Origin of the sequence: Pantoea sp. MBLJ3 (assembly GCF_000816655.1) — a bacterium.
In the GTDB taxonomy this organism is placed as follows: domain Bacteria; phylum Pseudomonadota; class Gammaproteobacteria; order Enterobacterales; family Enterobacteriaceae; genus Pantoea; species Pantoea eucalypti.
Window position 1 is genome coordinate 1146790 of record NZ_JSUT01000005.1, and the last position, 56191, is coordinate 1202980.

Annotated in this window: 54 protein-coding genes (1 of these 54 cut by a window edge); 30 read left to right on the top strand and 24 right to left on the bottom strand. The window is 55.6% G+C overall.

Annotated elements, in window-relative coordinates; translation table 11 throughout:
- The 3 genes in view from NP77_RS11685 to NP77_RS11695 are tightly spaced (at most 23 nt apart) and all read left to right on the top strand, a layout consistent with a single transcriptional unit that may run on beyond the window.
- Positions 1-1210, top strand: the 3' portion of a protein-coding gene (locus NP77_RS11685) for an iron ABC transporter permease (RefSeq protein WP_039660224.1). 1016 nt of this gene lie to the left of the window's left edge; the window shows 1210 of its 2226 coding nt (coding positions 1017-2226); its start codon lies off the left edge, out of view; its stop codon occupies positions 1208-1210.
- Positions 1207-2268: an ABC transporter ATP-binding protein gene (locus tag NP77_RS11690; protein WP_003853623.1), complete on the top strand. Its 1062-nt coding sequence runs from the start codon at positions 1207-1209 to the stop codon at positions 2266-2268. The genes NP77_RS11685 and NP77_RS11690 overlap by 4 nt, the downstream gene beginning before the upstream one ends.
- A 23-nt stretch (positions 2269-2291) precedes the next feature.
- Positions 2292-3086 (top strand): inositol monophosphatase family protein, encoded by a 795-nt coding sequence (locus tag NP77_RS11695; protein ID WP_039660226.1) that lies wholly within the window; start codon positions 2292-2294, stop codon positions 3084-3086.
- A 29-nt stretch (positions 3087-3115) separates the two neighbouring features.
- Here NP77_RS11695 and NP77_RS11700 read toward each other — a convergent pair whose 3' ends face one another.
- Complete coding sequence (locus tag NP77_RS11700) at positions 3116-3553, bottom strand: GNAT family N-acetyltransferase (RefSeq protein WP_039660227.1); 438 nt, start codon at positions 3551-3553, stop codon at positions 3116-3118.
- Positions 3554-3729: 176 nt separating this feature from the next.
- On the opposite strand from NP77_RS11700, the gene hipB reads away from it, so the two are divergent.
- The 5 genes from hipB (at position 3730) to NP77_RS11725 (ending at position 9441) form a co-directional block, all read left to right on the top strand.
- On the top strand, positions 3730-3978 hold the full coding sequence (gene hipB, locus NP77_RS11705; protein WP_008925200.1) for a type II toxin-antitoxin system antitoxin HipB: 249 nt from the start codon (positions 3730-3732) through the stop codon (positions 3976-3978).
- The gene (locus NP77_RS11710) at positions 3978-5288 is read left to right on the top strand and encodes a type II toxin-antitoxin system HipA family toxin (protein WP_039660229.1); all 1311 of its coding nucleotides are present in this window, start codon (positions 3978-3980) and stop codon (positions 5286-5288) included. The genes hipB and NP77_RS11710 overlap by 1 nt, the downstream gene beginning before the upstream one ends.
- A gap of 101 nt (positions 5289-5389) precedes the next feature.
- Complete coding sequence (locus NP77_RS11715; protein ID WP_003853616.1) at positions 5390-5596, top strand: type II toxin-antitoxin system MqsA family antitoxin; 207 nt, start codon at positions 5390-5392, stop codon at positions 5594-5596.
- 302 nt (positions 5597-5898) lie between these two features.
- On the top strand, positions 5899-7281 hold the full coding sequence (locus tag NP77_RS11720) for a Xaa-Pro peptidase family protein (protein ID WP_039660230.1): 1383 nt from the start codon (positions 5899-5901) through the stop codon (positions 7279-7281).
- A gap of 114 nt (positions 7282-7395) precedes the next feature.
- Positions 7396-9441, top strand: a complete 2046-nt coding sequence (locus NP77_RS11725) for an FUSC family protein (protein WP_039660231.1) — start codon at positions 7396-7398, stop codon at positions 9439-9441.
- Between the two features lie 339 nt (positions 9442-9780).
- Here the strand turns inward: NP77_RS11725 and NP77_RS11730 are convergent, their stop codons facing one another.
- Positions 9781-10116 (bottom strand): gamma-glutamylcyclotransferase family protein, encoded by a 336-nt coding sequence (locus NP77_RS11730; RefSeq protein ID WP_008925196.1) that lies wholly within the window; start codon positions 10114-10116, stop codon positions 9781-9783.
- Between the two features lie 308 nt (positions 10117-10424).
- Between NP77_RS11730 and NP77_RS11735 the strand changes: the two genes are divergently transcribed.
- The gene (locus NP77_RS11735; protein ID WP_003853607.1) at positions 10425-10721 is read left to right on the top strand and encodes a helix-turn-helix transcriptional regulator; all 297 of its coding nucleotides are present in this window, start codon (positions 10425-10427) and stop codon (positions 10719-10721) included.
- Between the two features lie 4 nt (positions 10722-10725).
- Positions 10726-12051 carry a type II toxin-antitoxin system HipA family toxin gene (locus NP77_RS11740; protein WP_039660233.1) on the top strand — a complete coding sequence of 442 codons (1326 nt, stop codon included), beginning with the start codon at positions 10726-10728 and terminating at the stop codon, positions 12049-12051.
- Between the two features lie 389 nt (positions 12052-12440).
- Here the strand turns inward: NP77_RS11740 and NP77_RS11745 are convergent, their stop codons facing one another.
- On the bottom strand, positions 12441-13460 hold the full coding sequence (locus NP77_RS11745) for an alpha/beta hydrolase (protein WP_039660235.1): 1020 nt from the start codon (positions 13458-13460) through the stop codon (positions 12441-12443).
- 490 nt (positions 13461-13950) lie between these two features.
- On the opposite strand from NP77_RS11745, the gene uraH reads away from it, so the two are divergent.
- The gene (gene uraH, locus NP77_RS11750; protein ID WP_008925192.1) at positions 13951-14373 is read left to right on the top strand and encodes a hydroxyisourate hydrolase; all 423 of its coding nucleotides are present in this window, start codon (positions 13951-13953) and stop codon (positions 14371-14373) included.
- Positions 14374-14389: 16 nt separating this feature from the next.
- Here the strand turns inward: uraH and NP77_RS11755 are convergent, their stop codons facing one another.
- Positions 14390-15307, bottom strand: coding sequence for a LysR family transcriptional regulator (locus NP77_RS11755; protein ID WP_039660236.1), 918 nt, complete (start codon positions 15305-15307; stop codon positions 14390-14392).
- A 147-nt stretch (positions 15308-15454) separates the two neighbouring features.
- On the opposite strand from NP77_RS11755, the gene NP77_RS11760 reads away from it, so the two are divergent.
- Together NP77_RS11760 and NP77_RS11765 are read left to right on the top strand one after the other, a co-directional pair.
- Positions 15455-16204 (top strand): SDR family NAD(P)-dependent oxidoreductase, encoded by a 750-nt coding sequence (locus NP77_RS11760; protein ID WP_039660238.1) that lies wholly within the window; start codon positions 15455-15457, stop codon positions 16202-16204.
- Positions 16205-16453: 249 nt separating this feature from the next.
- Positions 16454-17554, top strand: coding sequence for an NADH:flavin oxidoreductase/NADH oxidase (locus NP77_RS11765; protein WP_003853594.1), 1101 nt, complete (start codon positions 16454-16456; stop codon positions 17552-17554).
- A 42-nt stretch (positions 17555-17596) separates the two neighbouring features.
- Here NP77_RS11765 and NP77_RS11770 read toward each other — a convergent pair whose 3' ends face one another.
- Positions 17597-18181: an NUDIX domain-containing protein gene (locus tag NP77_RS11770; RefSeq protein WP_003853592.1), complete on the bottom strand. Its 585-nt coding sequence runs from the start codon at positions 18179-18181 to the stop codon at positions 17597-17599.
- 83 nt (positions 18182-18264) lie between these two features.
- Here NP77_RS11770 and NP77_RS11775 point away from each other — a divergent pair, with 83 nt between their 5' ends.
- On the top strand, positions 18265-19014 hold the full coding sequence (locus tag NP77_RS11775; protein ID WP_039660491.1) for a DeoR/GlpR family DNA-binding transcription regulator: 750 nt from the start codon (positions 18265-18267) through the stop codon (positions 19012-19014).
- Here the strand turns inward: NP77_RS11775 and NP77_RS11780 are convergent.
- Together NP77_RS11780 and NP77_RS11785 are read right to left on the bottom strand one after the other, a co-directional pair.
- Positions 19007-19525 carry a hypothetical protein gene (locus NP77_RS11780; RefSeq protein ID WP_052250642.1) on the bottom strand — a complete coding sequence of 173 codons (519 nt, stop codon included), beginning with the start codon at positions 19523-19525 and terminating at the stop codon, positions 19007-19009. The two genes, NP77_RS11775 and NP77_RS11780, sit on opposite strands and share 8 nt — an antisense overlap.
- A 126-nt stretch (positions 19526-19651) precedes the next feature.
- Positions 19652-20050, bottom strand: coding sequence for a VOC family protein (locus tag NP77_RS11785; protein WP_039660240.1), 399 nt, complete (start codon positions 20048-20050; stop codon positions 19652-19654).
- A 319-nt stretch (positions 20051-20369) separates the two neighbouring features.
- On the opposite strand from NP77_RS11785, the gene NP77_RS11790 reads away from it, so the two are divergent.
- Positions 20370-21401, top strand: a complete 1032-nt coding sequence (locus NP77_RS11790) for an NADP-dependent oxidoreductase (protein WP_003853584.1) — start codon at positions 20370-20372, stop codon at positions 21399-21401.
- Positions 21402-21441: 40 nt separating this feature from the next.
- Here NP77_RS11790 and NP77_RS11795 read toward each other — a convergent pair whose 3' ends face one another.
- From NP77_RS11795 to NP77_RS11825, 7 genes are all read right to left on the bottom strand, one after another.
- The gene (locus tag NP77_RS11795) at positions 21442-22302 is read right to left on the bottom strand and encodes a PfkB family carbohydrate kinase (RefSeq protein WP_039660242.1); all 861 of its coding nucleotides are present in this window, start codon (positions 22300-22302) and stop codon (positions 21442-21444) included.
- Positions 22303-22304: 2 nt separating this feature from the next.
- On the bottom strand, positions 22305-23162 hold the full coding sequence (locus NP77_RS11800; RefSeq protein WP_039660244.1) for a MurR/RpiR family transcriptional regulator: 858 nt from the start codon (positions 23160-23162) through the stop codon (positions 22305-22307).
- Complete coding sequence (locus NP77_RS11805; protein ID WP_003853579.1) at positions 23162-24133, bottom strand: ABC transporter permease; 972 nt, start codon at positions 24131-24133, stop codon at positions 23162-23164. The genes NP77_RS11800 and NP77_RS11805 overlap by 1 nt, the downstream gene beginning before the upstream one ends.
- Positions 24134-24165: 32 nt before the next feature.
- Positions 24166-25668, bottom strand: coding sequence for a sugar ABC transporter ATP-binding protein (locus NP77_RS11810; protein WP_008925180.1), 1503 nt, complete (start codon positions 25666-25668; stop codon positions 24166-24168).
- 15 nt (positions 25669-25683) lie between these two features.
- Complete coding sequence (locus tag NP77_RS11815) at positions 25684-26724, bottom strand: substrate-binding domain-containing protein (protein ID WP_039660246.1); 1041 nt, start codon at positions 26722-26724, stop codon at positions 25684-25686.
- 55 nt (positions 26725-26779) lie between these two features.
- Positions 26780-27760: a TIM barrel protein gene (locus NP77_RS11820; protein WP_003853574.1), complete on the bottom strand. Its 981-nt coding sequence runs from the start codon at positions 27758-27760 to the stop codon at positions 26780-26782.
- A gap of 301 nt (positions 27761-28061) precedes the next feature.
- A complete protein-coding gene (locus NP77_RS11825) occupies positions 28062-30419 on the bottom strand; it encodes a membrane-bound PQQ-dependent dehydrogenase, glucose/quinate/shikimate family (RefSeq protein WP_039660247.1) in 2358 nt (785 codons plus the stop codon).
- 669 nt (positions 30420-31088) lie between these two features.
- Between NP77_RS11825 and NP77_RS11830 the strand changes: the two genes are divergently transcribed.
- On the top strand, positions 31089-32099 hold the full coding sequence (locus tag NP77_RS11830; protein ID WP_039660249.1) for a GT-D fold domain-containing glycosyltransferase: 1011 nt from the start codon (positions 31089-31091) through the stop codon (positions 32097-32099).
- Positions 32100-32289: 190 nt separating this feature from the next.
- Positions 32290-33612 carry an MFS transporter gene (locus NP77_RS11835; RefSeq protein WP_003853566.1) on the top strand — a complete coding sequence of 441 codons (1323 nt, stop codon included), beginning with the start codon at positions 32290-32292 and terminating at the stop codon, positions 33610-33612.
- Positions 33613-33700: 88 nt separating this feature from the next.
- Here NP77_RS11835 and NP77_RS11840 read toward each other — a convergent pair whose 3' ends face one another.
- On the bottom strand, positions 33701-35131 hold the full coding sequence (locus tag NP77_RS11840) for a cytosine permease (protein WP_003853564.1): 1431 nt from the start codon (positions 35129-35131) through the stop codon (positions 33701-33703).
- Between the two features lie 236 nt (positions 35132-35367).
- The gene (locus NP77_RS11845; RefSeq protein WP_008925175.1) at positions 35368-35823 is read right to left on the bottom strand and encodes a helix-turn-helix domain-containing protein; all 456 of its coding nucleotides are present in this window, start codon (positions 35821-35823) and stop codon (positions 35368-35370) included.
- Positions 35824-35951: 128 nt separating this feature from the next.
- Here NP77_RS11845 and NP77_RS11850 point away from each other — a divergent pair, with 128 nt between their 5' ends.
- Positions 35952-37154: an MFS transporter gene (locus tag NP77_RS11850; RefSeq protein ID WP_008925174.1), complete on the top strand. Its 1203-nt coding sequence runs from the start codon at positions 35952-35954 to the stop codon at positions 37152-37154.
- 233 nt (positions 37155-37387) lie between these two features.
- On the top strand, positions 37388-37654 hold the full coding sequence (locus NP77_RS11855; protein ID WP_039660253.1) for a hypothetical protein: 267 nt from the start codon (positions 37388-37390) through the stop codon (positions 37652-37654).
- Between the two features lie 36 nt (positions 37655-37690).
- Here NP77_RS11855 and NP77_RS11860 read toward each other — a convergent pair whose 3' ends face one another.
- From NP77_RS11860 to NP77_RS11880, 4 genes are all read right to left on the bottom strand, one after another.
- Positions 37691-38323: a DapH/DapD/GlmU-related protein gene (locus tag NP77_RS11860; protein WP_039660257.1), complete on the bottom strand. Its 633-nt coding sequence runs from the start codon at positions 38321-38323 to the stop codon at positions 37691-37693.
- A gap of 630 nt (positions 38324-38953) precedes the next feature.
- Complete coding sequence (locus NP77_RS11870; RefSeq protein WP_003853556.1) at positions 38954-40255, bottom strand: sorbosone dehydrogenase family protein; 1302 nt, start codon at positions 40253-40255, stop codon at positions 38954-38956.
- Between the two features lie 12 nt (positions 40256-40267).
- A complete protein-coding gene (locus NP77_RS11875) occupies positions 40268-40675 on the bottom strand; it encodes a DUF2231 domain-containing protein (protein ID WP_003853554.1) in 408 nt (135 codons plus the stop codon).
- Positions 40676-40840: 165 nt separating this feature from the next.
- Complete coding sequence (locus NP77_RS11880) at positions 40841-41956, bottom strand: ABC transporter substrate-binding protein (RefSeq protein WP_003853552.1); 1116 nt, start codon at positions 41954-41956, stop codon at positions 40841-40843.
- A 352-nt stretch (positions 41957-42308) separates the two neighbouring features.
- Here NP77_RS11880 and NP77_RS11885 point away from each other — a divergent pair, with 352 nt between their 5' ends.
- From NP77_RS11885 to NP77_RS11910, 6 genes are all read left to right on the top strand, one after another.
- Positions 42309-43463: a mandelate racemase family protein gene (locus tag NP77_RS11885; RefSeq protein WP_039660260.1), complete on the top strand. Its 1155-nt coding sequence runs from the start codon at positions 42309-42311 to the stop codon at positions 43461-43463.
- A gap of 103 nt (positions 43464-43566) precedes the next feature.
- Positions 43567-45198, top strand: coding sequence for an ABC transporter substrate-binding protein (locus NP77_RS11890; protein ID WP_003853545.1), 1632 nt, complete (start codon positions 43567-43569; stop codon positions 45196-45198).
- On the top strand, positions 45195-46226 hold the full coding sequence (locus tag NP77_RS11895; RefSeq protein WP_039660261.1) for an ABC transporter permease: 1032 nt from the start codon (positions 45195-45197) through the stop codon (positions 46224-46226). The genes NP77_RS11890 and NP77_RS11895 overlap by 4 nt, the downstream gene beginning before the upstream one ends.
- Positions 46223-47128 carry an ABC transporter permease gene (locus tag NP77_RS11900; RefSeq protein WP_003853540.1) on the top strand — a complete coding sequence of 302 codons (906 nt, stop codon included), beginning with the start codon at positions 46223-46225 and terminating at the stop codon, positions 47126-47128. The genes NP77_RS11895 and NP77_RS11900 overlap by 4 nt, the downstream gene beginning before the upstream one ends.
- Positions 47100-47966, top strand: a complete 867-nt coding sequence (locus NP77_RS11905; protein ID WP_008925168.1) for an ABC transporter ATP-binding protein — start codon at positions 47100-47102, stop codon at positions 47964-47966. The genes NP77_RS11900 and NP77_RS11905 overlap by 29 nt, the downstream gene beginning before the upstream one ends.
- A gap of 9 nt (positions 47967-47975) precedes the next feature.
- A complete protein-coding gene (locus tag NP77_RS11910) occupies positions 47976-48740 on the top strand; it encodes an ABC transporter ATP-binding protein (protein WP_039660263.1) in 765 nt (254 codons plus the stop codon).
- 66 nt (positions 48741-48806) lie between these two features.
- Here the strand turns inward: NP77_RS11910 and NP77_RS11915 are convergent, their stop codons facing one another.
- Complete coding sequence (locus tag NP77_RS11915; protein WP_003853539.1) at positions 48807-49445, bottom strand: RpiB/LacA/LacB family sugar-phosphate isomerase; 639 nt, start codon at positions 49443-49445, stop codon at positions 48807-48809.
- Between the two features lie 139 nt (positions 49446-49584).
- On the opposite strand from NP77_RS11915, the gene NP77_RS11920 reads away from it, so the two are divergent.
- The 3 genes from NP77_RS11920 to NP77_RS11930 all read left to right on the top strand — a co-directional run bounded on the left by NP77_RS11920 (position 49585) and on the right by NP77_RS11930 (position 51184).
- Positions 49585-49914: a cupin domain-containing protein gene (locus NP77_RS11920; RefSeq protein ID WP_008925165.1), complete on the top strand. Its 330-nt coding sequence runs from the start codon at positions 49585-49587 to the stop codon at positions 49912-49914.
- 265 nt (positions 49915-50179) lie between these two features.
- On the top strand, positions 50180-50419 hold the full coding sequence (locus NP77_RS11925) for a hypothetical protein (protein ID WP_008925164.1): 240 nt from the start codon (positions 50180-50182) through the stop codon (positions 50417-50419).
- Positions 50420-50689: 270 nt separating this feature from the next.
- A complete protein-coding gene (locus NP77_RS11930) occupies positions 50690-51184 on the top strand; it encodes an ATP-binding protein (RefSeq protein WP_003853536.1) in 495 nt (164 codons plus the stop codon).
- A 14-nt stretch (positions 51185-51198) separates the two neighbouring features.
- Here the strand turns inward: NP77_RS11930 and NP77_RS11935 are convergent, their stop codons facing one another.
- The gene (locus NP77_RS11935; RefSeq protein ID WP_039660265.1) at positions 51199-52092 is read right to left on the bottom strand and encodes a dihydrodipicolinate synthase family protein; all 894 of its coding nucleotides are present in this window, start codon (positions 52090-52092) and stop codon (positions 51199-51201) included.
- A 554-nt stretch (positions 52093-52646) separates the two neighbouring features.
- On the opposite strand from NP77_RS11935, the gene NP77_RS11940 reads away from it, so the two are divergent.
- Together NP77_RS11940 and NP77_RS11945 are read left to right on the top strand one after the other, a co-directional pair.
- The gene (locus NP77_RS11940) at positions 52647-53954 is read left to right on the top strand and encodes an MFS transporter (protein ID WP_304413272.1); all 1308 of its coding nucleotides are present in this window, start codon (positions 52647-52649) and stop codon (positions 53952-53954) included.
- A gap of 10 nt (positions 53955-53964) precedes the next feature.
- A complete protein-coding gene (locus tag NP77_RS11945) occupies positions 53965-54774 on the top strand; it encodes a substrate-binding domain-containing protein (protein ID WP_039660267.1) in 810 nt (269 codons plus the stop codon).
- On the opposite strand, the gene NP77_RS11950 is transcribed toward NP77_RS11945, so the two are convergent.
- Both NP77_RS11950 and NP77_RS11955 read right to left on the bottom strand, forming a co-directional pair.
- Positions 54749-55648, bottom strand: coding sequence for a LysR family transcriptional regulator (locus tag NP77_RS11950; RefSeq protein ID WP_039660268.1), 900 nt, complete (start codon positions 55646-55648; stop codon positions 54749-54751). The two genes, NP77_RS11945 and NP77_RS11950, sit on opposite strands and share 26 nt — an antisense overlap.
- A 14-nt stretch (positions 55649-55662) precedes the next feature.
- Positions 55663-56157 carry a MarR family winged helix-turn-helix transcriptional regulator gene (locus tag NP77_RS11955; protein WP_039660270.1) on the bottom strand — a complete coding sequence of 165 codons (495 nt, stop codon included), beginning with the start codon at positions 56155-56157 and terminating at the stop codon, positions 55663-55665.
- Positions 56158-56191 lie beyond the last annotated feature (34 nt).

Genomic DNA, 56191 nt, shown 5'->3' on the forward strand with positions numbered 1-56191 from the left:
GACGCTGCGCGCCAGTCGCTGGCGCACCTTCTCCCGCATCTCGCTGCCGCTGATGGCGCCCGGTCTGGCCAACGCCTTCCTGATCAGCTTTATCGAAAGCATGGCCGATTTCGGTAACCCGATGGTGCTGGGTGGCAGTCATGGCGTGCTCTCCACCGAAATCTTCTTCTCTGTGGTCGGCGCACAGAACGACCCGAGCCGCGCGGCGGTGCTGGCGATGATCCTGCTGGGCTTTACGCTGACCGCTTTTCTGGTGCAGCGCGTCTGGCTCGCCGGAAAAAGCTTTGCCACCGTCACCGGCAAAGGCGACGGTGGCCGTCACGTGATGCTGCCGCGTCCGGTGCGCTACAGCGTCTATGGCATGGTCATCCCGTGGGGACTCTTCACGCTGGTGATCTACGGCATGATCATGATTGGCGGCTTTGTACAGTCGTGGGGGCTGAATAACAACCTGACGCTGGATCACTACATTCGCGCCTTCAGCGTCAGCATCAATCAGGGGCAGCTGGTCTGGCGCGGCGTCGCCTGGAACTCCTTCTGGACCACGCTGGAGATTGCCCTTATCGCTGCGCCGCTCACGGCCATTGTGGGGCTGCTGACGGCCTGGCTGATTGTGCGGCAGAAGTTTGCCGGCCGTCAGACCTTTGAATTCATGCTGATGCTGAGCTTCGCCATTCCCGGCACGGTCATCGGCGTGAGTTATGTGATGGCGTATAACCTGCCGCCGCTGGAGATGACCGGTACCGCGATGATCCTGATCGCCTGCTTTGTCTTCCGCAATATGCCGGTCGGCGTGCGTGGCGGGATTGCGGCGATGAGCCAGCTGGATAAAAGCCTGGATGAAGCCTCATTAACCCTGGGTGCTAACAGTTTTCGGACGCTGCGCAAAGTGGTGCTGCCGCTGCTCAAACCGGCGATCAGCGCCGCGCTGGTCTATGCCTTTGTGCGGGCGATAACCTCGATCAGCGCGGTGATTTTCCTGGTCAGCGCCCAGTACAACATGGCGACCTCTTACATCGTCGGGCTGGTGGAGAACGGTGAGTATGGCGTCGCCATTGCCTACTCGTCGGTATTGATTGTCGTGATGCTGCTAATCATAGGCCTGTTCCAGCTGCTGGTGGGCGAACGTCGCCTGCGCCGTACAACCCAACCGGCGGTGATGGTTGCCGCACCCTCTGCCTCCACACTGACTCAGGAGAGAGCCCTATGACGACCATTAACGCCGGATCGGTGGTGTTTGAACATGTCGCGAAGCGTTTTGCTGGTTTTACCGCCGTGCCGGATCTGTCGCTCACCGTAGAGCCAGGCACGCTGGTGACGCTGCTCGGGCCGTCCGGCTGCGGCAAGACTACCACGCTGCGGCTGCTGGCCGGGCTGGAGCATCCCACCTCGGGAAGGATTCTGATTGGCGGCAAAGAGGTAACGCATCTGCCCGCTAACGAACGGGATGTGGCGATGGTGTTTCAGTCATACGCGCTGTTTCCCCACATGAACGCTATCGACAACATTCTTTACGGGCTGCTCTCCTCGGGCATGAACAAACGCGAAGCGCAGGACAGGGCGCGTGAGGGGCTGAAGCTGGTGGGGTTAGAGAGTCAGGGAGAGCGGTTGCCGTCTGAACTTTCTGGCGGACAGCAGCAGCGTATTGCGGTAGCGCGTGCGCTGGTGCTGGAACCGCAGGTGCTGCTGCTCGATGAGCCGTTGTCGAACCTTGATGAGCGTCTGCGCCGTCGGGTGCGCACCGATATCCGTGATTTGCAGCAGCGGCTCGGATTTACGGCGGTCTATGTCACCCATGATCAGGAAGAGGCGCTGGCAGTCTCCGATAAGATTATTGTCATGAAAGAGGGGGATATTGCCCAGCAGGGCGCGCCGGAGACGCTTTATCATTCGCCCAACTCGGTCTTTATTGCGGACTTTATGGGGGAAGCCAATATTCTGCCCTGTGAAGTGGAGCAGGCGGATGCAGATGACGCACTGGTTCGTCTGGGTAACCAGCGCTTTCGGGTGCGGGGTGCGGGCGCTAAAACCGGCAGTGCCCAGCTGGCGGTGAGACCCCAGTTTATTACGTTGTCTGGCGATGGCCAGGGCGCGTTGCAGGGTGAAGTGATCCACAGCACCTGGCTGGGTGACCATATTGAATATGAAGTCGCGACCGAGCTGGGCGCGTTGTTCATTATCGATCCGCAGATGGAACAGCGTCTGCCTCTCGCCACCCTGGTAGGCGTCAACTTTAAGCCGCAGGGCCTTGCCCTGATTGCCCGTTAATCTGATTAACCCGAGGAGATAGCATGGCATCGCATGATGAAATAATGGCGCGACTGGCTTTAGCGGAGGCTGTGGCCCGCGAAGGTGGCGCGACCGCGCTAGGCTGGTTTAACCGTCGCGACACGCTGGTGGTAGAGACCAAGTACGATTTGCAGGATGTGGTGTCAATTGCCGACCGTGAAGTAGAGCAGTTGATCGCCAGCCGCATAAAGGATGCGTTTCCCGATGATGGCTTTCTGGGTGAGGAGTCGGGGCTGCAGGCGGGACACTCTGACTACACCTGGGTGGTTGATCCGATCGATGGCACCAGCCCGTTTCTCAATGGGATGCCGAGCTGGTGCGTTTCGGTGGCAGTGCTGCGTGGCGATGTGCCGGTTATCGGTGTGATTTTCGCACCCACTTATGAGGAGTGCTATGTGGCGGCACTGGGGCAGGGCGCGACGCTGAACGGTCGTCGTCTGCAGGTTGATCCCACCCGCACACTGCAAAACCATGTTACCGGCTTTGGCGCTAACAGTTATGTCAGTCCGCAGCAGGTTGGCGAGATTGTGGCGGCGCTGCTGTCGGCGGGCGGTAACTTTATCCGCATTGGTTCGGGCGCGCTGATGCTGGCGTGGGTCGCCGCCGGTCGGGTTGTGGGATATTACGAACCCTATATGCACGCCTGGGATTGCCTGGCGGGTTACTGTCTGGTGAAAGAGGCGGGCGGCTGGTACCACCCGTTCAATACCGAAGGCGACCGCATCATCAAAGGGGCGCAGGTTCTGGCCGTTGCTCCCGGCGCCGAAGCAGACCTTAAGCGCATTGCGGGTTTGTGACCCTGTCACGCTGACTGCTTTAATGGTGGTCAGCATGAGTCTATTACCCTGAGCGTTTTCGTCAGATAGTGACGCTGCATGCCGGTTTCTGGAAAGTCGGGCAGGGACATCTGCTGCTGATACCCCTGCTTCTGATAAAACGGCAGAGCCTGAAAGCTGAAGGTATCCACCAGCGCAAAGAGACATCCCCTCTTAGCCGCCTCCTGTTCCGCGGCTTCCATCAGCGCGCGACCCAGACCACTGCCACGCACAGTTTCGTCCACCCAGAGAAAATCAATGCAGAGCCAGTTGCCTTTGCGCGAGGCGATGACTCCACCGCGCAACACGCCTTCTGCATCTTTATGATAAACCGACAGCGGGCCCCAGTTCTCGCGGCTGATAAACTGCCGGTTGTAAGCGCCTAATCCTGCCAGCAACGCGTCCCGATCATTATCGTTTTCCTGATAGGTAAGGGTAAATGTGTGCATTCTGTGTCTCTTCTATCTGTGTGTTTTTATCCCCTTAAAGGGATATTTTAGCGTTTATCCTCTGCAGGGTATAATAAGCAAATTATCCCTTTGCGGGTATAATCTCTTTTTATCCCCTGTAAAGGATAATGCATCTGCGTTATGCTGACAGCCTGTGATCCTTAAGGAGTCACCCCATGATATACAGCCCGATACAGCTGGCAAACCAGCTCAAGTTTATCCGCCAGCGCAATGGCTGGACGCAGAGTGAGCTGGCAAAAAAGGTCGGCCTGAAACAGGCTACCATTTCTCATTTTGAAAATGCGCCTGACAGCACCTCACTGGCCACGCTGTTTAAGCTGTTACAGGCGCTGGAAGTGAGTCTGGCCGTTCAGGAAAAAGAGGGGGTCACGGCGACTCATTTGCATGATGAGGATGAGTGGTAATGCAAAGGCTGATTGCGTGGATGAACGGCGAACGGGTGGGTGTACTGACACGGCAGCGAAACGGCACCCATGCGTTTCAGTATGATACTGGCTGGCTGAGTAATCCGCTCTCCCGGCCGCTGTCACTCTCAATGCCATTGCAGGTTAAGGCGATCACATCACACGCTGTGATTAACTTCTTCGATAACCTGCTGCCGGACAGCCCACTGATTCGTGAGAGAATCGCAGCGCGTTACCAGACTCAATCCTGTGAGCCCTTTGATTTACTGCAGGAGGTGGGACGTGACACCGTCGGAGCAATTATGTTGTTGCCGCCCGACAGGCCATTGCCTGCCGTGCAGGCTCGTTATGAGGTGCTGGATGAAGCCCGGCTCGAAAGCGTACTCTCGGCCAGGTACGATATTCCGCTGGGAATGGTGCATGAGGAGCCCGATTTCCGCCTCTCAGTTGCGGGTGCACAGGAGAAAACCGCGCTGCTGCTGACGCAGGAAGGCTGGAGCATTCCTGCCGGGGGCACGTCTGCCTCACACATCATTAAGCTGCCAGTCGGTGAGATTAAACAGCCGACCGCTACGCTGGATATGCGTGAAAGCGTAGAGAATGAGTATCTTTGTCTGACGCTGGCCCGCGCACTCGGTATCAATGTGCCGCAGGCGACCATTATCCGGGCCGGAAAGATGCGCGCCCTCGCCGTTGAGCGCTTTGATCGCCGCTGGTCACGTGACAAAACCCGGCTGATTCGCCTGCCACAGGAGGATTTCTGTCAGGCGCTGGGACTGACCTCGTCAACCCAATATGAATCGGATGGCGGGCCGGGCATCGCAGAGATCATGCAGATACTGATGGGATCACGTCACGCCATTGAAGATCGCTATCGCTTTATGATGTTCCAGGTATTTCAGTGGCTGATTGGTGCCACCGACGGTCACGCCAGGAATTTCTCACTGTTTATTGAGCGCGGCGGCAGTTACCGTCTGACCCCTTTTTATGATGTGATCTCCGCGTACCCGGTGCAGTCGGGTTCCGGCATGAACACGCAAACGCTGACACTGGCGATGGGGCTGGGTGCCACTCAGGAGAAGAGGACGGAGATCGACAAAATTTACCCGCGCCATTTTATCGCCACGGCGAAGCAGGTGAGTTTTGATCGTGACAGCCTGCAGCAGATCTTTGACTTCTTCATTAAAGCGCTTCCCCAGGCAATCGTTTTGGTGCGTGATGCGTTGCCGCCCGACTTTCCTCAGCATATCGCCGACGCCATTTTCAGCCATGCATTGATTATGCTGGAGCGGTTACGGCATGGAGAGTGAGGGCACGGAGCTGGCACTATGCTGAAAAGCCAGTCTGCCCATGTCTCGTTAAAAGCGGGTCAGCTATGCTTATCTGACAGGCATAACAAAGGAGTATGGGTATGAAGTGTCCGGGATGTGAAGGAGAGGCGTTTGTTTACGCCACGCGTGATGTCAGTCTCAATACCGGTAATCCGGATGATGTTGTGCACGATGTGAAGGGCGATCACTGCATCCGTTGCGGGGCTGTGATCATGAATGCCGGCACGGCAGAGCAGTATCCCGAAAAGGCTGAAGCGCTGGAGAATGCCGGCGTTCCCATCAAATAATATCAGGAGCCCGCGTAAAGCGGGCTCTGCTTATCGCTTTATGTACTCTTCTGATCGGCTCACTCTTATTGGGTCCTGCGTCGCTGACCATTTTTGTCGCCGGTCACAGCGAATAATGTCTCCTGCGACGAATCACCCATAAAAAAGCCTGCACAAGGCAGGCAAATCGTTATAAGGGAATGTCCATCTTTTGATAACACGCAACGAGTAAGTTGTGTGATGGTTGCACCCTACAGGAGAAACATTAGGTTTACCCCGGGAACGGGAACCTGACTCTGTCAATGCGGACACTGGAGTGCGTTATGGATGCCAATCGCTATGCCCTGGAAGTCATTGCTTCACCGCCGGTGTTTCCCGGTGTCGCCAGTCCTGTGTTGTCTGATGAAACGCTGCATCGTCGTCTGGCCGCTATTATTCAGCGCATGCAGGAGCAGAAGATTGCACAGCTGATTATCTATGCCGACAAAGAGCACGGCAGCAATTTTGAGTATCTGGCGGGATTCATTCCTCGCTTCGAGGAGGCGCTGCTGGTGGTGAATCAGCAGGGCGCTCTCACTTATATCATGGGTAATGAGAATCTAAAGCTGGTGCCTTTTGCCCGCAATCCGGGGCGCTGTCTGCATGCGCCGCTCTTTTCGTTGCCTAATCAGCCGATGCGCGGTGAGCAGCCACTGGATCAGCTGTTAAATGAGGCCGGGATTGTCGCGGGAGAACGCACCGGGCTGGTGGGCTGGAAGTTGTTTACCGGCAGGCAACAAGGAATGTGTGATTTGCCGCAGTTCGTTTACGCTGCAGCGGCGCAGGCGACGGGCAGTGATGCGCTGCTGGTTAACGCGACCGGGCTGTTTATTTCGCCGGATAACGGTGCGCGCTGCGTGAATTGCGCCGATGAAGTGGCGTTTTATGAGGCTGGGGCAAATCTTGCGTCAACCGCCATGCTGGCTGCGCTGGATAGCGTAGAGCCAGGCAACACGGAGAAGGCGTTAGGCGCACAGCTTAACGCAGAAGGTCAGCCTAATACGGTGGTGACGATTGCGGCAACCGGCGATCGTTTTGCGCATGCCCGGCTATATCCATCGGATAAACAGTTAGTCACTGGCGATAAGCTTTCTCTTACTACCGGCTATAAAGGCGGGCTGACAAGTCGTTCCGCTTATGTAGTCAGTGAGGCTTCTGAGTTACAGTGTAACGTTTCGGACTGGTTAACCCGTCTGGCGATCCCCTATTATCATGCGGTGGTCAGCTGGCTGGAACATCTGCACATCGGTATGACCGGCGGCGAACTCTATTCACTTATTGAGAGCGTGTTGCCCAAAGCAGAGTATGGCTGGCATCTGAATCCGGGGCATCTGGTGGCTGACGAAGAGTGGTTAAGCTCACCTGTCTATCCCGACTCTGCCGTGACACTGAAGAGCGGTATGCTGCTGCAGATTGATATCATTCCGTCGGTATCGGGTTACGGAGGCTGCAGTATTGAGGATACGGTCGGGCTGGCAGATGCGGCATTGCGTGATGAGCTGGCGCGCGCTTATCCGGATGTCTGGCAGCGTATGACGCAGCGCAAAACCTACCTGGCGGAGGTGCTGAGGATCCGGTTGCCGGAGGAGGTGATTTTGCTCTCAAATACGGTAGGGTATTTACGCCCTTTTTTACTGGATAAGCGCCGCGCGCTGGTGCGTCAGTAGACGATTACCCGGCCTGAGGAGGCCGGTAATAATTTGTAAAATTTAACTGAGAGTAAAACAGAGGCGCATCTGTCAGGATACGCGCCTCAGAAAGTTCCTGGTTGCTCTCATTCGATGAAATGGTTTACCAAAAACGCGGTTTTGTTTGCCTGCAAAACCTCTCTTGCCGCGTTTATCGCACTCTCTGTCGCACTCTTTCTTAACTTCGAAAAACCCGCCTGGGCGCTGACCACCGTTTTTGTCACGTCACAGCTTTATGCGGCATCGACCGTCTCGAAATCACTGTTTCGTCTGATGGGCACGCTGCTGGGCGGCATCTTCATTCTGCTGATCTATCCTGAAACCGTGCAGTCACCCGTATTGTTCAGTCTTTGTGTGTCACTGTGGGTAACGGTTTGCCTTTATCTTTCTCTGCATGACCGCACGCCGAAGAGTTATGTCTTTATGCTGGCGGGTTACAGTGCGGCGATAATGGGCTTTCCTGATGTGGATACGCCGTCTGCGATTATTAATACCGTCATTTCACGTATTGAGGAGATTACGCTGGGTATCCTCTGCAGTACGCTGGTTCACCGGCTGGTATTTCCGGTTTCGATGCACCATCTGCTGGGGCAGAGCGTTAATCACTGGTTTCTCAACGCGCGCAAACTCTGTGATGAACTGATCAGCGGGATGGCGAAGAACAAATCGCTGGAGCGGGAAGATATCCTGATTCAGATGGCGGGCTATCCGCTGAATGTTGAAACATTGCTGACACACTGTGTTTATGAGGACGAAGCGGCGCGTAATGTCATCCGTCTGGTCAGCGTGCAGTATCAGCATCTGAGTTATCTGCTGCCGACGCTGACCGCGATTGAGTCACGGCTGGGCGTACTGGCCGAACTGAACATTCGTTTTCCGCCGTGCGTCACCGACGTGTTTCAGGAATTTCTGTTGTGGCTGCATCATGACCGTATTAACGATATTGCCGGACTGCGTGAGGCGATTGCCTCCAGTCAGGCGACGCTGGAAGAGGAATGGCGGGCAGGGCGTCTGCTAACTGAAGAGAGTCTGCTGCTGATTGGTCTGCTGGAGCGGCTGGCTAACTTTGTACGTATTGCCGATGCCTATGAAAATGTCAGCGCGCGAGCCGGGGATCTCTACAGCCACGGGGATGGGGCGGCGATCCGCAATATCCGGGAACATCGTCATATTGATAAAGGCCTGCTGCGGTTGTCCGCGCTGACCGCTTTTCTGGCCACCTTTCTCTCCAGCCTGTTCTGGATTGGCAGCGGCTGGGCCGATGGGGCGAATGCGCCTTTGATGGCGGCGATTATCAGCTCTTTTTTCGCGGGTGTTGATTCCCCGGTGACGCCGATGAAGCTCTTCGTGAAAGGGGTGGTGATTGCACTGGTGGTCAGCCTGTTTTATATCGCGTTCCTGATTCCACAGGCCAATACCTTACAGGCGTTGATGATCTGTCTGCTGCCTGGCCTGATGCTGCTAAGTCTGGTGATCGCTAATCCGGCAACCAATATGGTGGGGCTGAGTGTCGCTATTCAGATCCCCGGCTTTATCGGCTTAAGCCATCACTATGTGCCAAACCTGATCGTCACGCTGAACGCGGCCATCTCCTCAATGGTGGGGATTATGTTTGCTGTGGTGCTGACGGCGTTGATCCGCAATAAGCGGCCCTCCTGGATTGCCAGAAGAGCGGTGCAACGGGGACTGCGCGACCTGTTAGGATTTATCAAAATGGTGGAACGTAATTCCGCCACGCTGCTGTCACGGCAACAATTTATTGCCCGAATGCTCGACAGGGTGAACATTATTTTGCCGCGTAAGCGTCTCGATCCTGTGCCGGATATCGTGGTGGGTGGGTATCTGATTACCGAAACCTGGCTGGGTGCTAACTGTTATGACTTTTACGCACGATACAGGGAAGTGCTGGAGAGCCATCGGATTGATAGCGGTCAGATGTTTCACGAGCTGGCGCTTTATCTGAAACGCAAAATGAAGTCACTGCAATTATCACCGCATCAGGATCTGCTGGATGAACTGGATCTGTTACTGTTGCGGATAGAGAAAATTGCCCGCGAGGAGAGTGCAGCTGTCGCGCCATTAATCCATCTTTTTAATATTCGGGTATCACTTTTTCCCCATCAGCGCTGGCCGGAGTAACAGGGGCTGGCTGGTGGTGTTTCGAACCGGGATTGAAGTGTAGTAAAGAGAATACCTTTTAGTTACATCATACATTAGATCTTAATTTAAAAAAGATGTCAGACAGGGTGCCTGTTTGTCATGTCTTACAGTAAAACGAGCCGGGATAATGGGAAAACGCTGGGGTGGATTGCTGAGTAAAGCGGACATTATACCCATTTAAAATCAGTGTGTTGCATACTTTTTCATGCCCGCCTGACACTGTTGCCGTCATTTGAGGATTCGTCAAATTCGCATCACGCAGCGGCTGAAACTCGCAATAAGAGCAGGGTGCGCCTGGCGCATTACAGGCTGAGAGAATTAGCTGTTTACCTGTGGCTGTAACTGATAAATCCACGCAGTGTAATACTGGTTATCCCCGGCAGTTACGCGAACTTCGACGCGATCATAGCCATCTTCAAACGCATCCAGCATTGGCCAGTGCGCATCCAGCTGCTCAGAGATAAACAAGTATCCTGGTACAGCGGGGCCATGTTCATCCAGAACAATGCCAGGAAAATCAGCCGCTGCACCCCAGCCACGCTCATAGAAGGTGCCGTTTACCGAGCCGGCCAGCCATTCGCCGCCAATGTTTTCAAGAATATGGGCATTCTCGCGGCCCGGACAGAGCGTGCCATAGACAAATAAGCGTTCCATTTTTCCTCATTTTTCCAGACTCAAAGCCGGTTACTTTAACGCGTTGTGATAAATTCTGCAGCCCTGACGTCACGCCAGTTATTCAGAATTGACGTAGCAGCGCCTGCGGAGCACAAAAATTCTACAGCTGGTGCCCGAATCCCGGTCCTGGAGCACACATTTAAAACAGGAAAGCCGTCGTTAACAGCCTGAAGGCTGTATTAGCAAATTACAGCTTTTAAGCTGTTATATTGCTTTAACAGCTTTTAGAGTGTATTTTGATTAAACAGCGTACAGGCTGTATCACCTGTTAAAGCGGTCAGCGCAAGATGAAAAATGTCTATCCGATAAAAACACTCAGCCAGTTGCGTCCTTTGCTTATTGGTTTTCGCAAAGCAAATGGACTGACGCAAAAAGATCTGTCTGAACGATTAGGCGTCACTCAGCAGACTTATGCGCGTCTGGAAGCCAACCCGGCCAGAGCCAGCATTGAACGCCTCTTCAAAATCTTCACACTGCTGGGCGTGGAGATGACTCTCTCTTCGGGAATAAGCTCATCCGCAGGAAAGCCGACAGAAGAAAAGGGGACGTTAGAAAATTCACCTGCGAGACGGGAGAAATGGTGACGCTATGAGCCGGAGACAGCAGCGTTTAGTGATATGGATGAACGGTATTCAGGTTGGATTCTGGAACAAAAGCAAAGGAGAAGACACGCTGCAATATCTTCCTGAATGGAGTGCCGACGCGCAAGGAAGACCGTTATCGCTCTCTTTGCCTTTTACCCCCGGCGATCAAATCTGGCGCGGAAATGTGGTACGTGACTATTTTGATAATTTATTACCAGACAGTGAAGGGATTCGCAGGCGTCTGGCTATGCGGTATCAGGCAGAAAGTCTCGACCCTTTTGACCTGTTGACCGAGCTGGGAAAAGATTGCGTAGGCGCGATACAGTTACTGAAAGAGGGCGATGAACCCACGGATTTATATTGCGTAAAATATCGGCCGCTCTCTGAATCAGAGATCGCAATGACATTGCGAAATACCACGGCGGCGTCATTACCCGGCAGACAGAGTGATACAGGCGACTTACGGCTGTCCATTGCCGGTGCGCAGGAAAAAACAGCGTTATTATGGCATGACGATCGGTGGTGCAGGCCTGAAGGGAATACGCCAACGACGCATATTTTCAAGTTACCGCTTGGCCTGGTCGGCAATATGAAAGCTGATATGAGTACATCCGTGGAAAACGAATGGCTCTGTTCGCTGCTACTTGAACAATTCGGCATCCCGGTCGCAAGAACAGAAATCGCTCAATTCGAAGATCAGAAAGTCCTGGTGGTTGAACGTTTTGACCGCAAATGGTCAGGTGATCAGCGTTGGATCATTCGTTTACCTCAGGAAGATATGTGTCAGGCTGCGGGGATGTCACCATTACGCAAATATCAAGCCGACGGCGGGCCAGGTATCTCTGAAATTATGGAGATTCTGAGTCATTCAGATCACGCAGAACAGGACAGATTGCATTTCTTTAAAGCACAGATAATTTTCTGGGTACTGGCGGCCACAGATGGCCATGCTAAAAATTTCAGTATTGCGATAGGGCCTCAGGGGCATTATTGCCTTACGCCACTTTATGATGTTTTATCGGCATGGCCGGTCATCGGAAATGGCAATAATCAGATAGCCTGGCAAAAATGCAAACTGGCGATGGCCGCTCGCGGCAGCAGCAACTATTACAAACTCTACAGAATACAAAGACGGCACTGGATTAACCACGGTGAGCAGACCGGCCTGAGTAAAAAGCAGGTTGAGATGATGATGGATGAAATAATTTCTGACGCACCGGACGTCATCGAGCGTGTTCGCGCTCAACTGCCAGATCAGTTCCCGTCAGAACTGGCAGAACGCGTGTTTGATGGCATAACGCAGCAATGCAGGCGTCTGGCCGGAAATTAGCGCCGATTAAAATTTCCCACTGAACACAGTGTCAGAAGAGAACAGGCTGAGAGGTGCAACACGGCAACGCAGATGTTTATCGATTACAGCCTGAATGATGAAAAGACGGAGAGATTCATTGTCAGACAGAATCATCAGGCATCCGCAGAGATTCCCTGGGAAAGGTGGAAAACAGGATAAGACAGACACATGACCAAAGAGCGCATAATGTATATTATGTTAAATAAGAGATTAACAGTGCACTTATCACTGTGATACTGCGTCATTCATTACTGTACTTCCGACCTGCTGTTACGTTACTGCCACTGCCCTGCACCTTCATAGTGATGCCTTCAAACAGATCGCCTGAAAACCCCGAACAACGATGCAGTCCGGGGTTTGTCATCAGATTATTTCAGATGCGAACGCAGTGCTTCACCCGCCTGGTCAATGGCTGTTCTGACTGTCGGTTCCTGGCTCAAGGCGTTCAGCAAACCGAAGTCATGAATCATGCCATTGTACCGTGTAACGGTCACCGGCACGCCTGCTGCATCCAGCTTACGACCGAATGCTTCACCTTCATCCCGTAATACATCCAGCTCTGCAGTCTGAATCAGCGTTGGCGGTAACCCCTTCAGCTGTTCAGTGCTGGCGCGCAACGGCGATGCCAGAATGTTATTACGATCTTTTTCCGACGTCGTGTAATTATCCCAGAACCACTTCATCATGTTCTTCGTCAGGAAATGTCCGTCAGCAAACTGCTCATATGACGGCGTGTCGAAACGCGCATCGGTAACCGGCCATAGCATCACATCATAACGGATAGCTGGCGTTTTAAACTGTTTCGCCTGTAACGCAACTGCCGCCACCATGTTACCGCCAACGCTGTTACCAACCAGCGCCAGACGTTTTCCGTCAACGCCAATTTCAGCACCATGGTCGGCGACCCATTTAGTGGCTTCATAGGCCTGAGTGATTGCCACCGGGAAATGGGCTTCTGGCGAAGGTTGATAGTTAACGAATACCGCTGCAGCACCGGATGCATTCACCATGTCACGAACCAGACGTTCATGGGTTGGAAAATCGCCCAGCACCCATCCGCCGCCGTGGAAGAACATAAACACCGGCAATGTGCTGCTGGCGTGCTCAGGTTTAACGATGGTCAGCGTCAGAGACTTGCCCAGTACAGTAATGATCTTCTGTGAAATCTGTGCCGGCGGCAGTTCTGCGCCCTTCTGTGCTCCGGTCAATACTGCCCGGGCATCGTTGACAGAGAGTTGCTCAATTGGTTTACCCGTTCCGCTGTTGAGCGCTTTCAGAAAGGCGGCGACACCTACGGTCGGTTGCGGACTGTTTTCAGTTGGCGCAGCAAACGCGCTACTTATCTGGCTGCTTAACAGTAATGCACTGGCGATCAGTTTCATTTTCATTACAGGACTCCGATTAACTTGCTATTTAATAGTGTGCTATCTGGTTGGCCGAACAATGACACGGCACCTCTTCATTGTAAACAACTAAATAGCGCGCCATTTAAATGGCAGAACCAGTCTTCCTGGAAATCATCGGGGTTAACGTGGCAAATTGCAGCTATCTGTATCGAATTGCAGTCATTGAGCGCGACATTTCAGAAGCGGAAAAATCCTGAATTGATCCAGCTCTCTGCTCAGCACTGAACACCTGGTGCCCTGCTTTGGCTGCCAATCGCGGTTAATTCAACCTGGCGGCACTTTTCTCTGATCAACTTTTATCGCATAAATGCCGGACTATTAATTAAAAAAACAACTCTTGTATGATGTAACTAAATAGATTAATTCCCTCAGAAATTTCACATTTACCGCGGCTGATTTTCGCTTTGGTCTCAGGCCCTTTACTCTCTCTGCACTGCTACACGACTTCAACCAATCAATAAAGGAAACATTGATGAAAACATCATACGCTTTGATCGCAACATTACTGATGGCCTCTGGCGCGTCCGCTATCGCAGCTCAGCCCGCTGCCGCTAAAAATCCGCTGAGCGTACACGTTCTTAATCTGCAAACCGGTCAGCCTACCGCGGGCATCGAAGTCGAGCTGGATCAAAAGCAGCAGGATAACTGGGTAAAACTGGCCTCCGGCGTTACCGACAACAACGGTCGTATCAGCGCCCTGTTCCCGCAGGACAAGATGGCCAGTGCGGGCAGCTACCGTGTGGTGTTTAAAACCGGTGACTTCTACAAAAAAACCAATCAGAAAACCTTCTTCCCGGAGATTCCGGTTGAATTCAACATGGAAGCCAGTGGCGAGCACTACCATATCCCGTTACTGCTGAGCCCGTTTGGTTACTCAACCTATCGCGGCAACTAATCTGCTAATCCGGCACTCAGGTGCCGGATTCCCCCGCGACGCGCGCCGGAAAACACGCCACCAGCCAGTCGATAAACACCCGCAGCCGTTGCGTTACGTGCCGGTTTTGCGGATAAACCAGATGAAACGGATAACCCGCAGGCCGCCAGTCGCGCAATATCTCCACCATATCGCCCTGCCGCAGAATCGACGACAGTGAATAACTGAACGTCTGAATGATCCCCAGCCCGGCCAGACCCGCCGCCAGGTGTGCATTACTTTCATTAACGCCAATGCGATGCGCGCTGGTGATCTCTATTTTCTCACCCTGACGTTCAAACTTTAGCGGAAACGGTTTGCCGGTTTGCGGCGAAAGATAACTCACCAGCCGGTGCCCGTTGCGCAATTCATCAGGGTAAGCAGGAATCCCAAATGCTTTGAGATAGGCGGGTGTCGCGCAGGTGATCAGCGTGGCGTGCCCTATCAGACGCGCCACCAGTGAGGAATCGGCCAAAGGACCGCCACGAATGACACAGTCAATGCTGTCGCTAATCAGATTAGCCGGGCGGTCCGAGACGCCAAGATCCAGCGTAATGTCCGGATAGCGGGCAAAGAAATCGGGCAGCAGCGGAATAAGAATATCCCGTGCGGTAGACCCGCCGATATCAACGCGTAACTGCCCGCGCGGTTTACTGCGCCGCGCATTAAAACAGGCATCAATATCCTCGAGATTGTGCAGGATACGCAGTGCTTTCTCATAGTATTCCTGCCCTTCTGCGGTGACGGTCACGCGCCGGGTGGTGCGTTGCAGTAGCCGCACGGAGAGATGTGCTTCCAGCTCCTGGACCAGCTTGCTCAGCGTCGCCTTTGGCATATTCAGCGAGTCCGCCGCGCGGGTAAAACTGCCGCTTTCCACTACTCGTGAAAACGCTTTTATCGCCAGTAGCTGATCCATTCAATCCCCCTATTATCCACCCACATGGACAGTCATTTCCATTTTAGCGGATTTATCCGTCAATCCCGCTCCCCTACAGTAGCAATCAGCCCGGCAGCACCACTGACCGAAAAAAAACTGTCAATGACACTAACCGGAGAAGCGCTAATGAATACATCACTCACAGGAAAAGTTGCCCTGGTGACAGGCGGAACAAGCGGAATTGGCCTGGCCACCGCACGGGAACTGGCGGCGCAGGGCGCGCAGGTTTTTATCACCGGCCGACGCCAGCCGGAACTGGATGCCGCAGTTGCTGAAATCGGTGGAACGGCCAGCGGGATCCGTGCCGATGCCTCACAACTGCACGATCTTGACGAGGTTTACGCACGTATCGCAGCCCAGGCCGGACGGCTGGACATTCTGTTTGCAAACGCCGGTGGCGGCGACATGCTGCCATTGGGGGCCATTACTGAAGAGCATTTTGATCGGATTTTTGGCACCAACGTGCGTGGCGTACTGTTTACCGTACAGAAAGCCCTGCCTCTGCTGGTTGATGGCGCGTCGGTGATTCTCACCGGTTCAACCGCCGGTGTACAAGGCACAGAGGCTTTTAGCGTTTACAGTGCCAGTAAAGCCGCGGTACGCAACTTTGCCCGTTCGTGGGCGCTGGATCTGAAAGATCGCGGCATCCGGGTTAATGTCGTGAGTCCTGGCCCGGTTCGCACGCCTGGGTTGGGTGATCTGGTGAGTGAAGAGCAGCGTCAGGGTCTGTTTGATGCGCTGGCGGCACAGATACCGCTTGGCCGTCTGGGTGAACCACAGGAGGTTGCCCGTACCGTTGCGTTTCTGGCGTCTGATGCCGCCAGCTTTATTAACGCGACAGAGCTGTTTGTCGATGGCGGCATGGCACAGGTCTGAGGTTTAAGCCAGCCTGAACGCTGCCACAACAGTGATAACCCGAAATCCCGGTTCAGCCAGACCAGCACAGCCTGGCTGGCTGGCTGACCGCTAGCCAGTCACTCCCTGTTTCATAACCCGAAGGAAAAGCTGCGATCTCTCCGTCGTCCGGCACGCAGTCATAAAATGTCACGTTGCAGTCATCCCGTCCGGTAAATCCCCCGCTATAGTTATTGCCTGTCACGTCCGTCATAACACCATGGAGATAACATGAGCCAACTTTTTTCCACTGTCTCGCTCGGCGAACTTACGCTGGATAACCGCATTGTGATTGCCCCGATGTGTCAGTACTCCGCTGAAGCAGGCAATGCGACCGCCTGGCATCGGATCCATCTTGGCCAGCTCTCCTTTTCCGGCGCCGGTCTGATGATTATTGAAGCCACTGCCGTTGAGGACATTGGCCGTATCTCTCCCGGCGATCTCGGTTTGTGGAATGATGATAATGAAGCCGCACTAAAAACAGTTCTGGATGATGTGCGCCGCTACTCCTCTATCCCGATTGGTATGCAGCTGGGCCATGCGGGACGTAAAGCGTCGTGTGCGGTTCCCTGGGAAGGCGGTAAGCAGATTGCACCCGATGCAGGCGGCTGGCAAACCGTAGCCCCGTCGGCACTGAGCTACAGCGCGGATGAAGTTAAACCGGTTGCCATGAGCATTGACGATCTGCAGCGGGTAAAAAAGGCTTTTGTTGAGAGTGCCCGCCGTGCAGTGCGCCTGGGTATTCAACTGATTGAAGTGCATGCCGCGCACGGCTATCTGCTGCATCAGTTTCTGTCACCGCTCTCGAATCAGCGCAGTGATGAATATGGCGGCTCGCTGGAAAACCGACTGCGTTTCCCGCTTGAGGTGTTCAAAGCCGTCCGTGAAGCCGTTCCCGCTGCCATTCCGGTGGGTGTGCGTATTTCCGCGACGGACTGGGTGGAAGGCGGCTGGGAAATCAAGCAGTCGATCGCCCTCTCACGTGAGCTGGAAGCGCTTAACTGCGCCTATATTCATGTTTCCAGTGGTGGTTTGTCGGAAAAACAGGAAATCAGCGTCGGACCCAATTATCAGGTGCCTTTCGCCCGCGATATTCGCGAGCAGGTGTCAATCCCGGTGATTGCTGTTGGCCTGATTACTGAACCTCAGCAGGCAGAAGGTGTTCTGCAACAGGGCGACGCTGACCTGGTGGCGCTGGCGCGCGGCATTCTCTATGATCCCCGCTGGCCGTGGCACGCCGCCGCCGCATTGGATGGCAAAGTGCAGGTTCCGCCGCAGTATCTGCGTTCTGAACCGCACGATGTCAAAGGCATCCTGACGCAGGATCAGTAATGCTAAACGGGCAGACCGCATAAACGGCGGCTGCCCGCTCTCTTATAAAATGCCTTTCAGCCGCAGATGCTGCAGTAGCATGATAGTTTTGGCATCCACAATCTCACCCTGATCAATCGCCTGTAAGGCCTTGTCGAAACCGATCTCCAGTACCTCGATATCTTCGCCCTCTTCCACTATTCCGCCGCCTTCACCGCTGCGCTGTTGATCGTCATACTCAGCAATAAAGAAGTAGAGTTTTTCCGTCACTGAACCGGGGCTCATAAAAGCCTCAAAAACCTTTTCTACGCGACTGACGCGAAAGCCCGTCTCCTCTTCCGCTTCGGCAACAATACGCGTCTCAGGCGAGGCGTTATCCAGCAGACCAGCTGCCGCTTCAATCAGAAAGCCATCATGCCCGTTCAGGAAAATGGGAAAGCGAAACTGCCGGGTCAACACGACTGTGCGTTTATCACGGTTATAGAGCAGAATCACCGCGCCGTTTCCCCGATCGTAGGCTTCACGGCTCTGCTCCTGCCAGCGTCCATCGCTGCGCAGTAGCGAGAAGGTGTACTTCTTCAGGGTATACCAGTTATCTGACAGCAACTGCTCGTTGATGATGCGTACGCGGGGATGATTCTGCTGCATGATACTCTCCAGGATAAGTGGACAGCCCACACGCTATCATGCACAATCGTGCAAATTCAAGAAAAAACATGCAGAATGGAATGATGCTATCCAGCCAACGAAAACAGACAATTCTCGCCCTGCTCGCCCAGGAAAAACAGGTTCAGTCGCGCGACCTGAGCCAGCGATTTGGTCTCTCCGAAGACTCTATCCGGCGTGACCTGCGTGAACTGGCGGCGGAAGGATTACTGCAACGGGTGCATGGCGGTGCGTTACCGGTATCCGCTGCACTGGGCACCTTTGAAACACGAAAAAGCGTGCAGACGGCGTCTAAACAGATTATCGCCAGAAAAGCGGCCTCATTGATCCAGCCAGGCCAGATTGTGCTGATTGATGGCGGGACCACCAGCGCAGAACTGGTACGACAGTTGCCGACAACGCTGAGCTTTACCGCCGTGACACACAGTCCCAGCGTGGCGCTGGCGTTAGCCGATCACCCACTCGTGGAGGTTATACTGATTGGCGGGCAACTTTATAAGCATTCGGTGGTGGCGGTAGGCGCAGCCATGCTGGAGTCGATAAACCGCATTAACGCCGATCTCTTTTTTATGGGTGTTACCGGTGTGCATCCGGCGGCGGGCCTGACAACCGGGAATTTTGAAGAAGCGACGGTGAAGCGGGCGCTGGCAGGACGCGCAGCAGAAACCGTGGTACTGGCGTCCGCCGAAAAGCTCAATTCAGCGTCGGCATTTGCCATTGGCGATCTGTCGCTGGCGAGTACGCTGGTAGTGGAAACAGAGCCGGACGAGGCGCTGAAAAAGGCGCTCAGCCAGCACGGTGTGACGATCATCTGAGATCGCAGCAAGCCTGCAGCGCAAGATACGGGCCGGTCAGCGGTCTCTGCGCAGGAGGAAACTGCTGTGCGACGGGTGTCATTGAACTTTGTGCCAGGGCAACGGCAACCGCGCCCTGCTGATAAGCCTGCTCTGCCGCCGCCGCAATCAGAGCAAAGTAGCGAGCTGTGTCTCCCGCTTTAAACGCTGCCCAGGCATCTTCCACCAGCATGACTTCTATCTGACTGTCTGGATGACAGAAGAGTGTCCGTGTCGCAGCCAGCGTCGATTCTGCTGCACACAGCGCCACCGTCGGCCCCGTAAGATGCCGCAGTGTCTCCGCTAACATCCGGTCAGTGCGCATTACCCCAGCATGCGTACTGAAATCATCAGCAACCGGCCCCAGCGTCGAACAGGTGATCAGAATCGCATCAAACTGCGGCAGCAGCGATTCAATCAGCTGTGCAATACGGCGGCGTAATTCCACTGTCATCCCGCCGCTTCGCTCCGCCTCAGTCAGCAGCGCAGGCATCACCAGATGATTCAGGGACGGAATGTCGAGAGCCAATACGCGGGCGGCATCATCAAAGATCGCGATATTACTGGCGGCGGTATGGAAGCAAAGAATGTTCAGGGTGAGCTCCGGTTCTTCATAAAGTTAGCGTGCGGGCGACCATGCGGCCTGCTGGATAACGACACGATAACCATCCCCATCCATAAATGTCACGCCCCGTTGATCCCAGTAGGGATTAAATGATGGCATCCGCTGAAATCCTGCCTCATCCGTGCTGTTACAGCGAGCCAGCCAGTCAGGCTGTTGTGGGATGTAGAGCACCAGCAGATCGTCATCCGTTGGCGATGGCCGGACGGGATGCGTGTGACAGAGCGTGAATTCGAGATGCCAGGCCAGCCCGTCAGCGCCCAGCATCACACCACTGAACCCCTGATGGTCAGTAAACTCACCGATTTTTTGCAACCCCAGCCCAAGGCAATAGATTTGGCAGCTTTGCGTCAGGTCAGTCACTGGACGGGCAATACGCAGATGCGGGATAGTCATGCTTCTCTCCTTGTTGAGTTCACTGATATTTATCACAATCCTCTGAGCTTCCCGTGACGCTGGATGCGTAACCACTTCCCCGGCACTTCCATCAAACCACCGTTTTTTGCAAAAAGATGTGAATACCCTTCCGCGCAGTCCTGACCCTGAAATCGCTCTGCAGTCGGCGTGCCGCTGCGGTCGGCACCCTGTTCCGGTTATCCGGAAAATCACCTTACCGCTCACAGCGCTAAATGCATTCCCGCTGCGGTCATCTACACTTTCCCGGTATTCATACGGCAATGTCCTGTGCATTGCCTGGCTATAAAAGGAAGACAATATGACTGAACACGCTACCCAGAACCACGCCTGGTTACTGGCATCACGCCCTCACGGTGAGCCGACCAAAGAGAATTTCCGCCATGTGGCTCAGCCCGTTCCGGAAATCAAAGAGGGTGAAGTGCTGCTGAAAACCATCTACCTCTCGCTTGACCCCTACATGCGTGGCCGGATGGATGAGGGTAAATCCTACGCTGCGCCCGCAGAGCTGGATGAGCCAATGGTGGGCGGCACCGTCTGTCAGGTTGCAGAATCGAAAAACAGCAACTTTAAAACCGGTGACTGGGTGCTGGCGCAGAGCGGCTGGCAGGAATATGCCGTTTCCGATGGCAAAGAGATTGCGAAGCTGGACAACGATATGCCACATCCTTCATGGGCGCTGGGCATTCTCGGTATGCCTGGCTTTACCGCCTATATGGGTCTGATGGATATCGGTCAGCCGAAAGCGGGCGAAACCCTGGTGGTTGCCGCCGCAACCGGTCCAGTGGGCGCAACGGTCGGTCAGTTGGGCAAACAGAAAGGGTGCCGCGTAGTCGGTGTCGCCGGTGGCGAAGAAAAATGCCGTTATGCGGTCGATACGCTGGGTTTTGATGCCTGCCTCGATCACCACAGCGCAGACTTTGAAGAGCAACTGAAAAACGCCTGCCCGGATGGCATCGATATTTACTTCGAAAACGTCGGTGGCAAAGTGTTTGATGCCGTATTCCCGCTGCTGAACACCGCGGCACGCGTGCCGGTCTGTGGTCTGGTCTCCGCGTACAGCCAGCGTGAGCTGCCGGACGGTCCGGACAGAACCTCGCTGATCATGGCAGGTATCCTTAAGCGTCGTATCCGTATGCAGGGCTTTATCATCTTCCAGGATTACGGTGACCGTTATCCTGAGTTCCTCAAAGCAATGAGCCCGCTGGTGGAGAGCAAAAAAATCCACTATCGCGAGCATATGATTGAGGGATTAGAGAATGCACCACAGGCGTTTATCGACATGCTGAATGGCAAAAACTTCGGTAAAACCGTGGTGAAGGTCAGCGAGTAATCGCGTTAGCGTGCCACGTCAGTGACGTGGCACGCATTTATCAATGCGGCTGCCGTGAAACGTGTTCGGCAGCCGCACGATTAGCGTCACTGACCGCCTCTCCCAGCGTTGCGCCAAGACTCAGGCGCTGACACAACACCCCGACAAAGCAATCCCCGGCACCGTGTGTACTGACCAGCGTCACCTTTTGCGCCGCCAGCGTGTGCGTCTCTCCTGCCTCGCTGTAAGCCACTCCGTGTTCACCTGCTGTCACCACCACGCGGGCAAAGCGTCCCGCCAGCGATGCCGCAGCAGCACGCGCTGAAGTCAGATCCTGCACGTTAATCCCGCACATATCGCGCGCTTCGATGGCGTTCACCACCAGCAGATCGATACAGCCCTCAAACCCCGCTGACAATGTCCGGGCAGGTGCAGCATTCACACAGACCGTAATCCCACGCCGCCGAGCCGCCTGTGCCGCGCAGAGATTTACCGCCTCCGGGACTTCGTTTTGCAGCACCAGCAGCGAAACATCCTGCCAGAAGCCTGGCTGTGCAAAGGTCTCAAGCGGGATTTGCTGATTGGCATTAGAGACCACTACCGCGCCGTAATCCCCTTCAGCATCGGTAATCGCCACGCTCATGCCGGAGGGAAGCGCATCGGTCACACTCACCTGCGTACAATCGACACCGGCCTGCTGCAGATGATCCAGCAGGAATTTCCCCTGCTGATCGCGCCCCACCGACCCGGCAAAACGCACTGCTGCGCCCGCACGGGCCGCCGCGACCGCCTGATTCCCGCCCTTGCCGCCGAACTTATAGTGACAGGCGCTGCCCATCACCGTTTCGCCTTTCTCCGGGCGATGGTGTGCGTCCAGCATAATGTCGTAATGAAGACTGCCGGTGACTGCAATTTTGCTCATAGCTAGAATTCCCGCAGATCCTGAACCGCATGCTGGGTTTTCATCAGGTTCTTCTCCGCCCGCTTCAGATCTTTCTTGGCGATAGCGACAAACAGCGCATCCAGAATATTGAGCTGGGCGATGCGTGACGCGGCGTTTTCACCCAACAGATGCGATCCCTGAGAGGTTGAATTGAGGACCACATGCGCACTCTGCGCGATCGGGGATTCGGCGTAGTTAGTAATGGCGATCACTTTCGCGCCATTCTTTCCCGCCAGTTTAACCGGATCGTTCACTGCACGTGTCGCACCCGAATGGCTGATGGCGATAACCACATCGTCATCAGATAACACGGCGGCTGACATCAGCATGATGTGGGCGTCGTCATAGGCGGTCGACTTGATGCCAATCTTCAGCATCTTGTGCGACAGGTCCCGCGCCACGGCGGCAGAGCCGCCGACGGCATAGAGATCGATATGACGCGCTTTAAAGATGATATCCGCCGCACGATTGAATTCAGAGACATCCAGAATCGATAATGTTTCTTCGATGGCCTGGATAGAGGTTCTGAAGACTTTGGCCAGCAACTGCTCCGACGAATCATCCGGCTCAATTTCCGCATGCAGTCCCGCCACTTCAGACTGGTTGTAATAGATCAGACCACTTCTGAAATGCCTGAAGCCGGTGAAGTTAAGTTTTTTCGTAATCTTAACGATCATCGCTTCAGAGACATTATTCTCCTGCGCAATCTCCTTTAAAGACGACTGCTCAGTCATGTCGGTTCGGGCCATTATCGCCTCCGCCACACGGCGTTCTAACGGCGTCAGTTGGGGCAAACGCATACGAATCTGAGCGCCAATGGCTCGCGGATCTTGCTTCATTACTTGCCTCGGGTCGCCCGGTCAATCAACATCGCTATGATAATAATAAGGCCGGTAGCGAGCAATTGGTAAAAGGCCTGAATGTTCAGTAAGGTCAGGCCATTACGTAACACCCCGAGGATCACCACGCCAATCAGCGTGCCGAAAATACTGCCCTTGCCGCCCATCAATGATGCACCGCCAATGGCCGCCGCCGCGATAGCGTCCAGCTCCCACAGGTTGCCGATAGTCGGCTCGGCAGCGCCCAGACGACCAATCAGAATCAGCGAAGCGAGTGACGCCAGCAGACCGGAGAAGATGTAAACCGTCACCTTGGTGCGCTTCACCGGCACACCCGCGACCCGCGCCGCCTCTTCATTACCACCGATCGCCAGAATATATTCCCCCAGCGGGGTCTTATTCATCACCGTCCAGAGCAGCAGCGCAATCACCGCCACAATCACAATCGGCGTCGGAATACCCAGCACCGTGCTATTGATCAGGCTGCGGAACGCCAGCGGAATGCCAAAGACCGGATTGCCGCCGGTATAAATCAGCGCGATAGCCCGGAACAGCGACAGGCCGCCCAGCGTAACGATAAACGGCTGCAGCCCGGCATAGGCAATCAGCGAACCGCTGAACAGCCCGCACATCGCGCCGACGCCCAGCGTCGCGAGAATCGCCAGCGGCACCGGCACACCCAGGGTCATCAGCGTGGCACCCAGCACCGCTGAGAGCGCCGCGGTGGGGCCAACCGAAAGGTCAATCCCGCCGGAGATAATCACCAGCGTCATGCCCAGAGCAATCAGGGCGTTGATCGAAGACTGCTGCAATATATTCAGCAGATTTGGCAGCGTGAAAAAGACCGGCGACAGAAACGAAAATGTCACCACGATAATCAACAGGCCAATTAAAGTACCGGCATCACGCACGTTAAATTTAAGCCGCAGCGCGGGTCGGGTACCTGGCGCGGTGGAGGTCTGAGTCGTCATAATATTAACCTTAAATAGTGTCAGGTAAGCGGTCAGGCGGTCTGGTCGATATCTTTAATGGCATAGCGGGCAATGTTCTCTTCGGTGATCGCGCTGCCAGTGAGCTCTTTGGTGATACGCCCCTCGCGCATCACCAGCACCCGGTCAGAGATGCGCATAATCTCGGTCATCTCTGACGACACCACGACAATGGCTTTGCCCGCCTGCGCCAGTTTCTCAATCAGGTGATAGATCTCAGACTTAGCGCCAATGTCGATGCCACGCGTCGGCTCATCAAACAGAAACACGTTGGCATCCGCCGCCACCCAGCGGCCAATAATCACTTTTTGCTGATTGCCGCCGCTCAGCGTGCCGATGGTTTTCTCAATGTCGAGCGGACGCAGTTTGAGGTCGCCCATCACCCTCAGCGCCTCACGGTCGAGCCGGGCATGGTTCATCAGCCCCGCCAGCGTGAAGCGGTGCATCGACGGCAGCGCCATGTTCATCTTCACCGCCCGCTCTTTAATGATGCCCTCTTTCTTGCGGTCCTCCGGCACCAGGCCAATACCTGCTTTGATCGCCGCACGCACGTTGTGGTTCTGCACTGCGGTGCCGTTGACGCTCACCGTGCCACCGGTACGCCTGTCGATGCCGGCAATCAGCTTGAGCAGTTCGGTCCGCCCCGCACCCACCAGCCCGGCAATGCCCAGCACTTCACCAGCTCGCACGCTGAAACTGGCGGCTACCACGTCATTGCCCCGCGTCAGATCCTCTACCCGCAGCACCTCGCGTTCGCTGACAAACGCCTGATGGTCGAGTTTGTCGATCTTCCGTCCGACCATTTTGGCGACAATGCTCTCTTCATCCTCATCACTGATGTTGACCACACCCACCTGCTTTCCGTCACGCATAATGGTGGCGCGGTCGCAGACCCGGAAAATCTCATTCATCTTGTGCGACACATAGATCAGCGAGACGCCGGTCGACTTCAGATCGCCTATCAGCTCCGCCAGCCGGTCGAACTCGCGGGGCGTCAGACTGGAAGTCGGCTCATCCATGGCGATGATTTTTGCGTCATCCAGCAGCGCACGGGCGATCTCAACAATCTGCTGCTGCGACACCTTGAGATTTCTGATCGGCGTATCGGGATCGATAGTGGGATCCAGCGTCTTCAGAATCAGCGTCGCCCGCGCCAGCTGCGCTTTTTTATCCACCCACCAGCCACCGGCACGGGTCAGCGGGCGACCCAGGAACATGTTCTGCGCCACGGAAAGCTCAGGAACATGCTGCAACTCCTGGTGAATCATGGCGATACCGGCCTGACGTGCACTGAGCGGGCTGCGAATCTGCACTCTGTTGCCATTAACGCTGATCTCTCCGCTGTCAGCGCCGCGCACGCCTGAGAGGATATTCAGCAGTGTCGATTTACCCGCGCCGTTTTCCCCAATCAGCGCATGCACCTCGCCGGGTCGCACTGAAAAATCGACCTCCTGCAGTGCGGCGGCGTTACCGTAACTTTTGTTGATGCCGCGCATCATTAAGCGAAACTGTTCCATACCCGCCTCCGCCGACTATTGCTGAGCCAGCAGCTCACGCAACCGGTTGTTGTCTTTGGTCGAGAACGCGTCGACGTTCTCTTTAGTGATCAACGCCTGTGGCGTGGAGATAACGCGCGACAGTTTCTGTCCATTGATCAGACGGATCATGACGTCCATCGCCACTTCACCGGTCAGCACCGGGAAGCTGTCCACCGTGCCGGTCAGCTCGCCGCGCTTGATTGAGGCGTACGCATCCGAAATGCCGTCAGTGCCAAAAATCGCCACCTGTGACGCTTTGTTCTGCGCCCTCACCGCTTCCACCACGCCCAGCGCCATGGTGTCGTTGTTCGCATAGAAGCCGATCAGGTCAGGATGCTGCTGAAGGATGGTTGACGCCGCATTAAAGGCCTGCTCGCGACTCCAGTTCGCCGGCACGCTGGCAACAATGGTGAACTTGCCATTTGCGTCCAGTGTCTCTTTGAAGCCACGGGTACGCTGTCCGGCGGCATACACGCCTGGCTGCCCTTCAATCACCGCGACTTTCCCGCCCTGCGGATGATGCTGAATAAACCACTTCGCGACCCGCACACCGTTATCTTTCTGCACGTTGCCGACGTAGTAACGCGCATTCGGCATCACCGCATCGTTGACGTTCACCACCGGGATATTCTTGCTGTTCGCACTCTCCAGCGCAGGCTGCAGGTTGATGTCGGTCTGCGGCGAAACCAGCAGGCCGTTAAAGCCCTGGGAGATCAGGGTCTCTGCAATCGACAGCTGACCAAGCTGATCGTCCTCATTGGCTGCCGCCTGGTACTCGACGGTAATGCCATACTTTTTCGCCGCGTCCTGGTAGCCCTGGCCGAGCAGGCGCCAGTACTCATTCGTGAGGGTTTTTGATACCCCGGCAATTTTCAGCGACTTGTCGACTTTCGGCAGCGCGCCATATTTAGTATCAAGCTGGGTCCAGTCGGTGCGATCCGGTTCAGTGTCGGATTGCAGCGGTGCCAGATCTGCCGCATAAACTGTGCTGCAGAGCAGTGAAGAAGCGATAAAGGCAAGCAGGCGTTTTTTCATTTTTATAGTCTCAGCATGTGGGTAGAGGTGTGATGTTCTTAGGATTAATCGACTGTCAGCGAGCCAGCATGATGTCGTTGACTATCTGCTGGGAAGCCACCGCATCCTGACGCGCAATGGCCGCCAGTAATGCCGCGTTACCGTGCAGCTGGTCACAGAGTCTGAGCAGGCGCTTAACGGTGGCGATGTTGCTCTCTGCTTCACGAATCGGGTCCAGACCGCTGGCATCCGGGAAGGTATCGAAGTAGTAAGCGCCACTGTAGCCGTCACGCTGCATCTGCCAGAGAAACTCCAGCGTGGCGCGCGGATTCACGGAGGCAACCATCAGTCCGTCGTCACGTTTGCCCCAGCCGTCATTCAGGTCCAGTCCCAGCAGCCGTGAGCGGCGTGCCACCATCGCAGCAGCGTAAGCCGGGATCTCATTGGCAAACAGGACGTGCGCGAAATCCAGCGTGATACCCAGATTGGCGCAGCCAGCCTCTTCCACTGCCAGCAGACAGGTGGTCGCGTTAGGGAAGATGCTGTAGGCGCGAGGCTCATTGGGTTTATATTCGATGCTGACGTCAACATCCGGCGCGTACTCTGCCACTTCACGTACAGCGCTGACCGCATCCTCCCAGATCTTTTTGTAGTCGGCCTGGAAGCAGTAATCAAATCCATCCTGCCCCATCCACAGGGTCATCAGTCGGGAACCAAACTCCCGACCCGCATCGATACCGCGCTTGGTCAGCTCGATCGCTTCACGACGCACTTTCGCATCCGGATGCGTAAATGCACCGATTTTGAACTGAGGTGCATCCCAGCGCATCTGCATGCCATTTACCGCCAGGCCCGCATCCTCAATCGCCTGGCGCAGAGTGGCGATGTCAGTGGTGAGATGCTGCGGAAAGTTAAGATCGAGATGTGTTAAGCCATTTACCTTTCCCGCACGGGCAACCATCTGGAGAACCGACGGCTTGCCCTGCAGGTCAGGCCAGTAGAGGTGTGCGCCCGAGGCGAACGAGTTGAGACGGGTAGCAAATTTCAGTTCCGACATGAGGCTCAATCCTTCAGAGTGCGTATTGTGAAGTACTTTTCATATTCACGATTAATTGTGAAGTTATATATTAATCTACGCCTCGCGGCTTAATGCGCAAGTCTGTCAGGATGGGGAAATCTCTAAACCGGGAGCACTGTCACGAAATAGTTTCGGTGTGTTATCAGATGAATAACAGGCAGTGGAGGGAGAATTTAATTGAAAGACAACGGGTTGTCGTGAGAAGCCGGGCATGGAATCTGGCAGAGAAAGAAATGAAAAAAGCTGAGCGCCAGGGCGGCGCTCAGCGGGACGAGATGACTTACTTCAGACGGAAAGCGACAACACTGTCGCCCTGCGTGGTGCCGAGCGAGCCGTGGCCGCCTGCGGCAATCACCACGTACTGCTTGCCATCTTTACCCATAAAGGTGGATGGCGTGGCCTGCGCTCCGGCGCTGAGTTCAGTCTGCCACAGCAGTTCGCCAGTGGTGCTGTCGTAAGCACGGAAGAAGTTATCTGCCGTTGCGCCGTGGAACACCAGATCACCCGCCGTCAGCAGCGGTCCGCCGTGCGCCACCATCCCCATCGGGAAACCGATCGGGAAGCGGCCAGGCAGGAAGCTGGTCTTGAGGTTTTTGGTGGTGCCGACGCGGCGCAGCCATTCGGTTTTGCCGGTGGTCAGATCCACACCCACCATCCGTCCCCACGGTGGCGCGATGCAGGGAATACCCAGTCCCGACGCCATCTGCTGGATGTGAATCGCGTAGTCACCGTGGAAGTTCTCATTCCAGTACGGCGTGCCATCTTTGGTGAAAGTACGCTGCGTTTCGGTTTCCGGCGTGCGCTTAATCAGGTTGTATTTGTAAGCCAGGCGTACCGGTGCCGCAATCAGCATCTGACGCTGTGGGTCAACAGCCACGGAACCCCAGTTAAACACCCCGATATTGCCCGGGAAGATCAGCGAGCCTTTCTCGGTGGGCGGCGTCCACGGGTTACCGTCATAGCGCAACTCACGGAAGGTGGTGCGGCAGGCCATCTGATCAAACGGCGTGATGCCCCACATCGACTTCTCAGTCAGTGGTTGCGGGATGAAGTTCAGGCTGGAGACCGGCTGGGTCGCCGCATACTGCTCGCCCTTAATGCCATCGGTAGAGACCTTAACCTGCTCTACCGGGTAAACCGGTTCGCCAGTCAGGCGATTCAGCACAAACAGGTTGCCGGTTTTGGTCGGCAGGATCACCGCAGGCTGCGGCTTGCCCTGATAGTTAATATCCACCAGCGAGGGCTGTGATGGGTTATCGCGATCCCACAGGTCGTGGTTCGAACTCTGATAGCGCCATTTGAACGCACCGGTTTTCAGATCAAGCGCCACCAGCGCATCACGGAATTTCTCGGTGTTGCTGGCTGGATCGCGTTCAATCCCTACTTCATCCGGCGAGGCATTACCAAACGGCACATAGACCAGGCCGTTTTTCAGGTCCGCGCTCAGGGTAGCCCAGGCGATCGGGGTATCCTGCGGATAGGTGGCTCCTGCAGCGACGGGCGCGGTGTTATCCGGGTTAGCCGGATCGAAGTTCCACACCAGACGACCACTGACGGCGTCATAGGCACGGATCACACCCGATGGGTTGCCGCTGTTGAAGCCGTTATCCATCACTGAGCCGCCGACAATCACCAGATTGCCTGCCACCAGCGGTGCTGAGGTCTGCATCAGCGCATGCGGACGCACCTCGCCCATGTTGGCGCGCAGGTTCACCACACCGTTGTCACCAAAGTCAGCGCACGGCTTGCCGGTGTCGGCATCCAGCGCCAGCAGGCGGGCATCGGTGGTCGCGTTAAAGATACGCTTGCGGCAGATGGCCGGTGCTGCGCCCGTCTGCTGTTGCACCTGCTGACCGGCATCGAAATAGCTCACGCCGCGACAGGTCTGATGCTGCTGCAGATAAGAGCGGTTTTTATCCGGCGCGGTTTTCCACTTCACCGCACCCGTTTCCGGGTCAAGCGCATGGACTTCGTTGTGCGGCGTACAGAAGTAAAGCATGCCGTTGGCTTTCAGCGGCGTCGCTTCAAAGGTGTATTCGGTCGCATCATCACCCTGACGCAGATCGCCGGTGTGATAGGTCCAGGCCACTTCCAGATCGTTGACGTTATCTTTGGTGATCTGCTTCAGCGCCGAGAAGCGCTGGCCATCCGCGGTTCCGCCATAGGCGCTCCACTCGTCAGCGGCACCACCGGTCGCAGAGGCGTTACGCGGTGTATTGATAGCGCCCTGCTGCGGCAACGGATCGTAGAAGCAGAGGCCAGCCACCAGCAATACCATCAGCACCACTGAACCGCCGAGGAACGGATGGAAGCGACGCTGTCCCTGATAAAGCGGACGCACCACCCACGGCAGAGCCAGCCAGACGCCCAGCACACCAAAGAGGTCACCGCGCGGGATCCACTGCCATTTGTCGAAGCCCACTTCCCAGATAGTCCAGAAGAGTGTGACCCACATCAGCAGCGCATAGAGGGTCAGCGCACTGCGCTTGTTCATTAATAGCAGAATAGCGCTGAGCAAAATGCCTGCACCCATCAGCGCATAGAACGCGCTGCCTCCTGCCAGCAGGAGTTGTCCTCCCATGTAAATCAGGGCGATAGCAAATATCACCATGATTATACTGGTTAATTTATTGATCATGATCCTTCCTCGGGTCATTAGCGATGATAGGTAAGTTAAGCTGGAAACATAAATTCAACGAGATTTTAACTTACGTGTGAAATATGTAAAAACGTGTACAGGCGTAAATCATTAGCAATATTTATTGTAAATGTTACCTGCAGAGGTATTCAGACCGCTTTTTTTACTTTCTGAAGGCAGAATAAGGAGATATACATCACAAAATGTTAACCATAGGCCGCTAACTATCGCACCTTTTGTTCAAAGGCGAACAAATATCAGACAAGCATCGCTTCTATAAAGCTGGCTTAAGTGTAATTGATGGACAATTTTTAACGTCAAATAATCATAATGGTTTGTTTGCACCGCCCTGCAATAACTCTTATTGCTGAAAGCGGGAATGTTATTCTTTTCCTTTTTTAAACAGAAAGAGTATCAGCACTCATGCGGTGTCAATGATTTTCACATTATTAAATCTGGCAGTTGACTTTACGCTGTCATGATTTCTGTCACTTTAACCTCAAAAATATATAGATTAATAAAAGAAGTCGTTCCGGGACTGAAGAGTAATTCAGACATTCCGTAGCATGACGCGAAATCTAATTGTGATATATTTCATTCTTCTCACTTCTCTTTATCCAGCCAGCAGGCAGGATTTTCTCTGGCAGCAATAACCCAGGCAGGTTGACTATGTCCGCACTCAACGCTATTTACCGCAAGTTTCGTTTTCCGTTTAAGTTTTTAAATGCAGCTATTCGCTACCCTGCTGCTCAGGCACGAGTAAAGCGTTATTCCGTAATGTCGATAGAAGAAACAATTGATCTGTTATTACGTAATCCACAATTATCTCTGGCCCGTTACGGCGACGGCGAACTTGAAATGACCTGGTATAAAAATATCGGTTTTCAGCCCTTTGATCCAAAACTGTCAGGGCGGCTCAAAGCCTTGCTGCAACAGGACGCTGCGGCTAATCCGAACTGCCTGATTTGTCTGCCGGATGCCTTTCGCACTACCCGTAATATGAAAAATGGATCGGCCCTGTTTTGGTTCTTCCATAAATCATTTTACTTTAAACATTATGAGACTCTGCTGAATCAACAGGTCCGGTATGGAAATACGTCTGTCACCCGCCCTTATCACGATTATAAAGAAAAAAAACTTTCCCGGACGATATTTGATAAATTCAAACAGCTTTATCAGGGCCGTCGGGTATTAATTGTTGAGGGCAGTGGCACACGTCTCGGTTTAGGCAATGATTTACTTGATGGCGCAAGCGACGTTAAACGTATTACCACGCTGAACCGTAATGCCTTTTCCGTTTATGACCGTCTTTTTGATACCGTATTAGAGAATGCCGTCAACTTTGATCTGGTCTTGATTTCTTTAGGGCCGACGGCAACGGTACTGGCGTATGATTTAAGTCAGCGAGGTATCCGCTGTATCGATAGCGGTCACGTTGACATTGAATATGAGTGGATGCTGGCCAGTGCCACTACAAAAATAAAAGTAGAAGGTAAAAACGTCAATGAGGCGGGCGTGCTGCTGAGTGAACAGACTACCGTGGCCGATGCAACTTACCAGCGGCAGATTTTGCAACACGTCGGCGAATCACTGAACAAAATGCCGGACACAGAAGCCGAAGCAGAAGCCGTGGTTATCCCACTGCCCCACGTCAGCCCGAGCCATCATAACGCCGCGTAAGACTCACCATTGTCAGGCAGCAACTGCACCGCATTGATGCGCAGGCAAATAATTAGCGAGATCAGCGAATACCGTTTCGGGCAGAGTAAACTGCCCGGGCACGCTACCTGCCAGTGTTAGCCGGGCAAATTTTCTTTCCGGCATCAATCTTGCTTGAGTCCTCCTGAGACACTTAATCAGGAGAAGTAAGATGAATACCCGTCGTTACCGTTACACCATATTTTCACTGCTGTTCCTGATCGCCCTGATCAATTACATCGATCGTGGCGCCCTGTCATTTGCAGCCAACGCCATTGCGACCGAGTACCACTTCAGCAAAGTCCAGCTTGGCGCAGTGCTGGGATATTTTGGCTTTGGGTATCTGTTTGGTTCGCTATGTGGCGGCTTCCTTGCCGATCGTATCGGCACGAAAAAGGTCTGGCTGCTGGCAGGTGTGCTCTGGTCGCTGCTGGAAATCGCGACCGCCTGGGCTGGAGAGTTAGGCATGGCGCTGTTTGGCGGCTCAGCCATTATGGGCTTTGCTGCCCTGCGCATCCTGTTTGGTTTTTCCGAAGGCCCGGCCTATGCGCTGATGAACAAGGCGATCGCCCACTGGGCACCCGATAACGAGCGCGGCTTTGCGCTGGGCATCGGCCTGCTCTCGACGCAGGTTGGCGCACTGCTGACAGCGCCGATTGCGGTAGGCCTGCTGCTTCTGACCCATGACTGGCGCATGATGTTTATCCTGCTTGGGGTGTTCTCTCTGCTGGCAATGCTGCTGTTTGCCCGCACGTTCAGCGACAGCCCGGATAAAAGTCCCCACACCAGCGCAGCAGAACGCACGCTGATCCTGAGCGGTCAGCGCCGCAGCGCCGGCGATGGCGTTCCACTGCCCTGGTGGCGCTTCTTTACCAGCCGCACGCTGGTCTGCAACGCACTCGGCTACTTCTCCTTCCTTTACATCACCTTTACCCTGGTGACCTGGATGCCGAAGTATCTGCAGGATAATTTTCATTATGACCTGCACTCGCTCTGGTACGTGGCGATGATTCCGTGGAGCGGTGCCTGTATTACAGTGCTGCTGGGCGGTCGCATTGCTGATGCCCTGCTGGCCCGCTTTCGTAATTTGCGTCTGGCGCGCAATCTCTTTGCCGCAGTCACGCTGTGCGGCACCGCCTGCTGCTTTATGGCCATTCCCTATGTCCAGTCGGCAGCCGGAATTATTGCACTGATGACCCTGGGCAATGCGCTGAATGCACTGGTGAATAATGTCTACTGGTCGGTGGTGATTGATGTCACCCCGAAGGCGTCGGTGGGTACCTACAGCGGTATGACACTGGCGATAGCCAATCTGGCGGCAATTATCTCCCCGATGCTTTGTGGCTGGCTGGCGGAATATTACGGCTATAACGCCATGTTTACCGTCACCGCAGTCATCGCCTTCGGCAGCATGCTGGCGATGACGCTGCTACAGCCTGAGAAGCCGCTGGTGGCTGAGGCGCAGACCGGCACGGCGGATGTTTCAGCAGCCTGATTTAAAACGCGCAGATTGCCTGACACGCGGGTGATCACTCACCCGCGCTGACTCTCCCTGAATGCCAGCCGCCCGGCGGCTTAATCTGTCACCCCGCAGGATAAACTGACTGTTCAGGTGTGCCACGGCGATCCCAGCGGCTGGCGACAAGCCACAACAGTGCCGTCGCAAACCAGCCGACGATCCACGAGACATCATTACCGGCAAAAATCCAGGTCAGCGATCCGTGATGCAGCGGATTATCGATAAACGGCAGTTGCACCAGCACCCCCAGAAAATAGACGGTAATACCGGCAAGGTTCCAGCGTCCATAGCGTCCGTCCGGCTGAGACAGCGCCGGGACATCAACGCTGCCTTTGGTGATCAGATAAAAATCGGTCAGGCTGATCGCGCTCCAGGGCACAAAGAAAGCCAGCAAAAAGAGCAGGAAGTGCGTGAAGGATTTCAGAAAGGCCGGTTCACTGAGGAGAGCAATAACGCAGGCCAGCGCCACCATCAGTACCACAAACAGTATGCGCCCGCCGCGACTCAGTGTGGTCTGCTGACGGAAGCCAGAGACAATAGTGGTCAGTGACATAAAACTGCCGTACGCATTCAGCGTGGTAAAGGTGATTTTCCCAAAGCAAATGGCGAAATAAATCACCATAGCCATGGTTGTTGTGCTGCCCATACTCACGATGTAACCGACCTCATTGCCTGCAAACGCACTTCCGGCAATGGCCGCGACGATCACGCCCAGCGTCATTGACGCCTGGGTGCCCAGTACGGTGCCCAAAAATACCGCGCTGAAGAGTTTCTTCGCAGAGACATCTGCTGGCAGGTAGCGCGAATAGTCCGAGACATAAGGACAGAAGGCAATCTGCCAGGAGGAAGAGAGAGAGACCGCCAGCAGAAAATTTGCCGGGGTAAAGTGCTGATTTTGCCACACGGCGGATAAATCATGCGTAGTGAACAGCGTGATAAACAGATAAGCAAAGGCTAACACGCCAATGACGCTCGCCACCTTCCCCAGTTGATGAATCACGCGATAGCCCAGCACCGCAATGATCACGATGAGGGTGCTGAACAGGATCATCCCGGTTGCATTGCTGACACCGACAAGTTTAGCCAGGGCCTGCCCCGCCAGGACCGTCCCGCTGGCTGAAAACCCCACATACATCATGCAGACCAGCACCAGAGGAATCACGGCACCGAAGACGCCAAACTGCATACGGCTGGTGATCATCTGCGGCAACCCAAGACGCGGACCCTGGATCGCATGCAACGACATGATCGCTGCACCCAGAATCTGTCCCACCAGTAAGCCGATTAGGGACCATATGACATCGCCGCCCAGTACCACGGCCAGCGCACCCGTAACAATCGCGGTAATTTGCAGGTTGCCACCAAACCAGAGCGTGAACTGGCTAAAAGGATGACCATGCCGTTCACGCAATGGGATGTAATCAATAGAACGGGTTTCTGACAGGCGCGGTTTCTCTGCGCCTGAATAATCTGATACGGATGATTTGACCGACATAGATTCCTCGCTGAAACGGTAAGAGACGCGTTAACGGAAAGCGTGATTTGCCCTATCCCTGGTTGCAATTACATGTCTATACAATTAGCGAGAATGTCATGCACATCTGAAAGTTACAAGGCAACCTGTCATTGGAAAATGTGATGATATCGACAGGCTGATAACGCCGATCGGGATCGCGTGCGATGCCAGGTAGGTCAGGCTCAGCGTGCAGGGAGGAGGCGATACTCCGACGGTTAACCCTCAGCAACGACCCGCTGACGATGGCAGTCGGCGGGATCCAGTTTCTGCCCCTGAGACGAGTAAACTTCAAGACGCGGCAGCGGTTTGCCTTCCGCATTATCCAGCAACACCGAGTGGGTCTCGCCCTTTTCAAACAGATAGCGTTCGCCCCACTGGCGCATAGCCACCACCACCGGAAACAGTGAACGGCCTCTTTCGGTCAGGACATATTCGCTGTAGGCGCTGCCATCCGAGGCCGGCGCAATCTCAAACACCCCAATCTCCACCAGCTGCTTCAGGCGCGACGCCAGGATATTTTTCGCCAGCCCTAAGTTGCGCTGGAAGTCACTGAATCTGCGGACGTCATCAAAGGCTTCACGCACGATCATCATGCACCAGCGCTCACCTATAGACTCCAGGGTTCTTGCAACCGGACACTCGCTGGTTCTCAGGGATTCCTGCTTAGCCATTTTTATTCTCTCACTCTGCCTGTCTGATGAACCCAGCTTAGCCACCTTGAAAAGAAGTTGCAAAAAAAAACCAGCTCGATTAATGATAATGTCAATCCAGTTTCAAATAAAAACCAGAAGGCATAATTATGACCACGACGACATGCAAGGCTCAGGAAGCCGATCCATCGCCCGCCGCGATGCCGGTGCTCTCACCCCGGATGATCTTTTTGTTCTCACTCACCTCTGCACTGGCGGTCGCCAATGTTTATTCGGCGCAGCCGTTGCTGGAATTGATAGCCACCAGCCTGCAGGTTTCTCCCGGCACCATTGGCACGGTGGTCACGGTCACTCAGACCGGCTACGCCCTCGGATTACTCTTTCTGGTGCCGTTAGGCGACTGCATCAACCGCAAAAAACTGGTGCTCACCCAGCTGGTGCTTTCCGTGCTGGCGTTAACCGCCGCGGCTTTCGCGCCCGACCTGATGACGCTGCTCTGTGCGATGCTGCTGGTGGGGTTAATGGCGGTAGTCACGCAGCTGATGGTGGCCTGGGCCGCCATGCTGGCGTCACCCACGCAGCGTGGACAGGTGGTGGGTAGCGTGACAAGTGGCATCGTGATCGGCATTCTGCTGGCGCGCTTTATTTCCGGGATGATTGCCGATCTGGCGGGCTGGCGGGCGGTCTTTCTGACGGCCGCCTGCCTGTTACTGCTGATCTCGCTGGTACTGGTGCAAGTGCTGCCCGCCACAACCGGCCAGCCGCAGCGCACCCCCTACACTCAGCTGTTACTGTCGGTTTTTCGGCTGTTCCGGACGGAACCGCTGTTGCGCAGGCGAGGCATCCTCGCGCTGCTGATTTTTGCGGCCTTTAGTATGCTCTGGTCTTCGATGGTACTGCCGCTGACGGACCTGTCGCTGACTCACACCGCGATTGGGATGTTCGGACTGGCGGGTCTGGCCGGGGCGCTGGCGGCCTCCAGAGCAGGCTCATGGGCTGACCAGGGACGGGGGCAGCAAGCCACCGGCTTCGCCCTGGTGCTGCTGACCTTCTCCTGGCTGCCGATAGCCGCGCTGCAAAGCTCGCTACTGCTGCTGATAGTCGGGGTGGTCCTGCTCGACTTCGCTATTCAGACGGTACATGTGATTAATCAGAGCCTGCTGGTGGCTGCCCGGCCCGAGGCAGCCAGTCGTCTGGTCGGTGCCTATATGTGCTTTTACTCGCTGGGCAGTGCACTGGGCGCGATTGCAGCTACCCAGCTTTACGCCCACTGGGGATGGCAGGCGGTCTGCTATGCCGGGGCAACTGCCAGCGCCTCTGCCTTTCTCTGCTGGTACGGTATGCGTCACTAATGACATTACCTCTGCAGGGCATTATTCCACAGATGGCTCGGTAAGACTCTCTGGTGTGGTGCGAGGGACAGACCGGCACAGCAGACCATTCAACAGCCTGGAAGTTATCATCCGTGACAGATATGCTTTGCGGTAAGCGACGCCAGTATTCAGAGTCTCAAGACTTCGCTATACAACGCGCGGCCGGTTCATATAGGTTATTTCTCACAGCCACCCTGTTCCAGGAGGAGCACATGCCGGAATATTGTTTTTTTAAGAATGGACGCCAGATTACCGTGCTGGAGAGAAGCGACAGCGCAGGCGCGGCTGAACTGTCTCAGCGCGGCTACGAGAAACAATTCGAAGAAGTGACCGCCCCTGATGAAAATCGTGCGCTGGCACGTTTTCATGACATTCATAATGACGATCAGCAGCGTGCGAATGCATTTGCTCGCGGGGAAGTGTTTGCCATTTTGACCGTGGGACTGCTTAGCGTGGCGGGCTGGCTCATTTTTAAATAGGCAGACGCGCCCTCAGTCAGCGGGATAATGAGCAAATTAACTATCGTGCCGCTGGCAGAACGCGTCGATGTCGCCGTGCTGAAAGTCGGGCAGATTCGCCATCAATTTCTCCAGCGGCCAGTTCCACCAGGCAATGCGCTGAAGGCGGGCCGCAATCGCTGGGGTAAACCGCACCCGCAGTGGCCGGGCCGGCACACCGCCAACCACGCTGTAAGGCGCAACGTTTTTCGTCACGACGGCGCCCGCAGCCAGCACCGCACCATCTCCAATCGTAACGCCAGGCAGCACAATGACACCGTGACCGATCCAGACATCATTTCCGATCACTACACGGTCGGCGCGACGGGCGGCAAAGAAGCCCTGGTCCCGTCGGGCATCGTGATGATAATACTCCGGGCAGTAGGTAAAGCGATGCTGAGAGGCGCGGTCCATGGGATGATTTGGCGCACCGATACGCACCTGATTGGCAATGGCGCAGAATCGCCCTACCTTGGTGTCGGCCAGGCAGCAGTGCTCGCCGACATAGGAGAAGTCACCCAGTTCGCTATATTCCAGTGAACTGTGCGCCAGGATCTCACACTGCTGACCCACGGTGGTTTCCCGCATCTTCACAGTGTCATCAATCCAGGTGTGCGCTAAACGGGCAGGTACAACGGCGGCAATGGACATATTACTCCCGGTCTGGATAAGCAGCGCCCCGGCGGCCTGCTTTTTGCCTTACCACCTTACACAACGCCGATGACAGAGAATTGACAAAGAAAAAAGGCGGAGTGGTTAGCTCCGCCTTGTTTCAAGTTCCGGTTAACCTGCGTGACCGGTCAGTTGCATAAGGGCAACGATGATCTGCAAGATGACCCGGATAAGATCCAGAATCAGCTTAGTCAGTTCCATCACTTTCCTTCTCCTTTTACAGGAGCGCGCTGTTCGGCAAACCAGGGCTTTGACTCTACCCGCCGGGTGCCTAAGCACATCTTTGTGGAGAGGGCTGAGCGGCACTCATGGTTAAAGCCACAGGCCAGCACCACCTGATGCCTGCCGGGATTTTAAAACCGTGCCCCTGGGAGCGGCCAGTCGACAATGAGGCGATGCTCAACACTCAACACCTGTATAAACATACAGCATTTTGGCGAAACTTGAAATCCTTAGCCGCACATTTTACAATCTTGTCTGTGGAGAGTGCTGAGCACCTCGTTCGCAGCGCGGTTACCAGCCGGGTAGCGAACAAAAAAATAAAGGATTTGGCGACATGCCAAATCCTTTTTTTATGCCTGCTTCCTGCTTAAAAAAGCAGCACGGAACTTACTTCGCGGCGCTGATTCGCCAGACGGTATTACCTGCATCGTCAGCAATCAGGACACCGCCCTGTTTGTCGCTGGCCAGACCCACCGGCAAACCGCGCACCTGCTTTTCGTCATCCGTCAGGAAGCCCGAGACCACCGTCTGCGGCTGCCCTACTGGCTTGCCATTCTCGAATTTCACCCACACCACTTTATAGCCATTCAGCGGTGTCCGGTTCCAGCTGCCATGCTCACTGATAAACGCGCCACCACGGTATTGCGGCATGTTATCGGCGCCATAAAACAGCAGACCCAGCGGCGCGACATGTGAACTCAGGGCATAATCGGGCTTGATCGCTTTCTCTACCAGATCGGGGCGCTGCGGTTCGGCACGGGTATCCACATGCTGGCCATAGTAGCTGTAGGGCCAGCCGTAGAAGCCTTTATCCTGCACTGAGGTCATGTAATCAGGCACCAGATCGGAGCCGATTTCATCACGCTCATTGACTACAGCCCACAGCTTGCCGCTCTGCGGCTCCCACTGTAAGCCGGTTGGATTGCGCAGTCCGCTGGCGAAGATACGGCTGGCACCACTGGCTGCGTCCACCTCCAGCACCGCCGCACGACGATATTCGGCACCAATGCCGTTCTCGGTGACGTTACTGTTGGAGCCGACACCGACATAGAGCTTGCTGCCATCGGGGCTGGCTAACAGCGCCTTGGTCCAGTGGTGGTTAATCGGTCCACCCGGCAATTCTGTCACCTCTTCTGGTGCGGTGCGAATCTCCGTTTCCCCTTCGCGATAGGGGAATTTCACCAGGCTGTCAGCGTTCGCGACATAGAGCGTATTACCAATCAGCTGCATACCAAACGGCGAATGCAGATTTTCAATAAAGCGATGCTGCTCCCATTTACCGTTAACATTGCGCAACAGCGTAATGCGATTGCCGCCTTCTCCCCCTTTGCCTGACGCTTTTTGCACAATGCCCATGATCAGCTGTTTAGGCCGTGTCGTTGGCTTCGGTGGTCCGTTGGATTCCGCCACCAGCACATCGTTATTTGGCAGCACATAGACCTGACGCGGATGCTGCAGATTCTCAGCAATTTTTTCAATCTTTAACCCGTCAGCCACTTTTGGCATTTCACCCGCTTTCCAGGGCGTGCCTTCCGGCACCTGCATTGGCGGCATAAAGAAATTCTTCGCCTGCGGCAGTTCAGGGTTCGGTCCCGTCTGCTTTTGCGGATCGACCAGCGCACCCTCATCACAGCCTGCCAGCAAGGCGGTCAGGGTCAGCGCGAGCAGCGTTTTATGCGGTATGTTCATGGTGGCTCCTCCTTAAGCGCTACGCTGACGTAACGCAAGTTGCACATTCGCCAGCAGCAGCAGTGCTACCACCAGCGTCGAAAGCGTCACACCCAGCGGGATCACAGCGGCGGCATCACGGCTGTGAATAAACGCATTGACGATAGCGATCGCAATCGCCACCAGCCAGAGCCAGAAATGGCCCTTTTCCGCACTGTCACTGCCACGAAACAGATAAACCAGCGCGATGAGTCGCGGCACAATCGCCAGTATCAGTCCCAGCGCAATCAGCCAGCTGGCGGCATCCGTCCAGAACTGTACAAAGGTCTGCATGTAGAGAATGTCGAACAGCCAGGCGGCGACAAAAAAGCCCAGCGGCACAGGCTCCAGCAAGGCATAAAGCGTCACGGCAAACGCCGATCTTCCCAGGGTATTGCGCATGTTTCTCTCCATTTTTAACGTGAATGCGGATCGGGTCAGACGTCGCGCTGCTCAGAGCAACCGACGCCGCGCCTGTAAAAGATTAGTAAATCTGAAGAGAAACAGAGGGTTTATTCGAAGGGAATTGCAAATCAGGCGGATGACGTCCCTGTCATCGCCGGTCTGTCAGGACTTATCCGCGGGTAACGTGACCCAGTATCCTGGCTGGTAAGGCAGCGGCAGAAACTTCTCGTGGAAGGTGCGGAACGTGGCGTCCGGATCCAAATCAGCAAACAGATCGGGGTGCAGCCATTTCGCCAGCGCCTGAATCGCCACAAACTGATACGGGCTATCATAGAACTGATGCCAGATGGCGTGGACGTTGCCGTTGTGCGCCACCGGCAGAGTTTTGAAAGCATCGCGCATCATCAGCGCTTTCAGACGCGCCGTGGCTTCAGTGACGTTGGCACCCGGACCCACGCCGACCCATTTGCCCACGGTATTGTAGTTCTTCCAGTTCGCGCCGGTCACCACCACCGCATCCGGCTGGCTGGCGATGATCTGCTCCGGGTTAACGGTGCCGAAGGTACCAGGAATCAGATCTTTAGCGATATTGCGACCGCCTGCTATCTCTACCATCTGACCAAAGTTCTCATTACCAAACGACATGCAGCACTCGTCGCTGTAGCCGCCTGCACGGTCAATCATCACTTTCGGCCGGTAGCCGGTAAAGTTTTTCAGACGCGAGGTGACAAGGTCAATCTGCTGCTGGCGGAAGGTAATAATTTCCTGCGCCCGCTCTGGTTTATTCACCAGTTCGCCCATGATGCGGATACTTTTCTCCGCGTTCTCCATCGGGGCTTCGCGGAAATCGATAAACACAACAGGCACACCCACCGCCTGCAGTTTTTCAATCAGCTTGCCTTCATCGGTGGCAGCTTTGGATTCCAGATTCATCAGCACCAGATCGGGCTTCAGGGTTAACGCCTGTTCCACGTTGAAGGTGCCATCTTTTGCGCCACCAAAGGTCGGTAATTTTTTAATTTCCGGATAGCGTTTTTCATAAGCCTGATAACCGTCCCAGTCCGCTTTATGCAGGTCATCACGCCAGCCAATCACCCGCTTAAACGGCGCACCCGTATCAAACGCCGCCAGCAGATAGATCTGACGCCCTTCGCCCAGAATGATGCGTTTTGCCTCCTGCGGCACCTCGACCTGACGGCCTGCAACATCGGTAATCATTTTGGCCGAAGCCGTCCCGGCTAACGTCAACAGCCCCAGCGCTAAAAACCATTTTTTCATTGTAAAAACCCGCACAAATGATAATGAGAATTATTAATGTAAAACGGCGTTACTATTACCTAAAACCGGGGTCAGGGGAAGTCATCCAAATAAATGTTTTTTGCAGCGCGGCGTTAACAGGCTGAGAAGAGGGTAAACAATGCTCCCTCCGGGCACAAAAAAGCGCAGCGTGTCGCGGCTCACAAAACGCGCATCTTTCGTGAATATGCTCACAACGGCCTGGGCGGCTGCACATATTTTAGCCATTAATCGTATCGTTTTGGCTAATGCGTTAATGAATTGTGATCGCTAAATTTAAAATGAAACAGCGTTTTAATAATTCATCAGGACAGCCTGCCACAGGAGCTTAACCGTGAAGATCAGCGCCATTGATGTCACCCTTTTTACTTATCCCACCCAGCGTTGCGCCGACAGCGCAGGACACTCTCATCCGGGTCCGGAGAATGATGCCCAGATGGCGTTACTGACCCTGACCAGCGAGGATGGCGACTGCGGTTACGCCTTTACGCCGCCGGAAGTGGTGCGTTCTCACGTGGTTAATGCCTTCTTCCGCAAGGTGCTGATCGGTCAGAACGCCTTTGACCGCGAGCGTCTGTGGCAGGACCTGGTGCACTGGCAGCGCGGCAGTGCCCACCAGCTCACCGAACGGGCGCTCTCCGCTGTGGAGCAGGCACTGTGGGATCTGATTGGGCGCAAACTGAAACAGCCGGTCCACAAGCTGCTGGGCGGCTATCGCGAGAAGATCCCGGCTTACGGCAGCACCATGTGTGGCGATGAGCTGAAAGGTGGTTTATCGACGCCCGATGAGTATGCACAGTTTGCTGAAAAGCTGGTGGCGCGCGGGTATCAGGCGATTAAGCTGCACACCTGGATGCCGCCGGTCTCCTTTGCGCCCAGCCCGGCCATGGATATCAAAGCCTGCGCGGCAGTGCGCGAAGCGGTCGGCCCTGATATCGCACTGATGCTGGATGGCTACCACTGGTATAGCCGAAGTGACGCGCTGACCATCGGCAAGGCACTGGAAAAACTTAATTTCGCCTGGTTTGAGGAGCCAATGGAAGAAGAGAGCATGGCCTCTTACGCCTGGCTGGCGGACAACCTCTCTATCGACGTGCTCGGCCCGGAAAGTCTGGGCGGTAAACATCACAGCCGTGCCGACTGGGTTCGCGCCGGCGCGTGCGACATTCTGCGTGCGGGTGCCAATGGCGTAGGCGGCATCTCTGCCACGCTGAAAGTGGCCAGTCTGGCTGAAGCCTTTGGTATGGATTGCGAAGTCCACGGCAACGGTGCAGCAAGCCTGGCGGTGGTCGGCGCGATTCGTAACTGCCGCTGGTATGAGCGCGGCCTGCTGCATCCCTTCCTGGATTATGAGACGCCGCCTGCCTACCTCAATAGCCTGATTGATCCGATGGACGATCAGGGCTTTGTCACCCTGTCCACGGGAAACGGACTGGGTGAAGATATTAATTTCAGCTGGATTGAGACTCATACGCTGAATCGCTGGTAAATCGCACTTCCGAAAGTACGGCACACAATAAGAACCCCGTTACCGCGCACCTCTGTCGATGCGGTAAACGGGGAAAAAACCTCTGACCTGCTGGACTTCACTTATGACCCTGACACAACGATGTGGCGCGTGGCTGATCACGCTGGTGGTGCTGACGGGCAGCGCGTCTATCCAGGCAAAAACGCCGGATGACCAGCTAATCGTCGGCATGAACATGAATAACCTGCTCACCCTGGATCCGGCCGCCATGACCGGCAACGAGGTGGTCGGCATAGTGGTGAATCTTTATGACGGCCTGGTTGAGCTGAACCCGCAGCAGCTCACCGAGGTGCGCCCGGCGCTGGCCGAACGCTGGTCAGTGAGCCCCGATAACCGCACCCTGACCTTTCACCTGCGTGACAACGTCAGGTTTCATTCCGGTAATCCGCTCACCAGCGCCGATGCGGTCTGGTCGATGCGGCGGGTGCTGCATCTGAATCTGGCGCAGGCGTCGGTGTGGAAATCGTACGGTTTCAGCCGCGACAACGTTGACCAGATGATCACCGCCCCCGACGACCGCACGCTGGTGATCACACTTCCTAAGCCAAACGATCCGCAACTGGTGATTTACTCGCTGGCGGCGCTGGGCAGCATGGTGGTCCTGGACCGCAAAACGGTGCAGCAGCATGAGGTTGATGGCGACTGGGGCAACCGCTGGCTGACCACGCATGAAGCGGGTTCCGGCCCGTTCCGGCTGGATGTCTGGCAGGCAAAAGATGTGCTGCGGATGAGTCGCGCGGCAGACTACTGGCGCGGAGAGGCAAAAATGTCGCGGGTGGTGTTCCGCCACCTTCAGGAGTCGCAGACCCTGCGGCTGATGATGGAGAAAGGCGACCTGGATATTGCCAGTAACATGGCGATCCCCGACGTGCGCGCCCTGCGCCACGATCCCGACCTCACCATCGACGCGGTCAGAAAAGGGACGATTTATTACCTGGCGATGAGCATGAAAGATCCGCACTTCGGGAATAGCAAAGTGCGTGAGGCGGTCCGCTATCTGGTCGATTATCAGGGCATCAATAAGAGCCTGATGACCGGCTACGGCGAACTCCATCAGCGCCCGATTCAGGCCGGGATGCCCGCCACGCTCCCCGACCCCGGTTACCGGCTCGATGTGCCGCGTGCCCGGGCATTGCTGGCTGAGGCGGGTTATCCGGACGGCTTCGACACCACGCTGCGGGTGCTGGCCGATCAGCCGTTCCTGAATATCGCCATCGCGGTGCAGTCAACGCTGCTGCAGGGCGGGATTCGCGCAAAAATCATTACCGGCACCGGCAACCAGATTTATGGCGCGATGCGCGATCGTCAGTTTAATCTGCTGGTCGGACGCGGCGGCAGCGGTGTAGAGCCGCATCCCCACTCCAGCCTGCGTTCGCTGGTCTACAACCCGAACAATGCGGACAGCGCCCGGCTGACTAACTTTCAGGGCTGGCGCACCGGTTTCTACGACGCGCAGCTTAACCGCATGATCGATCAGGCATTGGTTGAACGCGACAAATCCCGTCAGCAGCAGGACTATTTCGCCATCCAGCAACGCTATGACCAGCTGGTGCCTGCGCTGATGCCGATTTCACAAATGCTCGACTCCGTGGTGGTCAGTAACCGGGTGCAGGCGTATCAGCCCCATCCCTCCGCGACCACCTTTCTGCGCGACGTCTGGAAAACCCCTGAAGCCCTGGCGGGAGGCACCCCATGATTCTGACCCTGACCCGACATCAGTGCCGTCGCATCACCCATCGCGCGGTGCAGGTGCTGATTACCCTGTTCGGCCTGCTGCTGCTGACCTTTTTTATTGGCCGGGTAATGCCGCTGGATCCGGTGCTGGCGATTGTCGGCCCCGACGCCGATCAGGCCACTTACCAGCAGGTCTACCACCAGCTCGGCTTTGATAAACCGATGTGGGTACAGTTTGGCATCTACCTTAACGCGCTGCTGCATGGCGATCTCGGCCATGCGCTGCTCACCGGTCAGCCGGTGGTATACGACATTCTGCGCGTCTTTCCCGCCACAGTAGAGCTGGCCACGCTGGCAATTGTGATTGGTGCGGGCCTCGGCGTACCGCTGGGTGTGCTGGCGGCGGCACGCCGTAACAGCGTCATCGACTATGTGGTGCGGATGCTCAGTCTGGCCGGTTACTCCACGCCGATCTTCTGGGTCGGCATGATGGGCCTGCTGCTGTTTTATGCCCATCTCGGCTGGGTCGGCGGCGCAGGACGGGTGGATTTCAGCCTGGATGGCATTGTGCCCCATCGCACCGGCTTCATGCTGATCGACGCCCTGCTGGCCGGCAACAGCCAGGTATTCTGGAACGCACTCAACCATCTGGTACTGCCCGCCTCGCTGCTGGGTTTTCACTCTATGGCCTACATCAGCCGCATGACGCGCAGCTTTATGCTGGCGCAGCTCTCGCAGGAGTTCATCCTGACCGCACGGGTCAAAGGCCTGACCGAATGGCAGGTGATCTGGCAGCACGCCTTCCGCAACATCCTGGTGCAGCTACTGACCGTCGTGGCGCTGGCCTATGGCTCGCTGCTGGAGGGCGCGGTACTGATCGAAACGGTCTTCTCCTGGCCCGGCTTTGGTTCTTACCTCACCGGCAGCCTGATGCTGGGCGATATGAATGCGGTGATGGGCTGTGTGCTGGTGGTGGGCCTGATTTTTGTACTGCTTAACCTGATCTCCGACCTGCTCTATCAGGTGTTTGATCCGAGGACCAAAGTATGACGATCTCCTTTGACACTGCCTCTGTAAGTCACTCCCGCGAGCGTCTGGCACGCTGCCAGCGGTTTGCAGCCCGCTGCGGCTATTTCCTCTGGCGCATGGCCTGTAATCCCCTCACCGCCATTGGCGGCGGCATTGTGCTGCTGCTCTGCATCGTCGCACTGTTTGCGCCCTGGATCGCGCCATATCATCCGCTGATTCAGGATCTGAACAACGCCCTGACACCGCCCGGTGCAGCCCACTGGTTTGGCACCGACGAGTTTGGCCGCGATATTTTCAGCCGTCTGGTCTGGGGCGCGCGCATCACGCTTTACATTGTACTGCTGGTGTCGGTCACCGTCGGGCCACTGGGCCTGCTGCTGGGCGTCACCGCCGGTTACTTCGGCGGCAAAGTCGATAGCGTGCTGATGCGCGTCACCGATATCTTTATCTCCTTCCCGAGCCTGGTACTGGCGCTGGCGTTTGTTGCCGCCCTGGGCCCGGGTCTGGAGCATGTGGTGATTGCCATTACGCTCACCGCGTGGCCGCCTATCGCCCGTCTGGCGCGCGCCGAAACGCTGTCGCTGCGTCAGGCGGACTTTATCTCAGCGGTCCGTTTACAGGGCGCATCGCCGCTGCGGGTGCTGTGGAAACATATTATTCCGCTCTGCCTGCCGTCGGTGATTATCCGCATCACCATGAATATGGCGGGCATTATCCTCACTGCCGCCGGGCTGGGATTTCTCGGGCTGGGCGCACAGCCGCCCGATCCGGAATGGGGCGCGATGATCGCCAGCGGCCGCACCTACATGCTTGAGTGCTGGTGGGTGGTCACCGTGCCCGGTCTGGCGATCCTGATTAACAGCCTGGCATTTAATTTCTTAGGAGATGGCCTACGTGACCTGCTTGATCCCCGCAGTGAGTAACGCCACGCCGTTGCTCGACGTGCGCGATTTGCACGTGAACTTTATTAACGGACGCCAGGCAACCCCGGCGGTGCGCGGCGTCTCTTTTCAGCTCGGTCAGGAGAAGCTGGCGATAGTCGGCGAGTCTGGCTCCGGTAAATCGACCGTGGGTCGCGCCCTGCTGCAGCTGCATCCGGCGAAGGCGCGCATTGAGGCGAGCCGGATGCAGTTTGGCGATATCGACCTGCTGCACGCCAGCCCGGCGCAGATGCGCGCCATTCGTGGCAAACGCATCTCAATGATTATGCAGGACCCGAAATATTCGCTGAATCCGGTGATTCGGGTTGGTGAGCAGATCGCCGAGGCCTGGCGTAGTCATCATCGCGATCAGAAATCGGCAGCACGTCAGCGGGCGCTGGCAATGCTGGAGGAAGTGCAGATCCGCGATCCAGAACGGGTTTATCAGCTCTATCCTCATGAGATTTCCGGCGGTCAGGGTCAGCGCGTGATGATTGCCATGATGTTGATCACCGAACCGGAACTGGTGATTGCCGATGAGCCGACCTCTGCGCTGGATGTCTCAGTAAGACTGCAGGTGCTGGCACTGCTCGATGATCTGGTGAAAGCGCGCGGACTGGGGCTGATTTTTATCAGTCACGATATCAATCTGGTGCGCAGCTTTTGCGATCGGGTGCTGGTGATGTATGCCGGGCGCGTCGTGGAGTCACTGGCCGCCTGTGACCTCGATCGCGCACAGCATCCTTACACGCAGGGACTGCTGGCGGCGCTGCCCGACCTTGATCACCGCCGCACACGCCTGCCAGTGTTACAACGTCACGCAAGCTGGTTAACCGATTAAGGAGTGGTGATGATTAATGTAAAAAATCTCAACCTCAGCTTTGGCGATGAAGGCGCGCGGAATCAGGTGCTGTTCGACGTAAATCTGCAGGTTAATCAGGGTGAAATCTTCGGGCTGGTCGGTGAATCTGGCTCGGGCAAAACCACGGTGCTGAAGTGTCTGGCGGGGCTGTTCACTCACTGGCAGGGAGAGCTGATGATTGATGGTCAGCCACTGGCGCATCACATCGTTCGGGCGCGCTGTCGGCAGGTGCAGATGGTGTTTCAGGACCCTTACGGTTCGCTGCATCCGCGTCACACGCTGGGCGACATTCTGGAAGAGCCGTTGCAGATTCAGGGTATCGGGCAGCGTCAGCAGCGGGTCGTGGCGATGCTGGATAAAGTCGGATTGAACCGTGCCTGGCAGACGCGTTATCCCCACCAGCTATCCGGTGGTCAGCGTCAGCGCGTGGCAATTGCCAGGGCGCTGATTCTGGAGCCACGCGTGCTGCTGCTGGATGAGCCGACCTCCGCACTGGATGTTTCGGTGCAGGCAGAGATCCTGAATCTGCTCAGCGATCTGCAGCAGCAGGAGAACCTGACTTATCTGATGGTGACGCACGATCTTGGCGTGGTGGCGCATCTCTGCCATCGCGTAGCCGTCATGCAAAAGGGCAAAGTGCTGGAGACGCTGGATGTGCCGACGCTGGTGGCCGATCGCGCCGCAATGCCCTATACGCGGATGCTGGTGGAAGCGAGTCGCCACAATCATGCGGCGCTGGCGCAGCCGGGCTGAATATCAGCGGGTATCTGAAAAGAATCAAAAAAGGCCGGCTGGACCGGCCCTGTGATATCGAATGCGTTAGTGGGTCAGCTGACGCACAAAGGCAACGATCTCCTGGTTTTTGCCATGCTCAAACAGGCACTGCTGGAAACGCGGGCCGCTGACGGCGGTGCGAACCAGTTCAGGATCGATGGCACGCAGGGTATCAAGGTAGTTCTCTTTGATCACCGCAGCCTTGACCTGATTCAGCAGACCGGCGTTTCGCACCTGCGGCTCTTTGCGCTCTGGCGGATAGCCATTGCCCTTCTCGCCCGTGAACGCTTTTTCAAAGATAAAGCGCAGGTTCAGCTCAGCGCCCCAGCCAAAACCTTTAGCAAATGGCAGAGATAAGGCATTGCCGTTGTTGATTTGCGCGAACAGGTAAGCATCCGCCGGATCGATACAGTAGCCACAGACCACGCCCGGATGGATGTTAAGCGACATCAGCGCGCCCTGGCCGGTGCCACAGCCCGCAACGACAAAATCCACTGCCTGGCTGTTAAGCAGCACGCTGGCCTGGATGCCGAGGTGAATGTAGGTCAGATGATGATCCTGCTCATCGCTCATCCCGACGTTGAAGACCTGATGGCCCAGCGGCTGCGCGACGCCTTCCAGTTCTTTCAGCACGGTAACGTTTTTAGCGGCCTGACTGTTTTCCATCATTAACGCGATTTTCATGATCTACCCTCGTAAAATAAATGAAACACCGTTTCATTTTAGAGAAAAACCATTAAAGTGCATGGATTAATTCACCCTGGTGCTGTGAGGCCCATCACAAAACGGCCATTGCAGCGCCCACGACTGCGTGAGGACAATGATGTTTATCTACCACAAAGAGCGACCACTGGAAGATCTGGGTAACGGCGTGACCCGCCGCGTACTGGCACATGGCGGCACAATGATGGCAGTTGAAGTGCGTTTTGAAAAAGACGCCATCGGTCCGCTACATCATCATCCCCATGAGCAGCTGACCTATGTGCTGAGCGGACGCTTTGCCTTCACCATCAACAGTGAAACCCGGGAAGTTGGCGCTGGGGACACACTCTATAAAGCACCCAATGTGGTTCATGGCTGTGTCTGTCTTGAGGCTGGCGTGCTGCTGGATACCTTTACGCCACAGCGCGAAGATTTCCTGACCACGAAATAGTGCAGGCGGCCCGGCGGGCCGCCTCATGAACTGCCGCATGAATGCCCATTTTGCCTGCACGAAAAATTTGACTTAAAACGCGTACAATTTTTCCACCATTCCCTTCCCAGCTAACTGAATGATTCACCACAGTTTCCCCTCAGGCCGCGCTGCGCTTAGCTTCCTGTAAAAAATCATTCGGGCTCACTTCTGTACAAAATGAAGATCGTTGTATAAGTTTAATGACAACGCCAGTTCGTTTTTTAACCCGTAAAAGGATAATAATATGCCGATGCAAAACACCCTTACCTTGCCGCTGAATCACAACGCGCCGGTTAATAGTGAGTTCCGTTCATCCTTTGCTGCATCTGAGCAGGATAAACTTAATTTTCTAATCGAAGAGTTACTGGAAGCGGGCAAGGAAAAAAGCTGTATGGAGTTACTGCGTCATCTGGCCTCTGCGGACAGTGCTGAAGAAGAAGCCTGTTGCCGTGAACTGCTGACGTTGCTGATGGCCCAAAAATGAAGTCTGTGGCTGGCTGTTCAGCACAGATTCAACACCGGGCATTACCACGAAAACCCGCCTGACCGTATTTCCCCGTTCAGGCGCGTCACCTCTGCTGAAAAGCTGCCGCTTTTTTGCACCGTAATTTACACCGACGCGAATATTGATAGCTGATAGCTGATATACGTGTACGACCTTGTTAAACCGACCCGACGACTCTCATTGCTTCTCTTTCAACTCTTTTGTTAGCCTGAATCTTCCCGATTTATTATCAGGTTCCACAGGCGTGCTATGACCATGACCTCTTTCTCCGCCACGCTGCATCTGCTGTGTGGAAAAATAGCGTCCGGGAAATCGACGCTGGCAGCACAGCTGGGTGCTGCGCCCGGTTGCGTAGTGATCAGCGAAGATCAGTGGCTGGCCGCACTCTATAAGGATGAGATGCAATCGGTGGCTGATTACGTGCGTGTTGCGGCAAAGCTCAGGAAGGCGATGACGCCGCATCTGGTCGCATTGCTTAACGCAGGCGTATCGGTTGTGCTCGATTTTCCGGCCAACACCCGGGGGAATCGTGACTGGATGCGCTCGGTGATTGAGGCATCCTCTGCCGACCATCGCATGCATTACCTGGATGTGCCGGACGCGCTGTGTAAAGCGCGTCTGCACGCCCGTAATCAGAGCGGCGAACACGCCTTTGCCGCCACGGACGAGCAGTTCACGCTGATTACCCGCTATTTTGAACCGCCGCAGGAGGAGGAAGGCTTTAACCTGGTGCGGCACAGTTAACATCTTCTGCAAATTTACGAGAGATCGAGTGCCGCAAGCACCTCAGCAATCTGCTGGTTATCCGCATCAGAGAGTGGCAACAGCGGACGCGGCAGGCAGTCGCGTGCCGTCAGTCCCTGCAGACCTGCTGCGGCATTCATCACCCTGAAGCTGCCGCCGTGCTGGCGGAACAGCGACCACAAAGGCTGCAGGCGCTCCGACTGCGCCCTGACGCTCTCATGATCACCTGCTGCTGCTGCGTCGGTCATTGCTTTCGCGACACGTGGGAACAGCCCGCCGCACACGGAATACCAGCCATCACAGCCTGCAATCAACGCATTGGCAGCAGACGCGTCGCCGCTGATGCCAACCGACACGGAAGCAGGCAGTATGTCGCGCAGTTGGGCCAGGCGATCATTTGCTGCCGATTGCGCCGCCGGAACACCGGGAATTTTTACCGACCCGATACCGGGAAGTGAGGCAATCCGGCTCAGTAACGCATCGGAGAACGTAAAATGGGTGGTGCGCGGATTGTCATAAATGCAGACTGGCACCGAGGCGTGTCGCGTCACGGTTTCAAACAGCGTAAACACCTCATCTTCTTTCAACGTCTGATACCCCAGCGGTGGCAGCAGTAAAGCGGCTGCGCCCGCCTGCTGCGCATCCTCTGCCAGCGCCAGCACCTCATCAGTATTTATCGCGCCAATGCAGATCATCACTGGAATCGCCTCCGCATTTTCAACGGCCCGCTCAGCAATGCGCCTGCGCTGTGCCCGTGTCAGCCAGGCGTAGCTGCCGGTGGACCCCAGCACGCCCAGAGAATCGACTTTTGCCTCCGTCAGCCTGCGCAGGATCCGAAGAAAGGCCGCTTCATCGGGTTTGCCATCGGCAAAAGGAGTAAGGGGAAAGGCACTGAGTCCGCTGAACATACGCTTTGCTCCATCATGAGACTGTTCGGGCTGGTTATCACCTGTACAGTCATATTTCGTCACTGGCCGAAGCATGGCTTTGCCCCGCCCGCTATTTTTGCGCTACAGCCCTTTTTGATCTTACCCAAAGGAAATAGCGATGATTGCCGTACTGTTTGAAGCCGAGGCACGACCCGAACATCAGATGCGCTACCTGCAACTCTACGTACGTTTTTCGACATCACCGTTGCCTGATGCCTCCACGCCACCTCGGTCCTGAACCTCTTTGCCCCCAGCATCGCTGACCTCTGGTCACGCCAGAATCTCCGTTTTAGACGGTAACACGCATATGAAATCCGTCACAATTCCGCAAACTTATCTCACGCACGTTAACACGAGCAGAAAAACAGCCATCCGCTTCAACTTGCTGAATAAAATAGGTTTTATATGATAACCCCCAGAAATCATGTTCCCCACACATCAATCAATGCCTTTTTTGCACTTATTTAGCGACGGGCGCTGATCCACTCTTCAGTAACAGGCGCGGCAAAAAGCGTCAAACCTTACTGGAGTTACTGATGCAAACGACCTCACCCATGACTCATCGCGCCAGGATTGGCGCCATATTTCGTGTTACCTCCGGCAATTTCCTCGAACAGTTCGATTTCTTCCTGTTTGGTTTCTATGCCACTTACATCGCCCATACCTTTTTCCCGGCCAGCAGTGAGTTCGCCTCACTGATGATGACCTTTGCCGTGTTCGGCGCAGGATTCCTGATGCGCCCGATTGGCGCAGTGGTACTGGGAGCGTACATCGATAAGGTCGGTCGCCGTAAGGGCCTGATTGTCACGCTCTCCATCATGGCGGCAGGCACCTTTATGATCGTGCTGATCCCCTCCTACCAGAGCATTGGCCTGTGGGCGCCGATGCTGGTGCTGATCGGTCGGTTGTTACAGGGCTTCTCCGCCGGCGCGGAGCTGGGCGGCGTGTCGGTCTATCTGGCGGAGATCGCTACGCCGGGCCGCAAGGGCTTCTACACCAGCTGGCAGTCGGGTAGCCAGCAGGTCGCCATTATGGTGGCGGCGGCGATGGGCTTTATCCTCAACGCCGTGCTGGAAGAGAGCGCCATCCGTGAATGGGGCTGGCGTATTCCGTTCCTGTTTGGCTGTCTGATTGTGCCGTTTATCTTCATATTGCGTCGCAAACTTGAAGAGACACAGGCGTTCAACAACCGTCGCAGCCATCCCGATGTGAAGCAGGTGTTCCGCATCCTGCTGGCTAACTGGCAGGTGGTGATTGCCGGGATGCTGATGGTGGCGATGACCACCACGGCGTTTTACCTGATTACGGTTTATGCGCCGACCTTTGGCAAAAAAGTGCTGCTGCTCAGCGCCTCTGACAGCCTGCTGGTGACCTTGCTGGTAGCAGTGTCGAACTTTAGCTGGCTGCCGATTGGCGGCGCGATCTCCGACCGCTTTGGCCGTAAGCCTGTACTGGTCGCCATGACACTGCTGGCGATCGTCACCACCTATCCGGCCCTGAGCATGCTGGCGGCGGCACCAGGCTTTTCGATGATGCTGGGTGTACTGCTGTGGCTGTCGATGATCTACGGGCTCTACAACGGCGCGATGATCCCGGCGCTGACCGAAATTATGCCCGCGGAAGTCCGTGTTGCGGGCTTCTCACTGGCCTACAGCCTGGCAACAGCGCTGTTCGGTGGTTTTACCCCGGTGATGTCAACCGGCCTGATTGAGATGACCGGCGATAAAGCCTCGCCAGGTTACTGGATGAGTTTTGCGGCAGTTTGCGCTCTGGGCGCGACACTCTACCTCTATCGTCGTACCCGCAGTGCCGTCACGCCTGCCCATGAAACTGTTAGCTGAGGAACGGAAGATGAAACTGAAAACGATGTCGATTTATGCTGCCCTGCTGTTTAGCGTGGCAGGCAGCGCCACGGCGCAGGCAAAAGAACTGACGGTAATGATCTCCGGCGGGTTTAAAGCGGCGTGGGATACGCTGTCGCCACAATTCGCAAAACAGGAAGGGATCACCATCAACACCGTTGCTGGTCCGTCAATGGGTAAAACACCGCAAGCCATTCCAGCCCGGCTGGCACGCGGTGAACCGGCTGATGTGGTCATCATGGTTGGCGATGCGCTAAGCAATCTGCAAAAAGAGGGCGCGACGCTGCCAGGCTCACGGGTTGAACTGGCGGACTCCCGCATTGGCGCCGTCATTAAAAAGGGTGCCACACCCATTAAAATCGGCAGCGAAAGTGAGTTGCGTACTGCCCTGCTGAATGCCTCTTCCATCGCCTATTCTGACAGCGCCAGCGGCAAATATGTCAGCAGTCAGCTGTTCAAACGGCTGGGCATTGAGGATCAGGTTAAAGGCAAGGCGGTAGAAGTTGAACGCATCCCGGTCGCTTCCCAGGTTGCTGAAGGTAAATACGCCATCGGGTTTCAGCAGGTCAGTGAGCTGTTGCCTGTTTCAGGCGTAACCTTCATTGGTGAACTGCCGGACAAGCTGCAATACACCACTCGTTTTGCCGGTGCCGTGGTGCGCAGGTCAGCACAGCCAGATGAGGCAGCGAAGCTGCTGCACTGGCTCGCCTCGCCCGAGGCTCAGCAGGCTGTCCACGCCAGCGGCCTGCACACCGTGAAAGCGTCAAAACCGGTTAAAGTCGCTGATACTGTTCAATGATCAGGTTCTCCAGTTCGCTGGCGATATGTGACAGTATCCGGCCATTTTTGCGCAGCAGGCCCACAGTGCGTTTCACCGGTGGATCGGTTAACGGCACCGCCGTCAGCAGCGCGTGCTCGTAGCCAGGTAGCGACATGGCGGGGACGGCAGCAATGCCGAGCCCCGCCTCAACCATCCCCAGCATAGTTGTCACGTGCCGGGTTTCACAGACACAGGGCTTCTCCGGCATAACAGCCTGTAACGCCTGATCGAGCAGGTTACGGTTGCCGGAGGTTTTATCCAGCCCAATCCATTCATGCTGATAAAACGCCTGCCAGCTCAGGCTCTTTTTGCCTGCTATCGGATGGTCTCGCCTGCAGGCCGCCAGGTACGGGTCATCCATCAGCGGCTGAAAATGCACATCCGGCTGCGAGCGGCTGGAAAAACTGATGCCGAAGTCAGCCTGCCCGCCAATCACCGCGTCATAGACGTTAGCCGCACTGCTGTCGATCAGTTTCACGCGTACGCGGGGATAGCGCACCTGAAACAGCCGGATGATGTTGGGCATGAAATAGTAGGCCGCTGACGGCACGCAGGCCACAGTAATCAGTCCGGTGCGGGCTAAGCTCACCTCACTCAGATCGGCCATGACCTCTTCAAAATCGGCCAGCAGCTTTTCCGAACGCTGAGCAAACGCATGCCCTTTCAGCGTCAGCGTGACGCGGCGTGTGGTCCGCTCAAACAGCTTAATACCCAGCGTGGTTTCCAGCTTATCGATGCGGCGGCTTAGCGCCGACTGTGAAAGGCAGATCGATTCCGCCGCCAGGCGAAAATTACCAAACTCCACCAGCGCGCGAAAGGCGTAGAGATCGTTGAGATCGAAATTAACCGGCATGGTTTTCTCTTCCCTTAACCTGCATCAGACTTTTGTTCATCATTTTCATCGCCTTCCGTTTGACCAAAGTCGGACACGAATCTGCTGAGCAGTTGTTCCAGCGTTTCACGATCGCTTTCCGGCCAGTGCCGGAAGACGCGCTGATAAACCTGCACACGTTGCGCATCGATTTTATCCGTCATCTCTCTGCCATCCGGGGTGATTGCTGCCTCATTAATTCTTTTGTCCTGCCGGTTTTTCTGCCGCCGGACCAGTCCGGTCTCTTCCAGTTTCGCGACCTGACGACTGACCGTGCTGTAGTCACGCCCTACCCGATCGGCCAGTTCACCCACGCCGATCGGCCCGAACCGGCTGACCTGCACCAGAAGCGGAAACAGCGCCCGATCGAGGTCGATACCCGCCGCTTTAATCATCGCTACATCGCGCTGGGGCCGGTTAAGCGCGCCAGCAATCGTCAGCAGACAATTGTGCAGCGCATCGTATTTATGTGTATTTTGCACACTTTTCATTGACGCCATCCAGAGGCAGGAATAATGTGTGTAC

What these genes read in the sequence shown, in the direction of transcription:
- NP77_RS11690 (WP_003853623.1), top strand. Translation starts at nt 1,207, where the DNA reads ATGACGACCATTAACGCCGGATCGGTGGTGTTTGAACATGTCGCGAAG.
- NP77_RS11695 (WP_039660226.1), top strand. Translation starts at nt 2,292, where the DNA reads ATGGCATCGCATGATGAAATAATGGCGCGACTGGCTTTAGCGGAGGCT.
- NP77_RS11700 (WP_039660227.1), bottom strand. Translation starts at nt 3,553, where the DNA reads ATGCACACATTTACCCTTACCTATCAGGAAAACGATAATGATCGGGAC.
- hipB (WP_008925200.1), top strand. Translation starts at nt 3,730, where the DNA reads ATGATATACAGCCCGATACAGCTGGCAAACCAGCTCAAGTTTATCCGC.
- NP77_RS11710 (WP_039660229.1), top strand. Translation starts at nt 3,978, where the DNA reads ATGCAAAGGCTGATTGCGTGGATGAACGGCGAACGGGTGGGTGTACTG.
- NP77_RS11715 (WP_003853616.1), top strand. Translation starts at nt 5,390, where the DNA reads ATGAAGTGTCCGGGATGTGAAGGAGAGGCGTTTGTTTACGCCACGCGT.
- NP77_RS11720 (WP_039660230.1), top strand. Translation starts at nt 5,899, where the DNA reads ATGGATGCCAATCGCTATGCCCTGGAAGTCATTGCTTCACCGCCGGTG.
- NP77_RS11725 (WP_039660231.1), top strand. Translation starts at nt 7,396, where the DNA reads ATGAAATGGTTTACCAAAAACGCGGTTTTGTTTGCCTGCAAAACCTCT.
- NP77_RS11730 (WP_008925196.1), bottom strand. Translation starts at nt 10,116, where the DNA reads ATGGAACGCTTATTTGTCTATGGCACGCTCTGTCCGGGCCGCGAGAAT.
- NP77_RS11735 (WP_003853607.1), top strand. Translation starts at nt 10,425, where the DNA reads ATGAAAAATGTCTATCCGATAAAAACACTCAGCCAGTTGCGTCCTTTG.
- NP77_RS11740 (WP_039660233.1), top strand. Translation starts at nt 10,726, where the DNA reads ATGAGCCGGAGACAGCAGCGTTTAGTGATATGGATGAACGGTATTCAG.
- NP77_RS11745 (WP_039660235.1), bottom strand. Translation starts at nt 13,460, where the DNA reads ATGAAAATGAAACTGATCGCCAGTGCATTACTGTTAAGCAGCCAGATA.
- uraH (WP_008925192.1), top strand. Translation starts at nt 13,951, where the DNA reads ATGAAAACATCATACGCTTTGATCGCAACATTACTGATGGCCTCTGGC.
- NP77_RS11755 (WP_039660236.1), bottom strand. Translation starts at nt 15,307, where the DNA reads ATGGATCAGCTACTGGCGATAAAAGCGTTTTCACGAGTAGTGGAAAGC.
- NP77_RS11760 (WP_039660238.1), top strand. Translation starts at nt 15,455, where the DNA reads ATGAATACATCACTCACAGGAAAAGTTGCCCTGGTGACAGGCGGAACA.
- NP77_RS11765 (WP_003853594.1), top strand. Translation starts at nt 16,454, where the DNA reads ATGAGCCAACTTTTTTCCACTGTCTCGCTCGGCGAACTTACGCTGGAT.
- NP77_RS11770 (WP_003853592.1), bottom strand. Translation starts at nt 18,181, where the DNA reads ATGCAGCAGAATCATCCCCGCGTACGCATCATCAACGAGCAGTTGCTG.
- NP77_RS11775 (WP_039660491.1), top strand. Translation starts at nt 18,265, where the DNA reads ATGCTATCCAGCCAACGAAAACAGACAATTCTCGCCCTGCTCGCCCAG.
- NP77_RS11780 (WP_052250642.1), bottom strand. Translation starts at nt 19,525, where the DNA reads ATGCCTGCGCTGCTGACTGAGGCGGAGCGAAGCGGCGGGATGACAGTG.
- NP77_RS11785 (WP_039660240.1), bottom strand. Translation starts at nt 20,050, where the DNA reads ATGACTATCCCGCATCTGCGTATTGCCCGTCCAGTGACTGACCTGACG.
- NP77_RS11790 (WP_003853584.1), top strand. Translation starts at nt 20,370, where the DNA reads ATGACTGAACACGCTACCCAGAACCACGCCTGGTTACTGGCATCACGC.
- NP77_RS11795 (WP_039660242.1), bottom strand. Translation starts at nt 22,302, where the DNA reads ATGAGCAAAATTGCAGTCACCGGCAGTCTTCATTACGACATTATGCTG.
- NP77_RS11800 (WP_039660244.1), bottom strand. Translation starts at nt 23,162, where the DNA reads ATGAAGCAAGATCCGCGAGCCATTGGCGCTCAGATTCGTATGCGTTTG.
- NP77_RS11805 (WP_003853579.1), bottom strand. Translation starts at nt 24,133, where the DNA reads ATGACGACTCAGACCTCCACCGCGCCAGGTACCCGACCCGCGCTGCGG.
- NP77_RS11810 (WP_008925180.1), bottom strand. Translation starts at nt 25,668, where the DNA reads ATGGAACAGTTTCGCTTAATGATGCGCGGCATCAACAAAAGTTACGGT.
- NP77_RS11815 (WP_039660246.1), bottom strand. Translation starts at nt 26,724, where the DNA reads ATGAAAAAACGCCTGCTTGCCTTTATCGCTTCTTCACTGCTCTGCAGC.
- NP77_RS11820 (WP_003853574.1), bottom strand. Translation starts at nt 27,760, where the DNA reads ATGTCGGAACTGAAATTTGCTACCCGTCTCAACTCGTTCGCCTCGGGC.
- NP77_RS11825 (WP_039660247.1), bottom strand. Translation starts at nt 30,419, where the DNA reads ATGATCAATAAATTAACCAGTATAATCATGGTGATATTTGCTATCGCC.
- NP77_RS11830 (WP_039660249.1), top strand. Translation starts at nt 31,089, where the DNA reads ATGTCCGCACTCAACGCTATTTACCGCAAGTTTCGTTTTCCGTTTAAG.
- NP77_RS11835 (WP_003853566.1), top strand. Translation starts at nt 32,290, where the DNA reads ATGAATACCCGTCGTTACCGTTACACCATATTTTCACTGCTGTTCCTG.
- NP77_RS11840 (WP_003853564.1), bottom strand. Translation starts at nt 35,131, where the DNA reads ATGTCGGTCAAATCATCCGTATCAGATTATTCAGGCGCAGAGAAACCG.
- NP77_RS11845 (WP_008925175.1), bottom strand. Translation starts at nt 35,823, where the DNA reads ATGGCTAAGCAGGAATCCCTGAGAACCAGCGAGTGTCCGGTTGCAAGA.
- NP77_RS11850 (WP_008925174.1), top strand. Translation starts at nt 35,952, where the DNA reads ATGACCACGACGACATGCAAGGCTCAGGAAGCCGATCCATCGCCCGCC.
- NP77_RS11855 (WP_039660253.1), top strand. Translation starts at nt 37,388, where the DNA reads ATGCCGGAATATTGTTTTTTTAAGAATGGACGCCAGATTACCGTGCTG.
- NP77_RS11860 (WP_039660257.1), bottom strand. Translation starts at nt 38,323, where the DNA reads ATGTCCATTGCCGCCGTTGTACCTGCCCGTTTAGCGCACACCTGGATT.
- NP77_RS11870 (WP_003853556.1), bottom strand. Translation starts at nt 40,255, where the DNA reads ATGAACATACCGCATAAAACGCTGCTCGCGCTGACCCTGACCGCCTTG.
- NP77_RS11875 (WP_003853554.1), bottom strand. Translation starts at nt 40,675, where the DNA reads ATGCGCAATACCCTGGGAAGATCGGCGTTTGCCGTGACGCTTTATGCC.
- NP77_RS11880 (WP_003853552.1), bottom strand. Translation starts at nt 41,956, where the DNA reads ATGAAAAAATGGTTTTTAGCGCTGGGGCTGTTGACGTTAGCCGGGACG.
- NP77_RS11890 (WP_003853545.1), top strand. Translation starts at nt 43,567, where the DNA reads ATGACCCTGACACAACGATGTGGCGCGTGGCTGATCACGCTGGTGGTG.
- NP77_RS11895 (WP_039660261.1), top strand. Translation starts at nt 45,195, where the DNA reads ATGATTCTGACCCTGACCCGACATCAGTGCCGTCGCATCACCCATCGC.
- NP77_RS11900 (WP_003853540.1), top strand. Translation starts at nt 46,223, where the DNA reads ATGACGATCTCCTTTGACACTGCCTCTGTAAGTCACTCCCGCGAGCGT.
- NP77_RS11910 (WP_039660263.1), top strand. Translation starts at nt 47,976, where the DNA reads ATGATTAATGTAAAAAATCTCAACCTCAGCTTTGGCGATGAAGGCGCG.
- NP77_RS11915 (WP_003853539.1), bottom strand. Translation starts at nt 49,445, where the DNA reads ATGAAAATCGCGTTAATGATGGAAAACAGTCAGGCCGCTAAAAACGTT.
- NP77_RS11920 (WP_008925165.1), top strand. Translation starts at nt 49,585, where the DNA reads ATGTTTATCTACCACAAAGAGCGACCACTGGAAGATCTGGGTAACGGC.
- NP77_RS11925 (WP_008925164.1), top strand. Translation starts at nt 50,180, where the DNA reads ATGCCGATGCAAAACACCCTTACCTTGCCGCTGAATCACAACGCGCCG.
- NP77_RS11930 (WP_003853536.1), top strand. Translation starts at nt 50,690, where the DNA reads ATGACCATGACCTCTTTCTCCGCCACGCTGCATCTGCTGTGTGGAAAA.
- NP77_RS11935 (WP_039660265.1), bottom strand. Translation starts at nt 52,092, where the DNA reads ATGTTCAGCGGACTCAGTGCCTTTCCCCTTACTCCTTTTGCCGATGGC.
- NP77_RS11945 (WP_039660267.1), top strand. Translation starts at nt 53,965, where the DNA reads ATGAAACTGAAAACGATGTCGATTTATGCTGCCCTGCTGTTTAGCGTG.
- NP77_RS11950 (WP_039660268.1), bottom strand. Translation starts at nt 55,648, where the DNA reads ATGCCGGTTAATTTCGATCTCAACGATCTCTACGCCTTTCGCGCGCTG.
- NP77_RS11955 (WP_039660270.1), bottom strand. Translation starts at nt 56,157, where the DNA reads ATGAAAAGTGTGCAAAATACACATAAATACGATGCGCTGCACAATTGT.